The following is a 57,671-nucleotide window of genomic DNA, read 5'->3' on the forward strand; positions in this document are numbered from 1 at the left end:
TGATTTCTAAAACCTGCGAAGTGGGGTTAGTAAGCGTTCTGGGAGTTGCGGCATAACAGCCAAGTATGGTTAATTTCAATTTTATTGTTTATTCGTTTATGTGTTAAATCGTTTAATCGTTAAAATTAAATCAAATCGATTAAACAGTTAAACGAATAAACAATTAAACTAATTTTAAAATCCTAAATCTCTTTCAATTTCTTCCATTTCGATAATATCGTGTGCTTCCAAAAGAGAAGGAACAACAACCAATTTATCTGAAACAGCATTAAAATCAAGATCAGAAGCTACGATTACAAACGATTTTTTTGCTTTTTTTTGAAGTTTAACAAGCGGTAAAAAAACTTTTAAATCATTTTCTGTCAATTCAGTATCTGACAATAAATCGATTATAATATTGTGTTTTTCAAAAGTTTTAAACTGCTGTGTCACTTTCTCTACAAAGCCGTTAAAATCACCTTGCGTGTCTTTTATCGTTACGGTATGTCCTTTTTGATCTACTTTCATTTTATAATTTGTGGGGCTTATATAAAAATTGATTTTTCAGAGCGCTAAGGTACGAAGTTTTTTTATAGTTTTCAGTCGCAGTATTTAGTATTCAGCCGCGGTTTTCAGTCTCAGTATTCTGTTTTCAGATTGTCAGGCTGAGCGAAGTCGAAGCCCACGTTTGCAAAGCACGCATCGTTTTCAAAAAGCACTTCGACTTCGCTCAGTGTGACGCTTGTTTCAAAACTGAACACTGAATACTGAGACTGAAAATTAAACTATTGCTGAATCTTTGAAGCCAAAAGATAAATAACTGCCATTCTAATCGCAACACCATTCTCAACCTGATTTAAGATTACAGAATGATCAGAATCCGCCACTTCAGAAGTAATCTCTACTCCTCTGTTGATTGGTCCCGGGTGCATGATTACGATTTCTTTTCCAAGAGAATCCAAAAGCGGTTTGTCTACTCCGTATTGCTGTGCATATTCGCGTGTTGACGGGAAAAAGTTTACATCCATACGCTCGTTTTGTACACGAAGCATATTCGCAACATCGCACCATTCTAAAGCTTTGCGTAAATTTGGTTCAACCGTTACACCAAGCGATTCGATATATCTTGGAATCAAGGTTTTTGGTCCGCATACTTTTACTTCTGCGCCCTGCATCTGCAAAGCATATATATTAGATAAGGCAACTCTCGAATGTAGAATATCGCCTACAATAACTACTTTTTTTCCGGCTACATCGCCCAGTTTTTCTCTAATAGAATAACTGTCTAACAAAGCCTGTGTTGGGTGTTCGTGTGCTCCGTCTCCGGCGTTTACGATACTGGCTTTGACATTTTTAGATAAAAAATAAGCCGCTCCGGGATTGGAGTGGCGCATTACAACCATATCAACTTTCATCGAAAGGATATTATTTACAGTATCAATCAGGGTTTCTCCTTTTTTAACCGATGACTGAGCTGCAGAAAAACTGATAACATCAGCAGATAAACGTTTCTGCGCTAATTCGAAAGAGAGTTTGGTTCTGGTACTGTTTTCGAAGAAAATATTGGCAATGGTAATATCTCGTAATGAAGGAACTTTTTTAATTGGTCGGTTAATGACTTCTTTAAAATGATCTGCCGTTTCAAAAATCAGGTTAATATCATTCTCATTGATATATTTTATTCCTAATAAATGATCTACGCTTAATTCTTTCATTTTTGTTTCTTTAATATTATTTGTCAAATTCTGAATGAAAAATATCTTTCATTCAATGCTTCTTTAAAGAGCAGCTACTCTATTCGGTCATTCGGTCTATAACCTCACCGTAATCCTGAAGATCTCTTGCTTCATCATCATAAATGTGCTGCCATTTGAAACCGGGAATTTCAATTTTTCGTTTTGCAGTTTCTTCCCACTTCACCTCAAAACCATTATTCCTTAAAACTTCGGCAACTTTTTTCCCAACACTGATTGTCACTGCATCATCAGAATTGTCTACTTTTTGAAAAGCGATATACAAACTTGGATTTTCCGGATCAATCGCTCTCGCTAAATCTTGTTCGTGATAAAAACAGTACCCGTCTGATGTAACATCGTTTTCACGAAGTTCTCTTTCTACCTCAACCACTTCATACTCGCCGTCACTTGTTGTGTAACCCGCATTGTGAAGTGCTATGATATTCTGACCGCATAATTCATCAAACGCATTTATAAGCCTTTCAGTATCTGTTGGGCTTTTCCATTGTTTACTTTCTGCAAGTAACTTTTGGTATTCCTGGTCGATTTTTTCAAAAGCCCATTCTTTAGAAATTTCGTCTTCAAATTCGTTATCTTCAATTTCTTCCATGATGTTATCTTTAATATCATCAATAGAAAGAAATCCCATTCTTACCTGATTAAAAATTGACTCATAAATAAACTCTTCGTTCTCTGTCATGCTTTATTGTTTAATCGTTAATTTGTTTAATCGTTTCATTTTCATTTTCCCGATTAAACAATTAACGGGTTAACCGATCAAACTAATTTGTCACTAGGTGAACAACATCTTCACCATCGTTTTCTTTCCAGCTTACAATTACTTTTTCACCATTAATAGCATCTACCTGACGACCGCGATAATCTGGCTGAATTGGCAAATGGCGGCTGAAACGTCTGTCAATTAAAACCAATAATTCAATTTCAGATGGTCTTCCAAAAGATTGAATCGCAGTTAATGCAGAACGAATGCTGCGTCCGGTAAACAAAACGTCATCGATAAAAATGACTTTTTTGTCTTCGACTATAAAATTGATTTGAGTTTTATTGGCTTCAAGCGGTTTATCAGTACGACGGAAATCATCTCTAAAAAAAGTGATGTCCAAATATCCCAAAGAAATTTCAGGAACTTTGTATTCGTTTTCTAATATTTGTTTTAAACGTTCAGCTAAAAAAACACCTCTTGGCTGAATTCCAACCAAAATTGTATTAGAGAAATCTAGATGTTTTTCGATTAACTGACAAGCCAAACGATGGAGTATGATAGTAACTTCTTTCGAATTAAGTAATACTTTTTGACTCATAAGTAATTGTAATGTTTGGTTGCGCAAATATAAGGAATCTGATTTTATTTGTTGGGGTGTTGGGGCTGGAAATATTTTTTTGATTTGATCGGGATTTAATTTTATTAAGCAATGCGATTAAATCTATTAATTATGAAAGACATTGAAAATCATATAACTGTTGTAGATAATATAAGATTAAAAATATATTTTAGCCTAAATTAGTTTTTTAACAGCATTCAAAAATACTTTTCAATATGATAAAAATTAAAATTAGAAAAATTCACAAATCTATTAGTCCCTGTGAGTTTGAAATCCCAAATTTTTCAGTCTTAACTGGGTTGAATGGAAGTGGAAAAACTCATTTATTGGAAGCAATTTCAGATTTAAACATTAGCGAAGTATTTGTCGAAGGTAAACGTATTAGAAGTATACTCTACATACCGTTCAATGGCCTCAATCCCCAAATTACAGAGAAATGTGATCCAACGACAATTACTCAATTTATCAAAAACATTAGCAATAATTTGCAAAGTGCAACAAAACGAATGTCTGGAAAAAAAAATATTCAAATTCCAGAAATTCTCAGACATTTACCCGATCCCAATACTCGCAAACCAATCACAGAATTAGCAAGCAGAATAAAAAAAAATGTCGAAGATATAAACGAAGAAGATATTTTTGAAAATTTTGACGTTTCATTTATGGGACAAAACGATTTTTTTACAGGTCAATTTGCTTTAATTTTCAAGAATTATCATAAATTAAGAGAAGATAATAGGATTAACAGATATTATCACGAACTAGGTTACAAAACTCCGACAGTGCTTTCGGATTCAGAGTTTGAGCAAAAAAATGGTTTACCTCCGTGGGATTTTGTAAATAAAATACTAGTCGAGATTAATATCCCTTATATTGTAAACTCTCCTGAAGGAACAAAATCTGAATCAAGTTTTGATTTTAAATTAATTGATAAAAAATCAGGCATTGATATTACATCAAAAGACTTGTCAACAGGTGAAAAAGTTTTAATGTCTTTAGCACTTGCTATTTATAATGCAAAAGGTATAACTAATAAGCCTGAATTTCTATTAATTGATGAGCCTGATGCAGCTTTACATCCTTCCATGTCAAAAAAAATGGTAAATATTCTCAAACAAAACATAGTATTAGAATCAAATATACCTGCCATAATTACAAGTCATTCTCCCACAACAATAATTTCAGCTGATGGTATATCTATATACCAAATGGAAAGAGGAAATTCAGTTCCAATAAAAATTCCAACTCAAAAGGCTGTAGAAATTTTATCAACAGATATCCCTTTTTTAAAAATTTCAACTGACAGAAGGAGACAAGTTTTTGTTGAAAGCAAATATGATGTCATTTACTATGAGCTTATCACCAATATTTTGTTAAGGATTGACACGATTCAATCTGAACCAATTTACATTCCTGCAAGAACATCAAATGGATCTAACTGCCAAGATGTAATAGAGGTGGTTACTAATCTACATACAAATGGAAATGAAGAAGTATTTGGCATAATTGACTGGGATACAAATAATGAAGAAACCGAGCGAATAATATTACTTGGTAATAAAGAAAGATATGCTATTGAAAATTACTTATTAGACCCCTTGTTAATGGGATTCCTTTTTATAAGAGAAGCCAAACTACCTATTTCATATTTTGGCATTAATGAAATATCTACTTACTCTGAATTGAGAAAATTAACCGAAACTGGTGCTCAAAAAATATTAGATAAAATTTTAGATGATTTAAACTTAAATTCTGAAAACAAATTACAATACGTTTTAAACAATACATGGAATTTAAAAATATCAAAAGAATTTTGTTTGTTTCAAGGACATGATTTAGAAGCCATATACAAGGCAAGATATCCGTTTTTAAATATTTACAGACGTGAGGATGCATTAAAAAAAGATGTTATTCAAAAAATCATAAATGATTTTCCTGAATTTACACCACAAAGTATTTTTGATACCATAAAAAAAATAAAATAATAATTTTCATTAAAATCAAAATCCTAAAACATTTCCAAAAAATTCTATAACACATTTTCCTGATTCGTGAAGTAATTTTAATATACAAATTTAAAAACTCAGAATCATGCAAAATAAAATTACAAGATTGTTAATGGTATTCGTAATACTGTTTTCATTTACAAGCTGCGAATTAGTTGGAGACATTTTTAAAGCCGGAATGGGATTCGGGATATTTATCGTAATTTTTATCGTTGCGATTGTTATCTGGATTTTAGCTAAAGTCTTTGGCAGTAAATAAGATATAAAAAAATCCCCGTTATTTTCATAGCGGGGATTTTCTTTTTAAACCCATAGAAACATTCCCGATAGCTATCGGGATTGAAACTCCTGAAAGGCGTTTCACTTTTTTTCAAAAACATAGCTATGTGAGAGAAATATATTTCTCTTTTACAGTCTTATTTACAATACAAAACTATGTTCCTATGTGTTTAAAATTAAACCAAAAATTAAAAAATCCCAAACTCCAAGTTTAATCTGGAATTTGGGATTTTTAATATTATAATTTTTAAAGATTAAAGATTGTACATCTTTTTTCTTTGTTCCTGAATTTTTTCATCATCAAGATATTCGTCAAATGTCATATAACGATCGATAACTCCGTTTGGTGTTAATTCTACGATTCTGTTACCAACAGTCTGCGCGAACTCGTGGTCATGTGTTGTAAAGATTACAGAACCTTTAAAGTTTTTCAATGAGTTGTTGAAAGCTGTAATAGACTCCAAATCTAAGTGATTTGTTGGCTCATCCAGCATTAAAACGTTTGCACGCTCCATCATCATTCTAGAAAGCATACAACGTACTTTTTCTCCCCCAGATAAAACTCTGGAAGTTTTTAAAGCTTCTTCTCCAGAGAAAATCATTTTTCCTAAGAAACCTCTAATAAATACCTCATCACGTTCTTCTTCTGTTTTAGCATACTGACGTAACCAGTCTACTAAAGTTAGATCATTTTCGAAGAAATCGTGGTTTTCAGCTGGTAAATAGGCTTGGTTGGTTGTAATTCCCCAATCAAAAGTTCCAGAATCTGCTTTTTGTTCTCCGTTTAAGATTTCATAGAAAGCAGTTGTAGCACGTGAATCTTTAGAGAAAAGAACGATTTTGTCGCCTTTTGCCATATTCAAATGTACATCTTTAAAAAGAACTTCTCCGTCTACAGAAGCAGATAAATGTTCAACATTTAAAATCTGATCTCCGGCTTCACGATCCTGATCGAAAATAATTGCTGGATAACGACGGCTTGAAGGTTTAATTTCTGAAATATTTAATTTCGAAATCATCTTTTTACGAGAAGTAGCTTGTTTCGATTTCGCCACGTTTGCACTAAAACGACGAATAAATTCTTCCAGCTCTTGTTTCTTCTCTTCTGCTTTTTTGTTTTGCTGTGCACGCTGTTTTGCCGCTAATTGGCTGGACTCGTACCAGAACGTATAGTTTCCTGAGTAGTGATTGATTTTTCCGAAATCAATATCAGAAATATGTGTACAAACCGCATCTAAAAAGTGACGGTCGTGAGATACAACGATTACAGTGTTTTCGTAGTTTGCCAAGAAGTTTTCTAACCAGGCGATTGTCTCGAAATCCAAATCGTTGGTAGGCTCATCCATAATCAGCAAGTCAGGATTTCCAAAAAGTGCCTGCGCCAAAAGAACACGTACTTTCATTTTTCCTTCCATATCAGCCATTAAAGTATAATGATCTGCTTCTGAGATTCCTAAGTTAGACAACATTGCTGCAGCGTCAGAATCAGCGTTCCATCCGTTCATTTCTTCAAACTGAACTTGTAACTCCCCTATTCTGTCTGCATTAGCATCATTATAATCTAAATAAAGTTCATCCATTTCTTTTTTAACAGCATACAGAACTTTATTTCCCATTAAAACGGTTTCCAAAACAGTATGCTCATCGAACATGTTGTGGTTCTGGTTTAAAACCGACATACGTTTTCCCGGCTCTAAATGAATGTGACCAGAAGTTGGATCAATATCGCCCGAAATCACTTTTAAGAAAGTAGATTTTCCTGCACCATTTGCTCCAATAACGCCGTAAATATTTCCGTGAGTAAACGTAGTATTTACTTCGTCGAATAAAATTCTTTTACCAAACTGAACTGATAAATTATTGACTGTTAACATGAATGTCTTTTTAATTAATTTGGTGCAAAAGTAGTGAAAAAGGTTCTAAGTTGCAAAGATGCTTAGGTGCTAAGGTTTTTTATGCTGCTGCTGAAAGGTTCTCGCAAAGTCGCCAAGGCGCAGAGTTTTGTTTTATGCTGTTGATCGTTACGCAATCTTGTCATTTCGATGAATCAAAAACTTACAATTTACTTTCTTTCGCAAGCGCCACTTCAAGACTTTCAAAGTTTGGAAGCACTTTTGAAATCAAACCTTCTTTGTTTAAAATAAAATGTGTTGGAAATGAATTGAGCTGTAAGGCTTCGTTCATGTAATCTTTCATGTTTGGAATTACAGAATACAAGAGAGGTTTTCTGGCTAAGAATGTTTTTAATTGTTCTGGTGAATCTTCGGCCAAACTCATAAAAACAATATCTTTTCGGTCTTTATATGCTGAAACCAGTTTGTTTACTTGCGGAAATTCTCTAATGCATGGCGTGCAGTGAATGTACCAGCATTTTATAACGATAATTTTTCCTTTCATGGATTCATTGGTTACCAGATTTCCGTCTAAATCTTTAAAAGAGAATTTTGGAAATGCTGTTCCTTCCATTTTATAGTTTTTGTAAGCATCAAAACCAATTTGATTGATTGTTGCTTTTATACTCGTATCTGATTTTGGCTGAATTTTAAATAATTTATAAATGTAAATAGCAGCTTCTGATTTCAATCTAACCGGAATGAAATTTCCATTAGCCAATTGATCTAAAAAAGATTCTTTGGTAATTTCTTTTGAAGATGCGTCTAAAGCAGTGAAATCTCTGGAAAGCATTATTTTTTTATTGTAAGCAGACCAATCTTGGAAAGTTTTTTGAATTTGAATTGGATCAACTTCTGGATTTCCGAATTTATTTTGAGCTGTACTTATTGTAAAAATTAAAAGAAGAGTAATTAGGCTGATGAATTTCTGCATTATGAAACAATTGTATTTGATCTCAAAAATAGTGAAAGTTTTTTAACCGCAAAGACGCGAAGGTATTCGCAAAGTTCGCAAAGGGTTTCTCGCTCCCAATAGCTATTGAGACTGCAGATTTAGAAGATTTTTTTCTTCAAAAATTATTTTACTTGAAAACTGAGCAAATCAGCAAGTTCAATATCTAAAGCATTTGCAATTCTAATAAGAGTTTTTATACCTGTATTTATTTTAGCTCTTTCAATTCTGCCAATTTGATTTCGAGGAATACCACAATCATCAGCTAAATCCTGCTGAGATAAACCTCTTTTTTCACGCAACTTTCTAATGTGAGTTCCAAGATTTATAATAAAAGTTTCTTCTGAAATATCCATATTTCAAAAGTCATAACAAATATTTTTTATTGTGACACAAATTTGTGTCAAAAATTAATATATTTACACAAAAAAATAAGATAATGATTACAGAAATACCTTTAAATGAAATCGAAGCCAAATTAAATGACTTTTTTACTGATAAGATTGACTGCAAAGAGATGGCAAAAATGATACGTGAAGTAAATAATGCTCTTTCGTTATGTGTTATGCGAGGATGCGAAACTATAGAATCTGAAATAAAGAATATCGATGATAATTTTTACTGGCTTAATAAACTTGCAGAAACTCTAGATCCTTATCTGGATGTTTAAAATAATTGCGAGATCTTATTTAACCATAAAAAAACCTGACAGTAAAAAACTGTCAGGTTCATAATGCGCATCTTTAGGCAAAAACCAAATAACAAATTACCTAAAGCCGCATTTGTTCGAAATAAAAATCAGCTAAAAAATAAATAACCAAACTCAATTTTAACCGTCCCATCTTTTTATTTCTAAATTTTCAATCATTTATTAGTTTAAAAAGTTCATTACTTTAAATGATTTTTTGTTTCCTGCTTTGTCTGTTACTACAACTAAAAACAATTGTTTAGATGAGAAACTCTGATTGTGAAGCAGTACTTCTTTATTGTTTTGAACATTTCTGTGACTTACTAAGTTTTGTCCTAAAACATTGAATACATCAACCTGAGCAATGTCTTCGTTTTCGTTTGTAACAGATAATGCATTATTTTTAAAATAAGCTATCGTTGCATTGCTTTTTGCAGAAATATCATCAAGAACCAATGTTTTTGCTGCTGTTTGTGATGCAAAATAAGCTGCATAAGCTTTAGACAATTCAGATGAATTACCGCAAGAAGAAGCATCCCAGTTTACAGACCAAGTCATTAAACCTCTCAAAGAAGGATATGGTCCGCCTGGCTGCATAGTATATGTTCTTCCAGAAAAAGTGGTTCCGGTTCTTAAATAATGCATAGCATTAATTCCTTCTGTTGGTGTTAAATAACCACTTCCTGCTGCACTTGGACACGCTGGTAATGCAATAAGAACTTTTGAAGCCGGCAACCCATCAAAACGCATTCCTGTTGAAGCAATGTTATACCCTTTTATCACCATATCTGTCAGGGCTGTTACCATGTTTGATTTTTTAGCTGTACCATAATATTGGCCATCTAATCCGTTTTCTCCTCCTGTGTTATACAATTGTACCGCTAACAAGTCTAATTCATTACGTAAGTTTTGAATGATTGGCAGGAAGGAACCAAAAGTATCTGTATAAGTAGTATAACCTCCTTGTACATATTGTGTTTCCGGAGCAGCAGTTAATAAAAATCCAGGGCCATAGTAGGCTTTTAATTCTTTAAAAGCATCAACAACATTTTTTAATCTTGGATAAGCAGAAATACCCGCATAAGAAATATCTCTTAACCCTCCTGCATTAAAATTCATCGATCCGCCTTCAAAATCAATATCAACTCCGTCAAATTGATACTCGTCAATAATTGCTTTTAGACCATTAACAAAAATATTTTTTTGAGTTACATTGTCTAAAACAACATGACCATTCTGACCTCCAATAGAAACAATAACAGGAACGCCGCTGTCTCTTAAGGATTTTATATCGTTTTTCAATAATTGCTTGTTGAAAACGCCATTGGTTAAATATCTAGTGTCATTTGTAGTTAATATTGGTGTATAACCATCACGATTAACTGTTTCAACAAAAGAATAATCTACTACGTTAAACTTACTTCCTACCATTTGAGAAAAATATAAAAATGGAGCACCAGCATTTTCCCAAGAATGTGCATATCCTAAAATAATTTTAGAAGGAAGCGGGATGAATCTATTAGTGCTTACTGTCGCAATTTTGATAGTATTGTTTAATGTAGTTATTCCCGATTTATTATCGGTTGCTTTAATTACAACTGGATAATCCTGATAAGCAGATGGCGTGAAATTATACGTATAAGTATTATTTGTACCTGCTGTCATATTAAATGTGCCTCCATTTATTGTAATGGTAACACCAGAAACAGTTCCGTCACTGTCAACAGCTGTAACTGAAATTGGCACAACCTGGAAAGTATTTTGGTATACTGTAGTATTTGATGGTGAATTCCAAGTAATTACAGGTAATGCATTTGGGCAGTTTGCACCAGAACAAGTTAATGTAAAACTATACGTTTTTGAATCTGTTGTTCCATTTGACGCAGTAGCTGTAACGGTTAAGGTATGAGGAAGAGAAAACTGATTTGCTGCTGGTGTCCAAGCTGCTGTATAAGTTCCCGAAGAATTGGCCGCACTTAAGCTTTGCCCGTCTAAACTAAATACAACTGATGAGATTGTAGTAGCATCAACAGCACTTAATCCAACATTGGCAACAAAATTAATTGCTGATCCTAAATTTATCGCAATTGCCGAAGCTGTTGGCGCTGTAATGGTAACCAATGGTTTAGTCGCAACTACCGCTTGTCTATTAAAATTATAAACCGTTGGCGTTGTTGGAACCGCAAAGTTGGCTAAATTATTTGGATAATAAGTAACATCACCATTTTCCCATCCATTTAATTTCAAACTTAAAATTTGTGTATAACCTGCTACAACTGAATTATCAAAGCTGTAATTTCCTGATGCATCTGTTGTTGCTAAAACACTTTTCCAGTTATGTGTATTATCTGTCCAAGGCAAAACGATTTCTACTTTTGCACCAGCAACCGGAGTTGTTCCGTTTTTAACAGTACCGCTGATTAAGTTTGCGGCTGCAGCCAATGCTGATTTTGCTGTAGAACTTGTATTAAAGTTATAAACTGTTGGATTTGCAGGAACTGCAAAGTTTGCCAGATTATTTGGGTAATACGCTACTTCTCCATTCTCCCAAGAATTTAATTTCAAACTTGTAACTGTTGTATAACCTGCTACAACTGAATTGTCAAAACTGTATTTTCCTTGTGCATCTGTTGTTGCAATAACACTTTTCCAATTGTGCGTGTTATCTGTCCATGGTAAAACCAGTTCTACTTTTGCACCTGCAACCGGATTTGTTCCGTTTTTAACTGTTCCGCTGATTTTACTTGTGCTTACTACAACATCTTGTGCAAAATTCAATGTTTTGTTGGCATTCAAATTAGAATACACTGTAGAAGCCGGAGTAAAGGTCTGTCCTGTTAAAGCAGCTGTTACTGTATAATTACCGCCCGAAGGAAGACTAAGCGAATATGCACCGCTGGCATTTGTAACCGCTGCATAACTTCCTCCTGTAAAAGAAGCTGTTACAGTTACACCAGAAACTGGAGCTGTACTATTTAAAACCGTACCGCTTACAGTATAATTAACAACCGGAGCACCTTGAGTAAAATTCAAAGTTTTGTTTGAATCGATTGCACTATAAACTGTTGAAGCCGGAGCATAAGAGAATCCTGATTTTGCAGCTGTAACAGTAAAGTTTAACCCAGCTGTTAAACCTGCAATGCTGTAAACACCGCTTGCATTTGAAACTGCTGTTAATGTTGTAGTTCCTGAAACTGCCGTAACAGTTACGCCCGAAACCGGAGTTGATCCGTCAAGAACTGTTCCGCTAACGGTATACGTTGGCTGAGTTCCGTTAATAACAACTGCTGTCTGGTTTACTGTAACATTTACTAAAGTTACAGGCGTAAATGTATAAGTGGCTTTTAAAGCCGTTAAGCTATAATTTTGGCCTGAAGTTAAATTATTGAATGCAAAATTTCCGTTAGCAGAAACCACTGTTTGAATAACAGCATTACCTGCATTTCGTAATTCAACTGTAACATCTGTAACTAAAGCTGATCCGTTTTTTACAGAACCCGAAATACTTACTGTTCCCGGAACAACGCTTCCAAAAGAAGTATCAACCTGGTTTAATAATGAATTAGGAATTGAACCTCTGGTATCCTGAGATAATTCCCAAATCATACCTCCGGCCAGATTTCTCGATTTTATATACTGAACTTTTAAATCCATTGACTGTTTATCTTCATAAGAAATAAACTGTTTTAAAGTCGAGTTGTATAAATAAGGAACTTTAGTCGTATTATCAAAATATCTTACCCATCCTGCCGAAGCTGCAGACGGAGTTACCATCATAGTATTTGGATCCAGATAAGCGTGTGAATTGGTAACGGGATTTCCGACTAAATCACAGATTTCGATACTTCCTGATTTTTCACAAGCTCCAGAACCATCCCATGTTCCTGTTGGGTTTTGTGGATTTGTACATCCCGGAACTATATATCTCGGCGCCGCAACAAACAATCCGTTTGTTGAATTTACAGCAACGTTATCGAATTTTTTTCCGTAAAAAGGAAGTCCCATAATTAACTTATTAGCAGGGAAACCAATTACGTTTAAATATTGATTTGTTAATTCGTCTAATGATTCTGATTGTGTCGCTCCATACAACGGATCATTTGGGTTTCCGCTGGCATATAAAGGCGCATTGTAGCAGGTTTTGTCGTACCAGTTACCGCCAAAATCATATCCGAAATACGTGATATAATCACAATACGTTGAAATATCTTCAGTCATTCCGTATTGTGCTCTGTTGTTTGGGCCTAAATATTGTTTAGAAACATTTCTAACATTGTTTCCTGCCGCAATAGTCACCAGTTTATTTGGCATTGCCTGACGCATGGCTTTTAATAAAAGCACCAGATTTTTGTTGTCATCAGGACTGTATTTTTGTGGAGGAACCGGCATTCCATTTACTATTTCTGTTCCGTCTGTTCCGCCAGAAAGTGGATATTCCCAGTCAATGTCGAAACCATCAATAAACGGATAAGTCACAATGAAATTTGCCATATCTGCGGCTAATGCAGCTCTTGCTGCCGGACTGGCGGCAATTGGAGAAAGATCCTGGCCTTTTGTCCAGCCTCCTACAGATATTAAAATTTTTAAGTGCGGGTACTTTTGTTTAAGCTTCATTAAATCATAAAAGTTTCCTTTTACCGGAGCATCCCACGGAATTCCGCCTTCCATATGCTCAAAATCGGCATAGGTATCCAAACATTTTAATTTTGTATTCTCCGGATGGGCAGGATCATAAGTTGTCCCATAAAAAGAATAATTTAAATGCGTCAATTTACTTCCGTCAATCTTTGGGACGTTAAAATCCCTTGCATAGATAGACCATTGCGCATAATACCCCACTACTTTTTTCCCGTGGGCTGGCTGCGCCGACGCGAGTAAGGGAAACAATAACAAAAAGAGTAATCTGTAATAATGTTTCATAATTAATAAATATTGGTTAATAGAAAATAAATAATTGGGCCGCAGAAGTTTAAAAAAACTTCCGGGTTTCGCTCAACTGCAGGTTGGAAGGCTGCTGTCGATTGGAAATAAACTCAAATTACATTCTATAGATAAATATTACTATTTCTGATTCATTCATAATCATTAGTAAATAGCAGTGATCGATATTTATTTATAATTCTAAAATTAATCGTAAATACAAATGATAAATTTGGGACTAATCATCAATCTATACTCTCGTTTTGTCATGTTTTATTGTATTCTTTTATTTGGTTTTTAAGGGTTAATAATTATTTTCAAGGCTTATATTTTACTATTCGATTTTGTTACGTGCAGTTTGTTTCAGGAATGATAGCCATAACTATCTCTACCGGGGAATTCGGCAGAGATAATTAAAGACTAAATCAATGGTAACTACTAAACACTAACTCAACCAAAATTCTAAATTAGTTTCTTTAAACTTTCATAAACTGACAGCTCTACGTCAGCATGATCTTTTGTATTACATTGTTCTATTAAGCTTTTTAAATCGGCTGTTTTTAATGTCGATTTATTATCTAATACAAGCAGCAATTCTTGCGATGCGTCGCTTAGTTTTTTAGATAAAGGCAGAATTGGCTGTACTAAAGGCGCATTGGCACTTAATTCAACTAATCCTTTATTAACTGCAATCCATTTATTGAAAAATGCTGCCACTTTTGCTTTGTTATCTGCTGATTTATTTGCCAGATATTGGCTCACGGCTTCATCAAAAGCCAGAGAATCTTTTGCATCCGGAGTGCAGGCATCTGCAAAAAGTGTAAACGGAGAATACATTTGATATTCAATTCCTCCTTTATTTCTTGTATATCCTTTTAATGGTTCACAAACATTTGTAAATTCATTAACAGATTTAATATTCTGGTTATTCGCAATATTTCTAAGAATTACGGCTTTGTTTTTTATATGTGTTAATCCTAATTCTTCTAATCTAAATGATACGCTTTCAAGGCGTTTACGCATATTGGCAACATCTGTAATATTCTCAGCAGACCATAATCTTTCTGCAATTGCTGCTGTTCTTGGCCAAACTCTTGAATCAAATGTTTCCGGCGTAGCAAGTTCTGTCCACATTGTAGCTTCTCCACCCAAAATTCTTGCTTTTTCTTCTGCAGATAAATCGGCTCCTTTTGGCATAGGGTCATTTAAATAATGACTTGCTACCGGATACATTAAATCAATATAAAATCCGTTTGATAATACTGTTTTGTATCCTTTTTTAACTGCATCAACTAATGACTGTCCTGCAACCATTCCTTCATTTGGTCCTCTCCATGAATGTACAATTGCTTCTTTAGAAAGATCTTTGGTTAAAATTTCTTCCCAGCCCATTAATTGTTTTCCATGCTTTTTAAGCATTGGAGCCAACTGCATAGTAAAATAAGTCTGCAGTTCATGGTTGGTTTTTAAATTATGTTTTTTCTTGAACTCCTGGATTTTTGGATTGGCATCCCAGTCTTTCCCTTCATTTTCGTCACCCCCAATGTGAAAATAAGCTCCGGGAAATAACGGGCATACCTCATCAAAAAGTTCACTTAATATTTTATACGTTTTAGGATTTGAAGGATCTAATGTAGGCGAAAATATACCTGCATTTCTTTCAATTCCATAGGTAGAGATTGCTGTACCTTGAATATTTTTTTCAGAAGTTCCTCCAGTCAATGTAATCACTTTGCTTCCAATTTCAGGGTAAGCAGTAAGTATTGCAGATCCATGACCCGGAACGTCTATTTCCGGAACAATTAAAATACCGCGCTCATCGGCATATTTTACGATATTTCTAATTTCCTCTTGTGTGTAATATAACCCATCCGAAGCCAGTTCTATTAGTTTTGGATGTTTTTTAGTTTCAATTCTCCAGCCTTGATCGTCTACTAAATGCCAGTGAAAAACATTCATTTTCATTGCTGCCAATGCATCCAGATTTCTTTTCACTACATCTACCGGCTGAAAATGTCTCGAAGCATCAAGCATTAAACCTCTCCATGTAAATCTTGGGAAATCTGAGATTTGAGAAACCGGGAAGTAGAATTTTTTGCTGTCGTTTTGAAGCAGCTGCAATAACGTTTCCAGTCCATGTAAAGCTCCTAAATCGCTGGTTGCATTAATTGTAATTTTGTTTGCTTTAACATCTAAGCTGTAGCTTTCATCTTCATATAAACCTATTTTTCCATTTTTGGTACAGTTAATCTGTAATTCTGCATTTGGAAACTCATTAAGTTTGGTAATAAAACCTTGTTCGAAAAAAATACCTGTTCTACCATCTAATCGGCGTAAAAAACGAGTTACTCCTCCAAAAATCCTTGAATCAGGATTTCCAGAAATATTTACTTTAAAGTTTTTCGTTAATGTAAAATTTCCGTCGTTTACGACAACATTTTGAGGCCAGGGCATAAGGTTCAGCTGTTCTTTTTGCATTTGAGCATTTGCCGTTACACCTGCTAATAGTAGTACAAATAGATATTTCATTTTATTTTTTTTTGGTTCGATACTTCTAAAAAAGCATCTTTAGAAATTAGATAAAAAACAAAACTCAGAATGACTTCTGCTTTACCTCACCTATAGCGAGGTCAAACTGAATTTTGAAATTTGATTCGCTCTCACCCGAATCGGTTTTTAAAACAACTTTAATAATCAAAACGTTTAAAAGCTTCAATAGCTTCATATTCTGCCAATCCTAATTCATCATACAGAATTGCAGTATTTTTATTTCGGTCCTCTGCCCTAACCCAGAATTCTCTTGAATCATTTCCCTGAAACATAACTCGGTCTTTTTGAGACTGGTGGTACAAGATTGCGTGGCGTTTTAGCAATACTTCTGAAGGGCTTAACGGAACTGCCATATCAATTTCGTGGATATCCCATTCGTGCCATGCGCCTCTGTATAACCATAACCAGCAGTCGTCCATGTATTTTTCTGGTTTCAATTCTTTCATGGCGGCAAAAATCGCATTCAGACAAACTTCATGTGTTCCATGCGGATCTGCCAAATCTCCTGCTGCGAAAACCTGATGCGGTTTTATTCTGGCAATGATTTCTTTTACAATTTCGATATCTTCCTGACCCAGCGGATTTTTTTTAACCTGCCCTGTTTCGTAAAACGGAAGATCTAAAAAGTGTGTATTTTCATCTTTTAGTCCAATGTATCTTGTTGCCGCGTAAGATTCTCTTCTTCTGATTAATCCTTTTAGTTTTCGAACCTCAAGAGAATCAATCTGATTTTCTGATTTGTTATTCAAAAATTCAATCACTGATTTGAAGTTGATGTCTTTTGGAAGATCAGCACCAACAAAATCATTGCATACTTCTGCAAATTTCAGTGCCTCATCATCTGTAACGGCAATATTTCCGGAGGTTTGATATACTACGTGTACATCGTGGCCTTGTTTTATCAATTTTGAAAAAGTTCCTCCCATCGAAATCACGTCATCATCTGGATGCGGACTAAACAGGATTACTCGTTTTTTAGCAGGATTGGCTCTTTCCGGACGGTGTGAATCATCTGTGTTTGGTTTTCCTCCCGGCCAGCCTGTAATGGTATGCTGCAGGATATTAAACATGTTGATGTTCATATCATAAGCAGAACCTTCCTGTGCCAGTAAATCAGACATTCCGTTGTTGTTATAATCACGGTCTGTCAGTTTTAAAATAGATTGTTTGGTTTTCTGGCATAACCATACAATTGCTTTGCTTTTCAATTCCTGTGTCCAGATGCATTCTCCAACCAGCCAAGGTGTTTTAAAGCGTGTTAATTCTGATGCTGCAGATTGGTCTAAAACGAAAGTAGCGTTTGGATGATTCTGCAGAAATGTAGCCGGAACTTCTGAGCTGATATCTCCCTGAATGGTTCTTTTGATGATATCTGCCTTGTTTTGTCCCCAAGCCATTAATACAATTCTTTTTGATCTCATAATGGTAGAAACTCCCATCGTTATGGCTCTTTTTGGAACGTTGTCGATTCCATTAAAATCAGATGAAGCGTCTACTCTTGTAATATGATCCAGAGTAATAATTCTGGTTCCTGAATTAATGTGCGATCCAGGTTCGTTGAAACCAACGTGTCCTGTACGGCCAATTCCAAGCAATTGAAAATCAAGCCCTCCTGCTTGTTTAATATTCATTTCATAGTCGATGCAGTATTGATTGAGTTCTTCAATTGAAACTGTTCCATCAGGAATATTAACATTTTCAGGTTTAATATCGATATGATTAAAAAGATGCTGATGCATGAAATAATGATAGCTCTGATTGTTCTCTTTACTCATTGGATAATATTCGTCCAAGTTGAAAGTGATTACATTATGAAAGCTCAGTCCTTCTTCTTTGTGCATTCTCACTAATTCTTCATATACTTTTATTGGAGATGAGCCTGTTGCAAGTCCAAGCACACAAGATTTATTCTTTTCCTGCTTAGATCTAATCAATTGAGCGATTTCCTGTGCTACAATTACCGAAGCTTCAGCTGAACTTTTGAAGATTTCGTTGTGGATTTTCTCAAATCTGGTTTCTTCAAATTTACCGGCGCTCTTATAACTGATATCAGGTTTTATTTCTAAAGCACTTTTCATTTCTTTTCTTTTTTTGGTATATACAATTTTGGTTTTTGAAATGGCACAAGCAATTTTCACTGCTTGTACCATTTGCTAACCAAACTTAAAATCTGTAATCTATTTATTTTTGTTTTTTAGAAATTCGGAGCATTTACATCCCACCAAACTCTGGTTCCTCCATTATCTGGTCCGCCCAATTTAGAAACTCCAGTAGCAACACCTCCTGAATTTCCAGCTTTCTCAGACTGAACGAAATTGATTCTTCTTACACCAAACTCAGTTGTAATTGCTCCGCCGCTGTAATTTTTAAGTACTGGGAATAATTTAGGATATCCGGTTCTTCTGTAATCAGACCATGCTTCTTGTCCCTCAGGAAAGCCTGCAATCCATTTTTGAGTAATGATTTTTTGTAGTTTTACTTCATTTGTCGCCGCTGCATCCCATGCCACCGTAACATTATTTACTGGAGCTGAATTATTTTCTGGAAAATTAGGATCGACATACGCAGCTGCTGTTTTTGTATTATCAGCTATATAACCTGCTGCACCAGAAACTCCTCTCTGATCGAATGAAGCTTTAATCCCCGCTTCGTATAATTCCTGAGCCGTACCGCCCATATTCCAACCTCTTAAAGCTCCCTCAGCTCTTAAGAAATAAGCTTCTGCAGCGTTCATAAGGTAGATTTCTTTTGATCTTACCACAGCGCCAATTCCAGAAAAATCCTGATGATCCGATTTTCCGCTGATTGCTATTCCTGTTCTTACTCCTTTATAATCATTAGGAAATTGTTTTGATGTATCAAAATAAGAAGCTATTCTAGGATCCTGATATCCCTTCATTATAGACTCCATATCAGCAGACATACGTATATCTAACCACGAACTGCTGATTGTTGCAATTGGGTTTGTATAAACCGGGGAAACAATTTTAAATGAATCATCGTTAACCAGCATCACACCAAATTTTTGAGCCACAGCTTTTTCTGCTTCTGTTTTTGCCAAAGCTGGTTTAACTTTCACGATACGCATTGCTAATCTTAATCTTAAAGTATTTGCAAATCTTACCCATGATTCGTATTTTCCTTTGTAGCCTGTCATATCTGTAGACTCAAATGTAGAAGCTTCACCAGCATCAATCCTTTTAGTTAATTCTGCCACAGCAGTATCTAATTCAGCAAACATTTGAGTATAAACTTCTTCTTGAGAATCATACGCAATAGTCGCATCATTTGATCCGAATTTAGAATAAATAATTGGTCCAAAAGTATCTGTCATTCTATGCATTCCCTCAACTTTCAAAATCAATGACAGTGCATAAAATTGATCATATTTACCTTTAGATTTATTAGCTATATCATATGCATTAAACATTACATTTTTATATCCATAATCCCAGATAAATCCGTTCCAATTATCTAACAATGCATATGTTGTATTATTCACACCACTCTCAAAACCAGTTGGGGTTGCCATATAACCTGACCAAATATCTGAGTTTAAGCCTTGCTGCAACTGATAAACCCACTCTGGAGTAAGGACTTGGATATTGTTAAACATAGGAGCAAAACCTCCTTTGATATGATTAAAATCTTGTTCAAAATCAGGAAGTGTAATACCATTTGGATTAGTATTAATGTCTTCAAAATTATCTGTACATCCCACAGCAGCGAGTAACAAAGTACAAATAGTTGCTTTTGTTATATTATTTAGTTTCATGTTTTTTAAATTAGAAAGTTACATTTAAATTAAGACCAATACTTCTGGTAGAAGGTAAACCATAAATATCAACCCCTTGTAAACCTTGACCTGTACTTAATGCAATATTTGGATCGAAAGGAGCATCTTTATAAATAAAGAATAAGTTTCTAGCTATAAATGAAATACTCGCTGTTTGGATAAATGGTAAAGCCTTAGGATTAAAATTGTAACCAATAGAAATCTCTCTTAAACTTACATTTGTTGCATCATAAATGTATTCTCCTGTAATTCCAGCTCTTCCTCCAACAGTTGTGTAGTAAGACTGAGCATCCATAGTTGTTACTGCTGTACCGTTAGGCATTACTGCATTTATCTTAACACCGCCTGCATTTCTTGCATCACCTGTAGCTTTAGAAACACCAAATGCATCATTTTGTGCTTGAGTTAAACTCATTACTTCTCCTCCAAAACGTCCATCAATTAAAATATTTGCGAAGAAAGATCCGAATTTGAAAGAGTTAGAAAAACCTAACATAAAATCAGGATTTGAATTTCCTAATTCAACAAAATCTGTTTTTTGAATTTTTCCATCGCTATTCAATAAAATTCTACCCTGATCATCTTTCAACATTTTGTAACCTTCAATAACACCATAAGGTCTTCCTTCTGTTAAAGTATACTTATAACCATTAACTCCAGGATCTGTTAAATTTACTTTTCCGCCTAATTCTTCAGGAATTTCTTTTACTTTATTCTTGTTTTGTGAGAAGTTAATAGTCGAATCCCAAGTGAATTTATCCCCTCTGATAATTCCTGCATTTAATACAACCTCGAAACCTTTATTTTCTATACTTCCGGCATTAATACCATAAAAATCGGCACCTGCACTATTTCCAACTGGAGCAACAACTTGTAAATATTGGTTTTTAGTTTCTGAATTATAGTAAGAAACTTCAAAACCTAATCTATTATTAAACATTCTCCATTCTGTACCAAATTCAAACTCTGATTTAAGCTCAGGTTTTAATGTAGTTCCTGGTTTTGGTGTAACTAAAGGATTGTATTTTGATCCACTTCCATTAGGATAATAGTTTGTTGGAACAGAAATAAAAGGATAGATATCATTACCAACTTGTGCATAAGTACCACGTACTTTACCATAATTAATCCATTCAGGTAAAGTTGCCATCTCACTTATGATTGCAGTTAAACCTACAGATGGATAAAAATAATTTGATGTACCTGTATTTACTAAAGTAGATGACCAGTCATTTCTTCCTGTAAGATCTAAGAATAACATATCTTTGTAACCAAATGTAGTAGCAGCAAATACTGACTGTACTTCTCTTCTTGAATCAATTGTCTGATAATTTCCGTCATTATTATTGAAATTATGTAAAGTAAACCAGTTAGCATATTTCAATCCTCCTCCAATACCTGAATCTAGTATCGTTTTTTGATTTGTTAATGTATTAGTTACACTCGCCCCTATGTTCGCATTAAAACTAAAATCAGATCCAATTTTTGTATTGATTGTAGCAATTAAATCACCATAACGTTGTGTACTTAAAGCATTTTCGCTAATATATCTACCATTAGCATGAGACAGCGTCCCTTGTGTAGTAGCAAATATTCTTTTATCGTATAAACTTGTTACTCTATTATAACTGTATCTAGAAGCAATCGACAACCAATTAGTTGCTTTATAAGTTAAAGAAAGAGCTCCATTAAAGAAATCGTTTTTATCTTCAGATTTGTTTCTGTTAATTGCCCAATATGGATTTTGCATAATATCTCTATTAGTCATCCAATTTTGAGCCATTAAATTTCTTGAAGGATCAAATTCTTCATAATTATCTTTATAATAATTAAAGTCATTTCCTCTTGGCATTAAATAAACACCTGTAAGCGGGTTAAAATAAAATCCATTAACTGGTTTGTTTGCAATATTTTGACTTGTATAATTTGCATTTGCTGCAAATACAAGTTTATCATCAAAGAACTTAGCAGTCTGACGAATACCGAAGTTGTTTTTCTTCAAATTATTTCCTGGAATAATACCGCTTGCAGAAGTATTTGCATAAGAAAAAGCTGTAGAAGAATTTTCTGAACCAATTGAATACCCTAAAGAAGTAATTTGTGTAGTTCCTGTAGTAAAAAAGTCCTTTACATGATCTTTAGATTGTCCTTTTGCTCCCCAAGATTCGTCTGCACCTGCTGCTGCAAGATAGTCTGTTTGAAATTTAGGAAGATAAGCTGCTGTTTCAAATGTTGTTACAGACGAAAGATTAATGTTTGCTTTTCCTGCTTTTGCTTTTTTAGATGATAATAAAATTACACCATTTGCACCTTGACTACCATATAATACAGAAGCTGCAGCACCTTTAAGAACCGTCATTCCTTCATAATCGTCAGGATTTACCAAAGAAATTACATCTCCTCCGTCACGGTTACCTCCTGCTAAACTACCAAATGTGTCGTTTGGCTGACCAGAACCTGAATTCAACATAGGAATACCATCGATTACATACAAAGGCTGGCTATTAGATACAGATGAATTTCCACGAATTACAACTTTTGTAGAGCCCCCAGTTCCACCAGCACTTTTAGTTACAGCAACACCGGCAATTTTACCTGCAATAGTATTGATAACGTTAGCATCTTTTACACGAACCAGTTCGTCTCCTTTAAGTTCCTGAGCTGCATAAGTCAAAGATTTTCTTGTTTTCTTGATACCTAGAGAAGTAACTACTACTTCACTTAAAGCATTTGAAGCAGCGACCTGCATTTTCACATTAATTGTAGCAGCATCGCCTACAACTATGTTTTGTGTTTCAAGACCTACATAACTGAAAACTAATGTTTGGCCTTTTTGAACCTCGATTGAGTACAATCCGTCAAAATCGGTAGTAGCACCTTTTTGACCTCCCTGCACAGCAACAGATGCCCCTGGTAATGGCATCCCGTCAGAATCTGTAATCACACCTTTAACATTTTTTACCTGTGCAAGCGAAACCTGCGCCGTAAAAACAATCATAAAGATTAAGAAAATTTTTTTCATGTTAATTTATTTTGTTAGTTATGATGTAAAATTATTCTTAAGGGATTGTTAAAAAAAATAATTTATACAAACTACTATAAATTTTAAACGAACGACATAAAACAATCAATAATCTGCTGCTCGAAAACGTTTTCATTTCTATAAAAAGCAGAAAAAACACCATTTACGACTATTTTATTCTGAAAATTCTAAATTTTACTAAAATATTTTCAATTCTAACAATTATTTGTAAATCTTATATTTATATAAAAAACAACGCTTCTTTTTAATCTTTACGAATAAAAAGAAGCGAAAAACTTATTAATTAAAAAATCGTGTAGGAAATAAAATTAATTACCGCACATGCCTGAAGTCTTGTATTTTAGATCTGTATATTTTTTATGGATGACTTCTAATAGAGAATATTCTCCAAAAGAATCCTGAGCCAGCTCCCATATCATAATGCCGCCTGTATTTTGCGATGCATATTCGACTTTTTTTAAAATTGTCGGCCTTCCGTTATAATAAATTTTACCAATTTCATCCTGATCGGCAAATTGCGTTCCTGCTTGTATTATTTCTCCAAAAGTAGAACTGGTTACTGTAGGATAAGTAAAATTATATCCATAAAAAGGAACTCCAAGTGTCAGTTTTTCACTGGACACATTTTGTTTCTTCCAAAATTCAACTCCATCTTTGGCAAATTCAAACGAGCTGTGCTGCTCTATTTTATTTGGACTCCACGGACCAGTACTGTCGTAGGCCATAATATTTATAAAATCGAAAGCATTTAATGCTTCAGAATTTATATTTACAAATCGGGTATTATTAGGAAGTGCAGCTGTGAGCAGTTTTTTACGATCTATAAGTTCTTTTTTTAACTCGACTACAAAACCGCTGTAGCCAGGTGTGACTGCATCCCATTCGAGATCTACATCTACACCATCTAAATTATGATCTGTTACAAACTTTGAAATATTTTGAATAAAAGCCGGCCGATTTTCGGGTTTATCAATTAGTAAAGACCAATTTGCTGCTTGTTCAGCTGAAATAACTCCGCCGGCAAGCGAAATGCTTATAACAATATTGGGGTTTACAGATTTTACATATTTAGTTACGGCATCAATATCTCCGTCAAAAACTAGATTTCCATTTTTATCAGGATTAGCAAAAGCAATATTTAAATGCGTCAGCTTACAAAATTCAATTGATGTTATTTTATCAAAGCTGTCGGCAGATAAATATCCCACTACTCTTGCTTTTTTACTTTTTACTTCTTCCGGATTATTTTCTTTTTCACTGGTACAGCTGTACACAGAAAAAAGAGAACTCATGAAAAAAAGGATGCCTAATAAGGCTTTATTTTTTATCATAATTTTGAATTTAAACTTTAGTGTTCTTAATTTTAATTAGATTGAAATAATATCAGGCATAACTATATTTTAGGATTTTTTTAGTTTACATCCCACCAAACCTTACCAGTCCAATCATTTGTTCCTCCCATTCTTTGAACAGCTTCCATATAATTTTTTTCATTTTTCTGCATCTCATCGTTAGGATAATACAAACGAGTAGGCACAACACCTCCGGTTTGAGAATCTGAATTTGTTATAGGAAGTAAATGCGGATAACCTGTTCTTCTCCAGTTAGAATAAGCTTCTATACTGTTAAACAAATAAGTAATCCATAATTGTGTTCCAATTTGTTCTTTTTCTGTTCCAGCTGCTAAAGGTTTAGCATTTACATACGCATCAATACTTGCCTGACTTGCAGGAGCAGCGCCATAAACTTCTAATTGTTTAATTCCAGCCTCAACTCCTTTTTTATAAAAATCAGCTGCAGATCCTGCAACCCAGCCTCTGTAAGCGGCTTCTGCTAATAACAATTGTGATTCTGAATAACTTACATGTAAAAAAGGAGTAGTTCTTAATTTTAAATACGGCTGAATACCTGATGCAGCATTTGAACCACCTACAACTTCCCATCTAAAAACTCCCGGACGAACTCCTTCATATAATTCTTCTCCCGGACCAATAGGACCTCCATTAACACTTCCTGTTTTTGGAGTTGCAAGCATTTTCAGCCTAGGGTCACCATTATCTCTTAAATAATCAATTAAAAGAGAACTAAAATGATCTCCATGCTCGTCTGAAATAAACCCATATGATAATCCATTTCCTCTAAAATCTAATGTAGCAGGATTATCATTAAAAGGAAAATCTAAATGATGCATAAGACAATTGTCATCGTTGCTTTCGAAAACACCATTTTGAAAAGCTGCTTTTGCTTGTTTTTCAGCTTCAGCCGGGCTCACTTCTGAAATTCTCATCGCCAGACGCAAACGCATTGTATTGGCTAATTTTTTCCATTTTGAAATATCGCCATTATAAAACAAATCTCCTTTTACCGAGCCTCCGGAAGCATTTAACTGCGTAAAAGATTCATCTAAATCTTTGAAAAAAGAATTGTAAATATCCTGCTGTTTATCGTATTTAGGCGTTACAATACCTTGAGAAAAACCTAAACCAGCTTCAGAATAAGGAACATCTCCATAAATATCGGTTAGACGCTGTGCAACCATAACTTTCATAATCTTTGCTACAGCATTCATATTTGATGCAGCAGGATCATTACTTGTGTTTTTTATAATATCAACAACATTTTTTAATTCGTTTGCATACACGTTTCTCCATAATGCTGTTGCATATTCGTCTACTTTTTTAAATTTACTTCCGTATTCTGTTACTGCCCAAGAACCTGAATAATGCTGTACAAAACCACCAGAATATATTAAGTTCGTTCTATGTTGATAATATCCGTCTCCAGACATACATAATTGAGTAAATGTAAGCTGACCTGCAGGATTTGGAGCTAACGCAACCGGATCCTTTATCAGTTCGTCAAAATTTTCTGTACAGCTTACTACTGAAAAACCAGTTAATGCCGCTATTAGTATATGTTTAATTTTCATAATGTACTTTTTTAGAATGTAACCTTAATATTAAATCCATATGATCTTCTAAATGGCAATGAACCATACTCAAAACCTTGTCCGTTTCCTGAAGTGTACATTGACTCTGGATCAATATTTGGTAAATCTTTACTGAATGTCAATAGATTTCGCGCAAATGCTGAGATGTAAATTGAATTGATTTTTGCACCTTCAAAAACACTTTTTGGTATAGTGTATCCTAAACTTACTTCTCTTAATTTCACATAAGACGCATCGTAAATAAATGGTGCCGGAGTATTATCAAAAACATTAGTCCAATAAGCCTGAGGATCTACAGGTTTTTCATTTCTAACATAGTTTGGATTTTGTGCTGTTCCTGTATTAACAACTCCATTTGCTACATAACCTGCTGTTGGAACCCAATTTTGAACATTAAAGTTAGGGTCGCTCGCAGCAGCCTGCGCTCTTGCAGCATTATAAGCATCTCTTCCTTCTGTTGTTACATCAAGTAAACCTTTTGTAGCTGCAACAGAGTTTGTCATAGAATAAACATCCATACCAAACTTCATATCTAATAAAAACTGAAGGGTAATTCCTTTATAAGAAAATCTGTTTGTTAAACCGGCTGCCCAGTCTGGAACACCTTTTCCTAAAATAACTTTTGTATCTGTATATAAAGGAAGTCCGTTTGCACCTACAATCATTTCACCTGATTCTGTTCTTTGAAAATCTTTTCCAATAATAGTTCCGTACTGACCGCCAACTTGTGCCACAATTGCAGCTCCTGCCCAGCGAGCCTCAGAAATAGTATACGTATTGATATCTGGATGTAAAGACAAAATTGAGTTTTTGTTTTTAGAGAAGTTTAAATCAATTCCCCATTCAAAACTATTTGTTTTAATAGGAGTTCCAGATAAAAAGATCTCTATACCTTCGTTACGTAATTTTCCAGCATTTACAGAAAGAAACTCGTAACCTGATGTTGCAGAAGAAGCTAAATCAAGAGTTTGATCTGACGTATCTTCACGATAAACCGTAATATCTGCTCTTAATCTGTTTTTAAAGAACGCTGTTTCTAGTCCAAACTCAGTTCCTGTTTTTGACTGATATGTTAAGTTAAGATTTGGTGCCGATGAATTTTTAATATTTACAACACTCTGCCCGTCATAAGAGGAATAAGTTGTATAGTTTAATGAGTTTTTATAAGCTCCCGGAGCATTTGATACATTTGCCCAAGACGCTCTAAACTTACCATAAGAAAACGCATCGCTTTTTATATTAAATGCATCTGAGAATACAAAACCTAATGAAGCTGCCGGATAAAAAGCATCTTTATTAATAACGCTGAACCAGTCATTTCTTCCTGTAAACTCTGCATATAAATACCCTTTATAATCTAATTTTGCAGAACCGTAAACAGAATTTGTTCTTGTTTTTGTTTCTGTAGGCGCATTTATTGTATGAGTTGTAAAATTACTTATATACTCAGTTCCAGGCTCGATAATATTAATTCCAGAACTTGAATTTTCCTGTCTTCTAAAATCTCTGCGGCTTGTACCTAAAATTCCGGAAAAAGTTAAATCGTTAGCTAGTTTAATATCGCTGATAGTAGCAATAATATCCGTATTCATTTCAGAAACCGTAATATCATTTAAACCAATATATCCTGTTTCTCTTCCCGGCCAGGTGCTTCCGGCTGCCATAAAATCTTTTGCACCAAAAACATACGTATCTAAACCAGTTCTAAAAGTCAGAGCAATCCAGTCTTTTAACTTATATGTTCCGGCCACGTTACCCATAAAACGGTTTTTCTTAGAAGTATTGTGGTTTGCTTCGGTAGTCATGTATGGATTTAACTGATAAATATTATTGTTCCATTTATAAATTTCACCAGTTTCTTCATTCTTGTAATTTTTCAGCCAGGCCTGATCTATATTTGGAGCCAATCCTGTTAATGAATAACCAACGTTGTTTGGAGAATCTCCTAGACCTGGTCTGTTTTCTGTATTTTCGACCATGTAATTTACATTGGCATCCAAAGTAAATTTATCTGATTTTAATGTCGCATTCAAGCTCGCATCGTTTCTCTCTAATCCAGAACCCGGCACAACATCATCATTTTTTAAATTATTGAATCCAAAGCGGACATAAGCATTTTCACTTCCTCCAGAAAGAGCAATACCATTAGTTGTTGTAAATCCTGTTTTAAAAAAGCCTTTAATATTATTATCAACTCTGGCATAAGGTTTCATTGAGCCGTCAAATATTTTAATCTCCTGTCCAACAGTTTCAGAGAATTTAGGTCCCCATGAACTTGTAGTGTATTGATAAATCTCCGAAGGTGCTTTTGACGGATCAGGCAGAATTCCGTGAGATCCGCTTCCGTATTCCGTTTGAAAATCATCATATTTAGCATATACCTTATCAAAACTAACGCCGCTGGTTAATTCGACCTGTAGTTTTCCTTTACTTCCTTTTTTAGTCGTAATTAAGATAACACCATTTAACGCTCTGGAACCATATAAAGCTGATGCTGCTGCTCCCTTTAAAACCGTAAGACTTTCAATATTGTTAGGATTAATACTCGAAATACCGTCTCCGTTATCTCTACCGTCAAACCATTTACTTGCCGCAGCACTATCGTTAGAAAGTCCGGTATTATCAATAGGCACACCATCTACAATATATAAAGGCTGGTTATTCTCTCCAATACTAGATATACCTCTAATAATAACTCTTGTACTTCCACCTACTCCTGTTGCAGGTATCGAAACATCAACCCCAGCAACTCGGCCAGAAAGTGCTGTCGCCACATTTGTTGTAATTACTTTGCTCAATTGTTCTCCTTTAACATCCTGAACAGCATAGCCCAATTCTTTTTTCTGTCTCTTAATACCTAACGCTGTAACGACAACTTCATTTAAGTTTTGTGTATCCTGAGTCAGTACAACATTAATTGTTGGTGATGTACCAACAGTTACAGTTTTAGTTTTAATTCCTATATACGAAAATGCCAAAACATCCCCAGCAGATGCCTGTATCGTATACATACCGTCATAATCACTTTGACTTACCGTTTTTGTACCTTGAATAATAATACTTACTCCCGGCAGCGGCAATCCATTTTGATCGCTTACCAAACCTTTGATTGTCTTTACTTGTGCAAGCGAAACCTGCGCAGTAAAAGCCATCATAAGGGCTAACATAATTTGTTTCATTTTTATCATGGTTTTGATTAGTTGTGTATAAAATTATTGTTAACGTACTGTTAAAAAAAATTATTTATACAAACAGTTAAATTTTTTAAACAAACAACATAAAACATTCAACATTATGTTGCACGAAATCGTTATCCTATTTAAATAAAATATTAATTAGCTTTTTTTGTAAAAAATTATTCAAAAGAATTGCGATTTAGCTTCTAATTATGTAAAGTTGCAGATTAATTACAAAGCCTTCCAATTAATAATAAAACGTTAATAAAAAAGTTGAACGAAATCCGAAAATTAAAATTCGATATAAAACTCAAAAATCATATTTGGTTTTGGGGAAGCTACTTTACTCTCAACTTTTTACGATGGGGTGCTTACTTTAATGATTATCCTTATTCGTTTAAATCAAACTTAATTGAGTTTTCGCTGCATATACCTTTAGTATATTTCAATCTTTTTATTTTAGTTCCAAAATACGTTCTAAAACAAAAATATATTACCTACACCGCAGCGTTAATCACAAGCTTATTTGGGATATATTTATTAAAAACAGTTTTAACCTATTACATTATATCCGAAAATATCTGGCCCGAAGCAAACCGGGAATATCATCCTTTCGACATTAATCATATTTTAGCGGTTTGTATAGGAGAATTGTATGTTTTAGCAATGGCATCTTCTGTTTATCTTACTTTAACATGGCTTAGAGAAAGAGAACGAAACCGTTCATTAAGAGAAAATCAGTTTAAAATCAAACTAAAATATCTCGAAAATCAAATTCAGCCACATTTCTTTTTCAACACATTAAATAATCTATATGCCTTATCTCTAGAATCTTCAGATAAAGTGCCGGATGTTATCATCAAACTTTCAAATTTGATGGAATATGTTTTATATGATGTAAAAGGAACCAAATTTGTTCCGCTTATTAAGGAAATTGATTATATCCAGAATTATATCGAAATTGAAAAGTTACGTTTTGAAAATGTAGAAGTTACAATCAATTTAGAATCAAATATAGAAGATGTAGTCGTACCGCCGTTAATCTTTATTTCTCTGGTCGAAAATGCCTTTAAACATGGCGGAATCAACAACAATAACTTAAAAATTAAGATCAATTGTAAAGTTACCAATAACAAAATGTTAGACTTTGAAATCTTAAATAATTTTGTAATTTCACAAAATCTTAAATCTAAAGGCGGCATTGGTTTAGTTAATACAAAGAAGAGACTAAAATTAATTTACAAAAATCATTTTAGCTTAAAAGACACAACAAAACTTAATTACTATATAATTCGTTTGCAAATACCTATTCAGAATGAAGATTAAATGTGTATTGATTGATGATGAACCTTTGGCGATAAAAGTCCTGCAAAATTACTTTAATAATTTTACAGATTTTGAAGTTATAGGAACATTTAATAACTCTTTAGAAGCGCTTGATTTTATAAACAGCACTTCTGTAGATGCTGTTTTCTTAGACATCAATATGCCAATGATGACTGGTTTTGAATTAATCAGTTTAATCGAAAACAAAACAAAAGTTATTATTACAACTGCTTTTAGAGAATTTGCTGCAGAAAGTTATGATCTTGATGTATTGGATTATTTAGTAAAACCTATTCCCCTGCCTAGATTTATAAAATGCATCAATAAAATTACAACCGAATACAATTTAAAAAACAATATTAAAATCGATACGACAAAAGGCGATTCGCATATTTTTATCAAAGTCGATAAAAAAATGATGAAAATTAATATTGAAGAAATCCTTTTTATCGAAGGAATGAAAGAATACATAAAAGTTGTAACACCTGATAAAACCTACATTACCCACAAATCTTTAACCTCATTATCCGAAGAACTGCCGGCTGATCGCTTCCTGCGCATCCATAAATCTTATGTAATTGCGCTCAATAAAGTAAAATCTATAGAAGGAAACCGCATCCAAATTCAGTCGTACACGATTCCTATTGGAAGAAATTACAGTAAAGACGTCAAAAATCGAATTCTCGAATAAAACTTTAACATTTCTAACTCTATATAAATTAACACATTGTTGAATAAATAAGGTAGTTGGTTTAAATTTAACATTATTTTCAATCAATAATTTTTTTTTGACTTACGTAACAAATATATTTACGGTCTTCAAAAAACAATTTATTAAAAATTAACCTTATTACAATTATGAGTTCAGAAAATGTTCAAACCAAATGGGGACAGTTTATCTCATTGATAATCGTCTTCTTCTTTTGGGGTTTTGTTGGTTCTGCCAATGACATCCTGATTCCAGTATTCAAAAAAGTATTTACTTTATCTCAAGTACAATCACAACTAGTTGCTTGGGCATTTTATGCTGCGTATTTTGTAGGTTCAATAATCTTCTTTTTAGTTTCTTTAAAATTAGATGTTCTGCAAAAATTCGGATACAAAAAAACACTTTCGGCTGGTTTAATACTTTCTGCTGTCGGGTCATTTTTATTCGTTCCGGCTGCAACAATGGAAAGTTTCCCTTTCTTTTTAACCGCTTTGTTTACTGTTGGTTTAGGTTTTTCAATTCAGCAAATTGTAGCAAATCCTTTAGCAATTAAAATGGGAAGTCCAAACACTGGAGCTCACCGTTTAACATTAGCAGGAGGTATCAACTCATTTGGAACAACTATTGGAGCTATCTTACTAGGTATAGCTTTATTTGGAATGGGAGATAACAAAAAAACAGCTCTTTCATTAGAAGATATTAAATTACCATTCATCATTCTTGGACTTGCGTTTATCGCAGTAGCAATTTTCATGAACTTCTCTAAAATTGAAGATCCTGAAAAAGAGGTTGAAGTTGTTAAAACAGCACACGAAAAATTCAATATTCTTGATTACCCGCAATTGTATTTAGGAATGTTAGGTATTTTTATTTACGTAGGAACTGAAGTAACAATCATTAGTAATTTACCTGCTTTATTACATACGCAAGAATTTGGAAACGTATTAGAAGATGCCGTAGCTCCATTTATTGCCCTTTACTGGGGAAGTTTAATGATTGGACGCTGGAATGGTGGTGTAAACGTTTTTGATACTTCAAAATTAGTAAACACTGCATTAAAATTCATCGTTCCTGCTATTGCATTTGGAGTAATCATTGGAGCTAATATTTTTGCTGCACACGATGTATCTTCATTCTATATCTACCCAATCTGGATTTTATTATTCATTGGAGTTAGTTTTATTGGAGGAAAAAATGCCGGAAAAACTTTAATGCTTTTCGGACTTTCCGGAATCACAATGATGGTTGCCGGATTAGTTTGGCCAGATCCTTCAATTGCTAAATTCTTCTTTATCTCAGGCGGATTATTCTTGTCTATTATGTGGCCTTCTATCTTCGATTTAGCGATCGCAGGTTTAGGAAAAAACACAGGAAAAGCATCTTCTTTCTTAATCATGATGATTTTAGGAGGTGGTGTTATTCCATTAATCCAGGGAAGTATCTGTGATTTTGATCTAACAAAACCAGAAGGAATCTTTGGAATTTCATGGACACATTTCTCTTATGTAGTACCACTTATTGGTTTTGCTTATTTAGGATTCTACGGTTTCTACTGCCCTAAAATCTTGAAAAAACAAGGAATCAGCCACGTTGAAAGCGAAGGCGGCGGACACTAAAAAATTTAAACCATTTATATAAAAAAATCCAAATTCCCGTAAACAGGAATTTGGATTTTTTTATTCATAAAGAAAAACCTTTGAACCTTTGTCCCTCTAAACCTTTGCCCCTTTTACTTAGCGTTAATAACATTACCCAGATTCTTTTTGAAAATCGCTTTATTCTGTGCCGAAATCGGGTAAACCACATCTTTATCTGCATGAACAATAACTTTGTCTATATTCGCTTTTAAAAGTGCTTCTGGATCTTTTATTTTTAAAGTACACGCTCCGTCAAAAAAGCCGTCATCTTCGATAATCTTTCTGGCTTCTAAAACAGTACCATCAGTTAAGACTGCAGAAATTGTCATTTCCTTATTTAAAGTTTTCGAATAAAAACCATCCATAACCAAAAGCAGTCTATAGGAGTTCTTCATTTCAGGTCCTTTAAACTCATGTCTCGTTATATTATACCGAAGTCCTTTTGCCAGACTTTGAAACTTAACAGAACTGTCCAATTCATAAGTTGCCACATCGCCGGCTTCATTGACAGAAGTAATCACCTTCGCTTGGGCATTTATAGAAAAACCAGCAGTTAAAAAACACAAAACAATTAATATTACTTTCATATTCAATTATTTAAGATTTACATAAAAGTAAAAAAAATCGCCTTTTCTCGTTAGAAAAAAGGCGATTTTAATTTTATAACTATCTAAGGATTACTTATTTCCTTTTTCGAAATCAGCTACAAATTGAGCTAAACCAATATCAGTTAAAGGATGTTTCAACAATCCGTAAATTGCAGAAAGCGGTCCAGTCATAACATCAGCACCAATTTTAGCACAGTTTACAATATGCATTGTGTGACGTACAGAAGCAGCTAAAATTTGAGTTTCATAACCGTAGTTATCATACACTTCTCTAATTTCCTGAATCAGGTTTAAACCGTCAGTAGAAATATCATCTAAACGGCCTACAAACGGAGAAACATAAGTAGCTCCCGCTTTAGCAGCCAAAAGAGCCTGTCCAACAGAGAAAACAAGAGTTACGTTAGTTTTAATCCCTTTATCAGAAAAATATTTTGCAGCCATAACTCCTTCTTTAGTCATAGGCAGTTTTACAACGATTTGCTCATGTAATTCAGCAAGCTCCTCGCCTTCTTTAACCATACCTTCAAAGTCAAGAGCATTAACTTCAGCACTTACATCACCTTCTACAAGATTGCAAATATCAACATAATGCTTAAGGATGTTGTTTTTTCCGGTAATACCTTCTTTCGCCATTAACGACGGGTTAGTTGTTACACCATCTAAAACACCTAAAGCTTGTGCTTCTTTAATTTGAGCTAAATTAGCTGTATCAATAAAAAATTTCATAATCTATTATATTTAAATTGTGTTGATTTATTTTTTGGCGTGACCACAAGGGTCGGGCTTTCGGCTCTATCTTTTGTTCCGTTTCTCTTCACAAAAGGATAACGCCTCTATCCCTCACGCAAACTCAGCTGCAAAATTACAACTTAAAATTGCTTAGAAGAATTGTTTTTATTTAATTCTTTCAATTCATCCCTAATTTCTTCCAGAACTTTTAATGTTTCTTCTTTATAAACTTCAGAATTATTAATCTTATCACTCAAAGAACTTAAAATTCGGCGAAGCACAAACCAAATAACCAGAAAAACTATGACAGTAAAAATAGTAGGCAAAAATTCTGTAATCTTATCCATAATTCTATAACTTATAATGATTCATTAGCATTTTTTCGTAAACCTTATCCGGAAGCGCGCGTTTCAAAACAATTGAAAATTTCTGCATAAACGCACCTACTTTATAATGTACTTTTGGCTTTTCTTTTTGAATGATTTTATAAATCGCTTCGGCCATTTCATTCGGGTTGCTTCCTGCATCAACATGTTCGTTCATTTCAGCAAGCGTATCTCCATATACTTTTTCATAAGCAGAACCTTTTACAATAGGCGCATGATAACGTCCGGAAGCAATATTAGTTGCAAAATCACCGGGAGCTACATTTGTAATTTCAATTCCAAACTGCTTTACTTCCATTCTCAAAGCCTCGGTAATCAATTCTAAAGCTCCTTTTGAAGCCGAATACACACTTCGGTAAGGAAGTCCCATATAAGCGGCAATAGAAGTAATATTAATAATTAAACCTGATTTTTGTTCGCGCATTTTTGGCAGAACAGCTTTCATAACTTCAATTGGACCAAAAAAATTCGTTTCAAAGTTGTTTTTAATTTCCTCCATCGGAATTTCTTCTAATGGTCCCGTGATTCCAACTCCGGCATTGTTAATTACAATATCCAGTCTGCCCGAAGTTTCGATAATCTTACTGACAGCCGATTTAATCGAATCAGCATTTCGAACGTCTAAAGCCACAAGAGGAAAAATAGAATTCAGGACTTTTTCAGGATTTCGGCTCGTTCCATACACTATGAAACCTTTTTTATGCAAAAATTCACCAATAGATTTTCCAATCCCTGAAGATCCTCCGGTAATTAAAACAACTTTATTCATTTTTGGGTTATGAGTTATAAGTTATGAATTTTGAGTTTTTAGTTCAATGAAGAGAAATTTTTCAGCCTGACATTTAACTTCTAACTCAACGAAAGGTCCAAAAATAAAAAAATCCTCCCGAAGGAAGACTACTTTTATACAAATTCTAAAAAATAAAAAGTGGCAAGCGACCTACATCGCACCGCTCAACCGCGTACCCTTGCTATGTTCCCATCCTGGGGGAGTCTGCAGGAGCTGGTCGTGTAGGACTTGCCGGTGCAAATATACAATCTTTTTATATTTTTGCAAGAGCTTTGCTGCTATAAAAATATCATCGTATATTGGCTTATTCAAATTTTAAACTATGAAAAAATATAACTTCCTAGCTGTCATTTTATTAGGAATCACATTAATTGGATGCAAAGGCACAAAAAAAGGTGAAAATTCTTTATTCACTATTGATGATTCTGCTTTTCCTGCCCATTTTTTACCAAAAGAATCAGTTTCAATCGGAATTTTGAACCCAAATTCGAAAGAAATTGACAGCATAGTTTACTTCATTAACGACAAAAAAGCAGGAAGTAAAAAAGGAGCCGAAAAATTTAAATTTGACTTAAAAGATCAAAAACTAGGTTATCAATACTTAAAAGCAACTGCTTATTTTGGCGGAGACTCTTCTGATGCTACCAAAAGAATTGAAGTCGTTTCTGATATCGAACCTAAACTATTAAAGTATAAAGTAGTTAATACTTTCCCTCATGACACTACTGCGTTTACAGAAGGCTTAGAATTCCATGATGGCCTTTTATTTGAAAGTACTGGTCAAAAAGAAAACTCATATTTTAGATCTGTTGATTATAAAACAGGAAAAGTAATTAAGCAAGTTGACCTTCCTAAGGAATATTTTGGCGAAGGAATAACTTTTATAAATGATAAAATTTATCAGTTAAGCTGGCAGGAAAAAACCGGTTTTATCTATGATGCAAAAACTTTTAAACTAGAGAAAACTTTCAAATACGACAAAGATATTGAAGGCTGGGGAATGACACATGATGATAAATACATTTACCATTCAGACGGGACTGAGAAAATCTGGAAAATGGATCCAAATACTCAAAAATTAATTGATTATATAAATGTATATTCTGGTTCTTCAAAAATTAAATCTATTAATGAATTAGAATTAATTAACGGGAAGTTTTATGTAAACGTTTGGCAAAAAGATGCAATTGCTGTCGTAAATCCAACTTCTGGATCAGTAGAAGGAATATTAGACCTTTCAGGTTTACGTAAATTTGTTAAAGCAAAAAATGCAGAAGTTTTAAACGGAATAGCCTACAACCCACAAACCAAAACAATTTTTGTTACAGGGAAATATTGGGACAAATTGTTTGAAATAACAGTTTCGGAATAAAAATACAAAAGAATCAAAATACGAATTTCACAGATTTCACGGATTAGTTCGTGATAATTTGTGAAATTTGTGTTTTATAACACTATCTACAATGATTACATTAATAAAAAACATACAGGAACTACTCCAAATACGCGAGACTTCAATTTCTAAAGTTTCGGGAGCCGAAATGGCAGAGCTTCCTGCAATTAAAAATGCCTTTTTAGTAATAAAAGATGATCTTATTACTGATTTTGGCTCTATGGAAAACCTTCCTGAAATTAAAGCAGACAGCATTATCAATGCTTCCGGACGTGTTGTTCTTCCTGCCTGGTGCGACAGCCATACGCATATCGTGTATGCTGGAAACCGCGAACAGGAATTTGTAGACCGCATAAACGGATTTACCTATGAAGAAATTGCCAATCGTGGCGGCGGGATTTTAAATTCGGCTAAAAAATTAAATGAAACTTCTGAAGAAGAAATTTACGAACAATCAAAAATTCGTCTGGAAGAAGTCATGCATTTAGGAACCGGAGCTGTCGAAATAAAATCAGGTTACGGATTAACTGTTGAAGGCGAATTAAAAATGCTTCGTGTGATAAAAAAACTGGCAGAAAATTATCCAATTTCAATAAAAGCTACTTTTTTGGGCGCACACGCTTTTCCAACGCATTATAAAGAAAACAAAGCAGGTTATATCGATGAAATCATCACAAAAATGCTTCCTGAAATTGCACAAAACAAACTGGCAGATTATGTAGATATTTTCTGCGAAAGCGGTTACTTCTCGGTTGAAGAAACAGAAAAAATCATGCAGGCGGGAATTAATTTTGGTTTAAAACCAAAAATTCACGTTAATCAATTTAATTCTATCGGTGGTATTCAGTCTGGAGTTAAATTTAACGCACTTTCTGTAGATCATCTTGAAATAATGAACTCAGAAGACATTGAAGCTTTAAAAGGCACCGAAACGATGCCTGTCGCATTACCTTCATGTTCTTATTTCTTAAGCATTCCGTACACACCAGCACGCGAAATGATTAAAGCAGGATTACCTTTGGCACTTGCAACCGATTTCAATCCTGGTTCTACTCCATCCGGGAACATGAATTTTGTTGTAGCTGCAGCTTGTATTAAAATGAAAATGACTCCAGAAGAAGCCATAAATGCTGCAACAATAAACGGCGCTTATGCAATGGGACTTTCAGAAACTCATGGAAGTATTACAAAAGGCAAAAAAGCCAATTTAATTATAACTAAACCTATTTCATCTTACTACCAAATTCCTTATGCTTTTGGAAGCAATTTAATTGAAGATGTTTTAATTAACGGTCAAATTATATAATAAAATTATTCCTTTTTCAAAATCATTTAACCCACAGCCAAAAACTGTGGGTTATTTTTTTATACTGCAATATTTTAAATCATACTAGTACCAAAAGATTCACAAAGATTTAGTCCATAAAAAAAGGCCTGTGAAATCACAGACCTTTAATATCAAAGTGGTATTTTTTACTTCTTTGGCACAATTATCTTAAACTAAAACTAGTTTTAGAAACTAATTCGTCATTATCAAAAACATTGATAAAATAAGTTCCTTTAGCGAAATCTTTTCCTGGAAGATCTTCAGTAACATTTACAGATTTGTTTTCATACTTTACAGTAGTTTTAAAGCTGTAAGTTAAAGAGTTATCTCCAAAACTTTCTGTTTTTTTCTCGCCCAAAACGTTGTTTTTTGCATCAATAACCTGAACATAATATGTTTTATCTCCAGATTTAGCAATTTGGTTTTCAGCAATAGTAAAACTTACTTTTAAGATATCAGCACGGCTTGCTTTATCTGTTTCAATTTGTTTTCCAGAGCTTTTCAATTTATAAGCAGAAGTTTTAGTGTTCAAAATTGATAATTTAGAACCTCTTTCAACTGTTTTTGCAAGCTCCTCATTTTGTCCTACAAGTACTTCGTTGTATTTTTTAGACTCTCCTAATACAGTAATTGTACTATCTCTCTGAACTGTTAAAACACCATTTTGTTTTTTCAATTCGTCGTTTTCAGCAACTAGAGTTTTCATTTTTCCCTGCATTGCCTGTACCTGAGCTCTGTATTTAGAAACATCACCTTTAGATTTATTCAAATCATCCATCAAAGCGACAACTTTATCTCTTTCCTGAATTAATTCGTCTGACATTGATGTGTTTTCAGCAATTGCAGCATCATAAGTTGCTTTCAATTCCTGTAAATCTTTCATTACAGACTCTTTTTCTGTCATTGTAGTTGTAAGTTCTGTCTTAACTACATCAGTATCAGAAGATAATTTAAAAATATACACTAAGCTACCAATCAGTAGGACTGCTAAAACCGCTATAATCGCTTTTAGACTTGAATTGTTGTTGTTCTTTGGGTTTTCCATATTTAATAATTTTCTTTAATAACAAATTTAAGAATTAATATATGTTAATAACGTAAGTTGTTACAATTATATTATTTTTGGAAAATAAATTTTTTTCATGGAGAAATTGATTCCTTTTACTGTCAATGATTTGGCAAAAGTCACAAATCATCGTAGTGGTGAAATAAAATTCGGAGAAAAAATGATTGTTTTGCCGAAAGATGCAGACAAAATCAAATTTTTACAAGAATCTGAGGCGAAGTATGTTCTTTTGGGAATTCCGGAAGACATTGGTGTACGTGCGAATTATGGAAGACCCGGAACAGCATCAGCGTGGGAAAACGCTATTAAAAGTATTGCAAATATTCAGCATAACCGCTTTTCAAAAGGCAGTCAGATTATAGTTTTAGGACAGCTTGATGTTTCTGCAGAAATGCGCGACGTCGAAAACTTAGATTTTAATGACATTGACGACCGCTCTAAACTAAGCCAGCTGGTAGAAAAAATCGACAAAGAAGTTTCGCATATTATATTTACTATAATGAAAGCCGGTAAAACTCCTATTATTATTGGAGGCGGACATAATAATGCTTACGGAAATATTAAAGGTTCGGCTTTAGCCAAAGGAAAACCAATAAATGCCGTAAATTTTGATGCGCATTCTGATTTTAGAATTCTGGAAGGACGCCACAGCGGCAATGGATTTTCGTATGCGTATGAAGAAGGTTTTCTAAAAAAATATTTCATTTTCGGACTTCACGAAAACTACACTTCAAAAAGCGTTTTAGATCTTATTAAAAAACTGGAAGACCGCGTGCGTTATAATACTTATGACAGCGTAAATATTCGTAAAGAAAAAGATTTTACCCGCGAAATGGCTCTTGCATTAGAGTTCATAAAAACAGATGCTTTTGGAATTGAGATTGATCTCGACGCTATTCCTAATATTGCCAGCAGTGCTATGACGATCAGCGGATTTTCGGTAGAAGAATTGCGTCAGTTTATTTCGTTTTTCGGACAGCATAAAAATGCTGCGTATTTACATATTTGTGAAGGTGCTCCAGATTTAGCCGATTCTCCAAATAACAATTTAATTGGAAAATTAATTGGGTATTTAGTAACTGATTTTATTAAAGCAAATAACGAAAAAGAGAAATTAGCTTGAAGAACAGGCGGCTTAAAACCACACATTTTCCAAATAATACAAGATTCAAACAGCCGATTGACTGAATAAACCTATCTTTGCACAGAATTTAGTACTTAAAACTAAAATTCTTAATTACTAAGATATGTTATTCGAAGATTTATCACTCTCAAAAAGTATACAAAAAGCCGTATTTGAAGAAGGCTATTTAAATCCCACTCCTATTCAGGAAAAATCCATTCCAATTGTTTTAGCCGGAAGGGATTTAATTGGCTGTGCGCAGACAGGAACAGGAAAAACAGCAGCATTTGCGATTCCAATTATACATCAATTACACCGAATTGTAGGTTCATCAAAAAAAGCCAAACAAATTCGCGCGCTTATTGTAACGCCTACGCGTGAACTAGCGGTACAGATTGGACAGAGTTTTGACACCTATTCTAAATATACCAACTTAACGCAATTAACTATTTTTGGCGGTGTTTCTCAAAACCCTCAGGTTGATGCTTTAAAAAATGGTGTTGATATTTTGGTGGCAACTCCAGGCCGATTATTAGATTTACACAAACAAGGTTTTCTTGATTTAAATCATCTGCACACTTTAGTTTTAGATGAGGCAGATCAAATGCTGGATATGGGTTTTATAAACGATGTAAAAAAGATCGTAAAACTTACCCCTAAAAACAGACAAACTTTATTATTCTCTGCAACAATGCCTCTTGCAATTCGCGAATTGGCAGAAATGTTCTTGCAGGATCCTGAAAAAGTTGAAGTTTCTCCGGTTTCATCAACTGCCGAAAATGTAGAACAGCGTGTTTATTTTGTTGATAAAACAGAAAAAAGAAACCTGCTTTATCGTTTAATTAAGGAAGAAAATTTATCAAACGTATTGGTTTTTTCAAGAACCAAACATGGCGCAGATAATGTTGTAAAAGCGCTTCGCAAGAAAGATATCCCGGCAGAAGCCATTCACGGAGACAAATCGCAAAATGCGAGACAGCGTGTTCTGGATGCTTTTAAAAACAAAGAAGTAGGCGTTCTGGTTGCTACAGATATTGCAGCAAGAGGAATTGATATTGAGCAGCTGCCTTATGTTATCAATTTTGATTTACCCAACATTCCTGAAACTTATGTACATAGAATTGGTCGTACAGGACGTGCAGGAAACGGCGGTATTGCAATTTCTTTCTGCGGTAAAGACGAAGAACCTTACTGGAAGGATATTAAGAAATTAATTAAAGTAGATGTAAAAATTATTACAGATCATCCTTATCCATGGCATTCAGGAAGTCCTGAAGCAGGAGAAAAACCTAAAAATTCAAACAGAAGCGGCGGTGCTCACAAATCGAGAAAATCAAGTGCTTCAAAACAAAACAAAAAACGCTGGTATTAACAACCAGCGTTTTTCGCTTCTATTATTAAGTAATTTATAATTTTAAATAATTTTACAGGCTCAAAAGGCTTTACAATAATATCATTCATTCCAGCTGAAAGAGCTTCGTCTGTAATTTCGTCTTTATCAAAAGCTGTCAACGCGACTACAGGCGTTTTTACCCCTAACAGCCGAATGCGTTTTGTAGCTTCAAAACCGTTCATTAACGGCATATTAATATCCATTAAAATAAGATCAAATCTTTCTTTCTCTAATATTGTAAGCGCTCCAAAACCGTCATCAACGACTTTGCAGACAAAATTATTTTTTTCGATAATCTTTTTCGTAACCAGCTGGTTAATTAGATTATCTTCTACAATAAGAATTTTATAAATTTCGCTTGATGTTAAATCCACCTCTATATCTTCAATTATTTTTTTTGTTTTTTGAGGATCATGTTCAAACGGAATTACAAATGAAAATGCAGTTCCTGCACCTAAATCACTTTCCAGTGTAATTGTACTTCCAAAAAGCCCCAATAATCGTTTTACTATACTTAAACCTAATCCCGTTCCCTGATAATCTTCATCTTTTCGTCCTACCTGAACGAATTTTTCGAATATTTTATTTTGATCTACAGCCGCAATTCCAACTCCGTTATCTCTTATCAAAAAATCCAGATAGTATAATTTCCCTTCTATCTTATGTAATTTCACGACAATATCAACTTCCCCGTTTTTTGTAAACTTTAGCGCATTGCTCACTAAATTCATTAAAATCTGACCCAGTCGAAGTTTATCACCAATTAAATACTCAGGAATATAATCGTCTATTTCAACATTAATTTTGTTATTATTTTTTTGGGATAGAAAAGAAAGTGAATTTTTGATCATTGTTATTTCATCTGAAATATTAAATGTCAAGCTTTCTAAAACTACTTTGTTTTCTTCAATTTTATTAATTTGAAGAATATCGTTAACTAAGGAAAGTAAATATCGTGCCGAAAATTTTAAAGCACTTAAATGCTGGCTCTGCGATAATTCTTTGTGTTCTTCAAGAAGCATATTTGTTATTCCTACTACACCATACAGCGGTGTACGCAATTCGTGGCTTATAGTCGAAATAAATTGGGTTTTGAGTAACGAGGCTTCTTCTGCAATTTCTTTTGCCTCTAAAAGCTCTAAATTGTGTTTTTTCTTAAATCCTATATTCTTAATCAGCGTTACAATTAAAAAAAGCAGGATTAGAGACGTGAGTATAAACAGGATTACAATAATTCTTGATTTTTTAAGACTTTGAGACTGGGATGTTTTCTCATTTTCAATTTTGTCAATCTGTCTTTTATATTCATCCAGCTCTAAATTGAATCCGGCAATTGATGCTTTTTTTAATTTTTCCTGATTATAAAGTTCCTCTGTAATTTCATTAAACTTTACAAGATGCTTATACGCTTCTTTATAATTTTTTACTTTGGTTAAGAATTTTGAATATTCTAAATGTGTATAAGACAAATCCGATTTTTCATCGCTGTTTTCTCCGGCGGCAATTGCTTTTAAAAAATAAGAATTAGCGGCTGTATTTTCGTTTTTGTAACTGGAATACATTCCGTTTAACATATAAACTACGATTTCTGTTGAAGCATCTCCGTACTTTTCGACATGATCGCCAACAAATTTTAAGTAGGGGTATCCAGCGTCAAATCTTCCAATATCAAAATAGGCCCAGGCAATATTGACATTGGTAAAATAAATCTGATCGCTGTTGTTTGTTTTTAAACTATAAGCAATTGATTTTTGATAATAATCTATCCCTTTATCAAACTGCTTTTTTTCAAAACAGTAAATATTTCCTATATTGTTGTTAAGACTGTATTTTAACGAATCGTTGTCTGTTTTATTTGCGTAGTATAAACCTTTATTGTAAAAGAAAAGGGCTTTATCAATTTCTGATAATTCGTTATAATTTCCGGCAATAACTTTGTATGCCTTTGCAATTAAATTATCATTTTTTGCTGCTGTGGCATAATTTAATGCTACACGTGAAGTAATGAGGGATCTTTCGAAATTGGAGTCTTTAAAGTCGTTCCAGGCCTCCTTAATTAATCTGTTTATCCGGGCTTCTGAAACCGGTTCAGATTGTGCTACGGCAAAATTGCTGAAACAATTCAGAAATAGCAGTGTAAATAAAAAAATCCGTATGTGGGGCATCAATCGGCTAATTTTATCAAATATACACTTAAAAATAAAAAAAAGCCGTATTTCCTATAAAAATACAGCTTTTCTTTTCGGTTATCTTATATTGTTTTTCTCTTAAAAAACAATTAGTTTTCTATTACATTTTCGGCAGTATCATTGCCTTCCCACTGCCCTACAACCGAAGTTGCCAAAGCATTTCCTAAAACATTGGTTGCACTTCTAAACATATCGCAGAAATGGTCAATTGGCAAAATCAAAGCAATACCTTCAACCGGAATATCAAACATACCGCAGGTAGCCGCAACAACAACTAAACTTGCTCTTGGCACTCCCGCAATTCCTTTACTGGTAAGCATTAAAACTAACAGCATTGCCATTTGAGTTCCTAAATCTAAATGTACATTATAAAACTGTGCAATAAAAATACTCGCAAAAGTCATGTACATCATACTGCCGTCCAAATTGAAAGAATAGCCAAGCGGCAGCATAAAAGAAACGATTCTGTCTTTTACACCAAAACTTTCTAATTCTTCTGTTAATTTAGGAAAAACAGCTTCTGAACTTGTTGTACCAAAAGCAATTGCCAAAGGCCCAATGATTCGTCTTAAAAGCTCGACCATTCTTCTTCCCAAGAAAATAAAACCTACTGCAATTAACACAACCCATAAAGTTCCAATCCCTAATAAAAATGATCCGAAAAATTTGAAATACGTAATTAACAATTCTTCGGCATCACGAATGGCAAAAACCGCTGCAATGGCTCCAAAAACTCCAATTGGAGCGAAGTTCATTACGTAGTTTACCATTTTAAGAACAATGTGCGAGATTTTGTCTAAAGCTCCAATTACCGGTTTTACAGTGTTCCCTAAAGATGCAGCTGCTAATCCGAAGAAAATAGAAAATATTACAATTTGTAGAATTTCGTTGGTTGCCATTGCTTCAATAATACTTTTTGGAACAATATGCTCAACGAAGTTTTCAAATGATAAGTTTTGAGTTTTAGCGGTTACTTCAGATGCCGAAGCCATATCTACATGGCTTAATTTTAAACCTACTCCAGGCTCTAAAATATTTACATAGAATAACCCAATTAACAATGAGATAAAAGAAGCTGTAAAAAACCATCCAAGCGCTTTTCCTCCAATTCTTCCTACTGTTTTTATATCTCCCAGTTTTGCAATTCCCACAATTAAAGTGGTAAAAACCAAAGGAGAAATAATCATTTGCACTAAACGGATAAAAATAGTCGCAAGCATTTTAATTTTTGTGCTGAATGACTGCGCTGCTTCAGGTGAAATTGAGTTATGCAGAATAATTCCCAGCGTTGCGCCAAGAACCATTGCAATTAAAATCTGCCCTGTAAGTCCTGTTAAAAATGATTTTTTCTTAGTTTCTGTTACTTGCATTAATTTATTTTTTAATTATTAAAATATAAGACCCTCACTGTCTTACTTTTATTAATATGTTTTGTTGATTAAATAAAAATCTGCCAAAACAATCGCAGCCATCGCCTCAACGATTGGTACTGCACGAGGCACCACGCACGGATCATGACGTCCTTTTCCGGTCATTGGTGTAATATTACCTTTATTATCTAAAGAATCCTGAGTCTGCATAATAGTCGCAACAGGTTTAAAAGCAACTCTGAAATAAATATCCATTCCGTTGCTTATTCCGCCCTGGATTCCTCCTGAAAGATTTGTTTTTGTCGTTCCGTCCGGATTGTATAAATCGTTGTGTTCGCTTCCTTTCATTTCAGAACCAGAGAAACCGCTTCCGTATTCAAAACCTTTTACAGCATTGATAGAAAGCATTGCTTTTCCTAATTCAGCATGTAATTTATCAAAAACAGGTTCGCCTAAACCAACCGGAACATTTTGAATTACACACGAAACAACTCCGCCCACAGTATCTCCCTGTTTTCGGATATCACGAATATATTCTTCCATAATAGCTGCTGCTTTTTCATCAGGGCAGCGAACAGGATTGCTTTCGATTTTAGAAAAATCTAAATCCTGGTAAGGTGTATCTAAATGAATAGGACCTACAGAAGAAACATAAGCATTAATTTTAATTTCTGGAAGCATTTGTTTTGCAATAGCTCCTGCTACTACTCTGCTGGCTGTTTCACGTGCAGAACTTCTTCCGCCTCCGCGATAATCACGAAAACCGTATTTTTGGTCATATACATAATCAGCATGACTTGGTCTGTAATTATCTTTTATATGAGAGTAATCATCTGATTTTTGGTTGGTGTTTGGAATAATAAAACCAATTGGAGTTCCTGTAGTTTTACCTTCAAATATTCCTGATAGAAACTGAACCGCGTCTGGTTCTTTTCTTTGTGTTACGATAGCCGATTGTCCTGGTTTTCTGCGGGACATTTCAACTTCAATCGCTTCGAAATCAAGTTCTATTCCTGATGGACATCCGTCTATAATACCGCCTAGAGCTTCACCATGAGATTCTCCAAATGTAGTAACTTTATATAGGGTGCCGTAGCTGTTTCCTGCCATTGTAAATTGTTTTGAGCAAATGTAAGTTTTATGAATTAAATTAAAAAATTAAAAATTGGTAATATTAATTAAAGATTAAACAGTTTAAAAATCACAATTTATTAAAATTGACCTCAAATTAGTAACCTTTTCATAAAATAAATCCAGCAAGATTTTCTTTCATTTGTGGAACTTCAAATTAAGAAAAATTGAAAAAACGAAATGTCGAATTGGTCATTATTTCTGATGTCCATTTAGGAACTTACGGAAGTCACGCCAAAGAGCTAAACAACTACTTATCAACTATTAAACCCAAAACCTTAGTCCTAAACGGAGATATTATTGATGCCTGGCAGTTTAGAAAATCTTATTTTCCAAAAGCCCATTTAAGAGTTATTCAACGCATCATTGGGATGGCTTCAAAAGGTACAAAAGTGTATTATATTACCGGAAATCACGATGAGATTCTTCGTAAATTCAGTGATATGAATATGGGTAATTTTTCTTTGGTCGATAAATTAGTTTTAGAATTAGACGACAAAAAGGCGTGGATTTTTCATGGAGATGTTTTTGATGCTTCTGTACAACATTCTAAATGGATCGCAAAACTGGGAGGGTTAGGTTATGACTACTTAATCCTTATGAACCGATTTGCAAACTGGTGTCTTGCAAAATTAGGACGCGAGCCGTATTCATTTTCTAAAAAAATAAAAGCCAGTGTAAAAAAAGCAGTTAAATTTATCTCAGATTTTGAAACTACTGCAACTGATTTGGCTATCGAAAAAAATTACGATTATGTTATCTGCGGTCATATTCACGAACCAAAAATACTTACCAAAGAAAACAAACACGGTTCTACTTTATATTTGAATTCTGGTGACTGGGTCGAAAATTTAACAGCTCTCGAATACCACAAAAAGCGCTGGAAATTATATTCGTACACACACAGTAATTTTACTGAAGAAGAAAATCTTTTTGAAATGGAAGATATTTTAACATCGCAGTTAATTTCAAATATTATTCTTAAAAAATAATACCAACCTGCATTATAAAGCACTGTAGGCGTTGTTTTTAACTTTTCGCCCTATCGAAATGCTGAAAAATGTGAATTATATAACAATTTCTAAAAATATTATACGTTCTTCATATACAAGGAAATCTAAATTTGAAAAAAATTAATTAACCATTTTATGAAGAAGATAATAGTATCTGCCATTATGCTTTTTGGATTTGCATTTACGGCACAATCACAAGAAATTTCAAAACACGCTCTAGGATTGCGTTTAGGAGACAACAACGGATTTGGAGGTGAAGTATCATACCAATTAGGACTAAACCAAAAAAACAGACTTGAATTTGATTTAGGCTGGAGAAACAGCAGCGATGTTGATGCCATTAAAGGTGTTGCTCTTTACCAATGGGTTTGGAACATCGACGGCGGATTTAACTGGTACGCTGGTGTTGGGGGTGGTATAGCCGCTTGGGATCATGATTATTACAACAATAACTTTAGATACAGCGACAGCGGAACTTATGTTTTTGCAGCTGGAGATATCGGTATAGAATATAGATTTAAGGAAGTGCCTATTACACTGTCATTAGATGCGAGACCTGAAATTGGTTCTGGATACTATGACGATGACAATTTTGGATTTGACGTTGGATTAGGAGTTAAATTCAGATTTTAATTAAAAATAAAAAATAATTGTAAGAAGAAACCTGTCGCTTTTAAACGGCAGGTTTTTTTTTATGTTTTAAAATAAAATGTATCAGGCTGAGAGAAGTCGAAGCCCAATTATGCAACGATTACGTAACGATGGCTTCGACTTCGCTCAGCCTGACATTTAATATCCAACTCGTAACTAATCACTAATAACTATTTACTAGTCACTCTTCACTAATAACTTACTTAATAATAATTTCTTTTTTAGAATGCACTTTTACAACTGTGTAAGGGTAAGAGATCATCTGCATTACCATTGCATCCGGAGACGGCGCATTTTCTTTAACTGTAATGATAATATTTTTATCTGTTTCTTCAACTTTTTCAACACCGATAGAATAACCGCTGGTATTTTTTTCTCCCATGTTCAAAATAACATAGTTGGAATTATTAATATCAGCATCTTTCATTTTATGTGCCAAAAGCGGATCGTTTTGAAGCATTTTAATTTCATTAGGTTCTGTCAGGATTTCAAAAAATCTGATATTTCCGCCGCCGCTTGACTGTTCTGTTAAAACTTCATAAAGTGCCGTTGATGAAGCAGCAGTTTTTGATGCACCGCAGGAAACCAAAACAAAAATTACTAAAACCGAAATTACTTTTTTCATTACGTTCAAATTTTTAAATTATTGTTTTTATTCTTTATAATCGTCAATTGCTCTTTGATACAAAGCTTCATATTTTGGAAGAATGTTTTTAATATCAAAATTCTTCGCTACTTCTAAAGCATTTGCTTTAAACTTATTCAGCGTTTTGTCATCTTTTAATATCTTAATAGCATTGGCCGCCATTTCGTCAACATTTCCAACATCACTCAAATATCCGGAAACACCATCAAAATTAACCTCAGGCAATCCTCCTGAATTACTCGAAATAACCGGAACACCACAAGCCATAGCTTCTAAAGCCGCTAACCCGAAACTTTCTGTTTCTGATGGAAGTAAAAACAAATCGGTCATGCATAAAATCTTATCAATTTCATTACTGTTACCAAAGAAAATTACTTTATCGTAAATTCCTAGTTCCATGCACAAAACCTCTGCTTTTTCCTTTTCAGGACCATCGCCCACCATCATTAATTTAGCCGGCATTTCTTTCTGGATATTATAGAAAATCTTAATAATATCCGGAATGCGTTTTACTTTTCTAAAGTTACTGATATGTGTTACGATTCTTTCATTCTCCTTTGCCATTACATATCTGTGGCAAGGCTCAGTTGGGTCTTTTCTAACTTTATCCAATTCAATAAAATTCGGGATTACCTTAATTTTATTTTTGATCTTGAATAATTTCAAAGTATCATCTTTCAAACTCTGTGAAACCGAAGTCACATAATCTGATTTATTGATACTGAAAGTTACCGCAGGTTTATAAAAAGGATGATTTCCTACCAGCGTAATATCAGTTCCGTGAAGTGTTGTAATCATTGGAAGATTAATTCCCTCATTCTTCAGCATTTGTTTTGCCATATATCCTGCATAAGCATGAGGAATTGCATAATGTACATGAAGAACTTCTATTTTATATAATTTCACCATGTCGACCAATTTGCTTGACAAAGCTAATTCATACGGCTGATAATGAAATAAAGGATATTCTGGAACGTTTACTTCGTGATAATGAACATTAGGATTTAAAAGTGCCAATCTTACCGGCTGGCTGTAAGTTATAAAGTGTATTTCGTGTCCGCGTCTGGCTAATTCGAGACCTAACTCAGTGGCTACTACACCACTACCGCCAAATGTTGGATAACAAACTATTGCTATTTTCATGTATTAAATTTAATTCTACGAAAATACTCAAAAATAGCGTTGAATGGGTTGTTTAAATTGTTAGATTTTCGACAAAATTAGATTAATTCCAGTTAATAAATTTTAAGAAGCGGGTTTAAACAACACGTATTCAAAACAAAAAAGGCACAGAACCTAAGTTTTGTACCTTTTAAAAATAGTATAAATTTCTCTTAGAAAAATCTGCTGTGCCAGCTGTCAGCAGCAGGAACTTCCCAAGAGTCATTGAATTCTTCAATATTGTTAACCAAATTATTGAAAACAATAGTATTCTCAGAAACTGATTTATCTTTTACCATTTTCTTGAAATCAATTAATGGTTTGTGTGCGATATGTTCTCCCAGTTTAAAAGTTACATTCATTTTATCAAGCAGATCAACGTCGTACTTTTTCTCTAATCCCTGAATAAATTCTACTGAACTATCGATAGAACAACCTGTCGCAGCCTGCACTTCTTGATTAACAGCTAATATTATAAAACGATTGTATTTAAGCAAAAAAGAAGCTTCAAGACTGGTTCCGTGTGCGGCCCATTCTTCTACAAAAGCTTTTAAATCGGTTTCGATTTCAGAAAACTCTTCCTCAGAAAATTTTCTGTTCGATTGGTAAATCCAGACTCTTGATTCACCAGGTAAATTTTCAAAAGGTATATACATTTGAATTTTAGATTTTAGATTTTAGATTGTTGATTTTAGATTTTAGATTTCTTTTGAATTGTTTTGGGTTTCACGTTTCAAGTTTAAAAACTTAGCATCTTAAAACCTTAGCAATTCAAAATCTTTTATAAATCCTGTGCATTTGCAATTAATTCGGCAACGTCCATTACTTTTATCTCGCCTTCTTTATGCGCATGTTTAATACCATCTGTTAACATGGTGTTGCAAAATGGACAACCGGCTGCAATTATATCCGGTTTTACTTCTAAAGCATCTTCTGTACGCAGAACATTTACTTCTTTGTTTCCTGGTTCTGCATCTTTAAACATCTGCGCCCCGCCTGCACCACAGCATAATCCGTTTGCTTTAGAACGTTTCATTTCAACTAATTCAACGTCTAGTTTCTCAATTAAATCTCTAGGTGCTTCGTAAACTTTATTAGCTCTTCCTAAATAACAAGGATCGTGAAAAGTAATTTTCTTTCCTTTAAACTGTCCGCCTTCAACTGTAAGTCTTCCGTCATTTATTAATGATTTTAGGAATTCTGTATGATGAATAACTTCATAGTTTCCTCCTAATTCAGGATATTCATTTTTTAAGGTATTAAAACAATGCGGACAAGCGGTAACGATTTTTTTTGCTTCATAAGCATTTAAAACCTCAATATTCATCATGGCCTGCATTTGAAACAAAAATTCATTTCCGGCTCTTTTTGCAGGGTCTCCAGTACAGCTTTCTTCTGTACCCAAAACCGCAAAAGAAACATTGGTACGGTTTAAAATACGCACAAATGCTTTCGTAATTTTTTTTGCTCTATCATCAAAACTTCCTGCACAGCCTACCCAAAACAACACTTCTGGTTGTTTTCCTTCGGCCAGCATTTCTGCCATTGTTGGTACTACTAAACTTTCTGACATTTCTTTTTGTTTAATCGTTGATTTGTTCAATTGTTTAATCGGCAGTTTCTCGAATCCTAAGTACGATTAAACGAATTAACGATTAACCGATTAAACTATATCTTTTCTAGTTCTCGTTTTTCCAATTTAATCGGTCCTGCTGGCTGTACTGCCAAGGTGCTCCGTTATTTTCAATATTAGTCATCATAGCATTTAATGACATTGGCGCAGCACTCTGCTCCATCACTAAATAACGACGCATATCCATAATAATAGACAATGGACTAATATTTACCGGACATTCTTCTACACAGGCATTGCATGAAGTACAAGCCCATAGTTCTTCCGGAGTAATGTAATCATTTAATAATGTTTTATTATCTGGAACAAAAACACCTTTATTGGCATCAATATTTTTTCCAACTTCCTGAAGACGGTCTCTTGTATCCATCATAATTTTACGCGGAGACAATTTTTTACCTGTTTGGTTTGCCGGACAAGATGACGTACAACGTCCGCATTCTGTACAAGTATATGCATTTAAAAGCTGCACCCAGTTTAAATCCTGAACGTCGCTTGCTCCAAATTTACTCGGCGCTGCATTTTCATCAACAGGAGCTGCAGCAAACGGATCAGCATTTGGATCCATCATTAATTTAACTTCTTTTGTAACTGAAGCTAAATTATCAAACTGTCCTTCTGGTTTTAAATTCGCAAAATAAGTATTTGGGAATGCTAACAGGATATGAAGGTGTTTTGAGAAGTATAAATAGTTCATAAAAATCAAAATACCAACTATATGAAGCCACCAAAATGTTTCAAATAATATTACAACCAATTCGTTTGACATTCCGTTAAAAATTGGAGCAATAAACTGGCTTATCGGGAAACTTCCTGCTTTATGAAAAACTCCTCCCGGAACGTTTTGCAAATGAAGATCTGAAGCGTTCATTAATAAAAACAAAATCATTAAAACGGTTTCAAAATACAAAATATAATTTGCATCGCTTTTTGGAAATCCTGTTAAATCAGAATGTATAAAACGTTTTAATCTGATGAAGTTTCTTCTAAGCCAAAAAACCGTAACGGCAAAAATTACAAGTATTGCCAATATTTCAAATGAAGCAATTAAAACATCATAGACTACGCCTAAATAAGGTGCAAAAATTCTATGAGTTCCAAATAACCCATCGATTATAATTTCGAGTAATTCGATATTAATAATTATGAAACCTACATATACAAAAATATGCAGTATTCCGGCAACAGGGCGTCTCACCATTCTTGACTGCCCAAGAGCAATCAATGCCATGTTTTTCCAACGAGCTTTAGGATTATCTTTTCGATCTACATCAACTCCCAGATTAATGTTTCGGATGATCTTTTTCACGCTCGCTGCAAAAAAGCCGAAACCTGCTATAAGAAGTATGGCAAATAAAATATTATCTAAATAACTCATTTACAATTATTTTTTATCAGTTGAGTTTGTATTTTCTGTTGGTGCTACGTAAGGTTTATTTTTCTTTCCGAAAAGAGAAACGTTTACGTAACGAGTTGGATAAAGTCTCACGTCTTGCAGCAGCAATTCAAGTTCTTTTGAAGTTTTTGCTAAATTATTGTACAAGGCATCATCGTTTAATAATTTTCCAGCTGTACCTTTTCCAGAATTCAAGTTAGCCATTAAACTGTCAACTTTCGCCAATGTCTGGTTTAAATTACGAACCGTTTTTCCTAAATCAGCTTTGTTTAACGAGTCAGAAATTTTATTAAAGTTGTTTGATACTTTATTAAAGTTAGAAACCATTCCGTTAATCTGTCCTTTATTTGTATCAAGAATATTGTTTAAACTGCCTGAAGCTTTATGAAACTGTGCCATTGTCTGACTTAATTCAGCAATTGTTTTCTTTAGATTTTCTTGTGTATTTTTATCCAAAGTATTATTCAATCCTGTAACCAGAACATCAATATTTACAAGCATTTTATCCAGTTTTTGCTGAATTGGCTCAATTTTTCCTCCTAAAGATTCTGTTAATCCAAGTTCAACAGTAGAGGCTAATTTTTCCCCATCTTCTGCTAAATTTTTATCAGTAAAATTTGGAACAATTTTAATTTGTTTTCCAGCGATTAAACTTGGAGAATAAATTGTTGCTATACTTGTTTTTGAAATTGGAAAATCTGTTTTTAATTGAAGTTCTACTAATAATTTCCCTGTTACTTCATCGATTGTGATTTTATTCACTTTACCAATAGCAAGTCCGTTAAGTGTTACTGGTGCTGAAAGAGATAAATCTTCAACATTATCGTATTCAGCATATAAGATTGTATAATTAGTAAAAAGATCTTTGCCCTTTAAAAAGCTGTATCCCCAAATAAATAATAGTATTGATGCGATGACTAAAATAGCCGTTTTAATTTCTCTTGTTACTTTCAAAATTCTTAGTGTTTGTTACAAAATTAATATAAATATTCGAACTTGTGACGATTATTTGATCGCGTCCTGAATACTAATCTTTTCTCCGTCTTTGGTTGCAACTAAAAAGGAAGCGCCATACCCTTTACTTTTAGCCTCTTCCAGATATTTCTTTGCAGTTTCATAATCTGAAGTTTCCTGATAGAAGTACTTATATATATTGTTTTCAAATAACATAGTTACATTTTTTAGTCCTTTAAAGTTTTTTGGCTCTAATGGTGTTTTTTTAATACTTGCAATTAGCTGTACTTTAAAAAAAGTTCCTTTTGGTGCATTTTTAGTTACTGCTGCCGGAGCAGTTGTTTTTGGTTTTGCGGGAGTAGTATCTCTTATGGGCCGACTATCGTCTGACTCACCCCCTGAACCAAAATACTCTCTTTTATAACTCAGAATTGCTTCTGCAATAGCTTTTGCTATATCATCCTGACCTTCTTCAGAATTTAGAATATTACCTTCCGTTGGGTTAGAGACAAATCCCGTTTCTACTAAAACTCTTGGCATGTATGCTTTGTGAAGTACCATGAAAGGTGCTTGTTTTACACCTCCCTGACGAAGTTTTTTACCTAATTTTTCAAAATTATCTTCGATTTTAGTTGCCAGGGAAATACTATTATCCAAATATTCTTCCTGCATCAACGTCATTCCAATCATAGATTCTGGCGAATTTGGGTCGAAACCTTCGTATTTTCGTTTATAATCTTTCTCTAAAGTAATAACAGAGTTCTCTTTTTTCGCTGCTTCAAGATTCGAGGCAACTTTACTCAAACCCATTACATAAGTTTCGGTTCCGTCTGCAGCTGTATTTTTGTTAGCGTTACAGTGAATAGAAACGAAAATATTTGAATTTGCTCTGTTGGCAATATTAGCTCTTTCGACCAAATCCACGAAAACATCTGTTTTACGAGTATAAATTACATTAACATTTGGATTAAGCTCTAAAATTTTCCCCACTTTTAAAACAATTGCTAAGGCAATATTTTTTTCAATCCGGCCGCTGTAAACAGCGCCAAAGTCATGATCTCCGTGTCCGGCATCAAGTGTTACTTTAAAAACATTTGATTGACTATAAGAGCAAAATGACAATATCGTTAGAAAAAAAGTAAAGATTACCTTAATTTTGTTTAAACCATTCATAAATCTAAAAGTTAATTTTAATAAAATGCAGCTGTTATAATTTTTACAATTGATTATTTTTGCCAAAAAATTATATGTAAGTTTGACATGTCAAAAAACAAGCCATAATTTTACAAAAATAGTATTTAAACCTTTGCATACAAACTTATTTAATATCGTTTTAATATCATTTTTCCTAACAATAGGATGTGGTAAATCATATTCGCAAGAGATAAAACCTAAAAAAAAATCTTTACCTGCTGTAAAACAAACAAATAAGCCTGCCGCTGCTCCTGCAGCAGCAACGCCCGCAGTTTCTACAGCAACTGTTGATACTATAAAGATAGATAGTATTAAGCCTAAAAAACAGTTTCTTGACGCTCCTACTAAATATAAAGCAAAAGATTATGCAAAGTACGACAAGAAAAACAAACTGCTTACTTTATATAATGAAGCCGAACTGTACTATAAAGATGTAGAGTTAAAATCTGGTATCATTATCTTAAATCTTGAAAAAGATGAAGTGTATGCCGGAAGAATAAAAGATTCTGCAGGGGTTTTGGTTCAGTATCCAAACTTTAAACAGGGCACAAATGAAGTACAGCCGGATTCTATCCGCTTTAATTTTAAAACTAAAAAAGCTTTAATTTATAATTCCAGAACAAAACAAGGTGAATTAAACATCAAGGCTTCTGTTACTAAAAAAGAAAATGATTCTGTATATTTCTTAAAAGGAGCACGTATTACAACTGCTCAGGATATTGATAATCCGGAATACTATTTTCAAACCAGCAGAATTAAATTTGTACCCGGTAAAAAAATCGTTGCCGGTTTAACACAAATGGTAATTGCTGATGTTCCTACTCCACTTGCTTTACCTTACGGTTTTTTCCCTTTAAGTAAAGAAAAAAGCGTTTCAGGTATTATTATCCCAAGTTATAACGATTCAAATACAAGAGGATTTTCTCTTCAAAATGGAGGATATTACTTTGCATTGAGCGATAATTATGATTTAACTGTTTTGGGAGATTATTATACCAATGGCAGTTATGCCATGAGGTTTGAGTCTGCTTATGCAAAGAGGTACAAATATCGAGGAAATATTAATGTTCGTTTTGAAAACCTGATTAACAGCGAGAGAGGTTATCCGGATTATTCAAAGCAAAACATTTACAACATTCAGTGGTCGCACTCTAAAGATACTAAATCAAACCCTAATTCGACTTTTTCAGCTTCTGTAAATATGGGTAGTAGTAAATACTTTAAGCGATCTATAAATCAGGCTAATATTGGATCGAACTTAAATAACACTTTGAGTTCGTCTATTTCATACAATAAAACCTTTAATACTATTCCGGGATCGCGAATCTCTCTTTCTGCCACACACCAGCAAAATACGCAGACAGAAGAGATTTTAATGACGCTTCCTAACTTTCAGGGTAGCATTGACCGTATTTATCCTTTTGTGGGCGAAAACGGCGTTAAAAAAGGTTTCTTTAAAAACATCAACCTGCAGTATAACGTAACGGGTAAGAACAACTTTAAAACAACCGATTCATTATTTTTCAAACCGCAGATGTTTAGAGATGCTCAAATTGGTATGCAGCACAGTATTCCTATCAGCACCAACTTTAAAATTTTCAAATATTTTAGTGCCGGAGCATCTACAAATTATCAGGAAACATGGGTTACCAAAACGATTGATAAAAATTACGATGCCAGCAAAGGTGAAGTAGCCAATACAACTGTAAATGGTTTTGATGCATTTAGAACTTACAATTTCAGCACCAATTTAGGAACTACCATTTATGGTACTTTTAATTTTGGAACTGACAAAAAAATACAAGCTATCCGCCACGTCATGAGACCGAGTATTACTTACTCTTATACTCCAAGTTTTGAAAGGTATTACGATCATTATACTGTAGATGCTGCGGGAAGAATTTCAACAGATGAATATACCAGGTTCGAAAACGGTATTTATGGCGCTCCTGGTAAAGAAAACTCTAACATAGTAGGTTTCTCATTAAGCAACACTTTTGAAGCCAAAGTAAGAGACAGCGACAGTACGAAAACTGAACCTAAAAAAGTTATGCTGCTAAACAATTTAAACTTCAGCACGAGCTATAATTTTAATGCCAACGGAAAAGAAACTTTAGCCTGGCAGCCAATTATTGTAAGCGGTGGAACTCAGTTTTTTGAAAATAAAATGAATGTCAATTTTGGCGCTGTTTTAAATCCTTATGCTATTGACAATGCCGGAAATGTGATAAACATGTACAACATTGAAAATGGCGGAAGTTTATTTAGAATGACGAGTGCCAACATTACAATGAATTACTCGTTTTCGAACAAAGGAACCGGAAAGGAAAAAAACACCCAGAGTCAGCGAAATGGTGGTCGTAATGACGACTTATTTGGAACCAATACTGATTTAAATGACAGCCGAAACAGCCAGTTTGCAAACGATCCGGATCGTGAAGAAGATGTTATAACTGAATTTTTCAGTTCAAAACTGCCGTGGGACATGACAATGGCATATTCTCTTACCTACTCTAATGCAAACCGCGAGAATAAA

At 33.9% G+C, this 57,671-nt stretch carries 44 protein-coding genes and 1 other RNA gene (2 of these 45 cut by a window edge); 13 read left to right on the forward strand and 32 right to left on the reverse strand.

What is annotated here, in order from left to right; genetic code table 11:
- The 5 genes from PQ462_RS16315 to pyrR form a co-directional block, all read right to left on the reverse strand.
- On the reverse strand, nt 1–79 hold the start of the coding sequence (locus PQ462_RS16315) for a ribonuclease Z (RefSeq protein ID WP_274250799.1). The gene continues 827 nt to the left of window position 1, outside the view; 79 of the gene's 906 nt are visible here — the first part of the coding sequence; it begins with the start codon at nt 77–79; the stop codon falls past the left edge of the window.
- A 95-nt stretch (nt 80–174) separates the two neighbouring features.
- Complete coding sequence (locus tag PQ462_RS16320) at nt 175–507, reverse strand: ribonuclease Z (RefSeq protein ID WP_149206691.1); 333 nt, start codon at nt 505–507, stop codon at nt 175–177.
- A 257-nt stretch (nt 508–764) separates the two neighbouring features.
- The gene (locus tag PQ462_RS16325) at nt 765–1,694 is read right to left on the reverse strand and encodes an aspartate carbamoyltransferase catalytic subunit (RefSeq protein WP_111365953.1); all 930 of its coding nucleotides are present in this window, start codon (nt 1,692–1,694) and stop codon (nt 765–767) included.
- A 79-nt stretch (nt 1,695–1,773) separates the two neighbouring features.
- Complete coding sequence (locus PQ462_RS16330) at nt 1,774–2,415, reverse strand: DUF6891 domain-containing protein (protein ID WP_274250800.1); 642 nt, start codon at nt 2,413–2,415, stop codon at nt 1,774–1,776.
- 82 nt (nt 2,416–2,497) lie between these two features.
- A complete protein-coding gene (pyrR, locus tag PQ462_RS16335) occupies nt 2,498–3,037 on the reverse strand; it encodes a bifunctional pyr operon transcriptional regulator/uracil phosphoribosyltransferase PyrR (protein ID WP_012026512.1) in 540 nt (179 codons plus the stop codon).
- 236 nt (nt 3,038–3,273) lie between these two features.
- On the opposite strand from pyrR, the gene PQ462_RS16340 reads away from it, so the two are divergent.
- Both PQ462_RS16340 and PQ462_RS16345 read left to right on the forward strand, forming a co-directional pair.
- On the forward strand, nt 3,274–5,043 hold the full coding sequence (locus tag PQ462_RS16340) for an AAA family ATPase (RefSeq protein ID WP_274250801.1): 1,770 nt from the start codon (nt 3,274–3,276) through the stop codon (nt 5,041–5,043).
- Nucleotides 5,044–5,149: 106 nt separating this feature from the next.
- Nucleotides 5,150–5,323: a hypothetical protein gene (locus PQ462_RS16345; protein WP_165768445.1), complete on the forward strand. Its 174-nt coding sequence runs from the start codon at nt 5,150–5,152 to the stop codon at nt 5,321–5,323.
- A 274-nt stretch (nt 5,324–5,597) separates the two neighbouring features.
- Here PQ462_RS16345 and PQ462_RS16350 read toward each other — a convergent pair whose 3' ends face one another.
- From PQ462_RS16350 to PQ462_RS16360, 3 genes are all read right to left on the reverse strand, one after another.
- Nucleotides 5,598–7,217, reverse strand: a complete 1,620-nt coding sequence (locus PQ462_RS16350; RefSeq protein ID WP_121360622.1) for an ABC-F family ATP-binding cassette domain-containing protein — start codon at nt 7,215–7,217, stop codon at nt 5,598–5,600.
- Between the two features lie 181 nt (nt 7,218–7,398).
- Complete coding sequence (locus tag PQ462_RS16355) at nt 7,399–8,169, reverse strand: TlpA family protein disulfide reductase (protein ID WP_274250802.1); 771 nt, start codon at nt 8,167–8,169, stop codon at nt 7,399–7,401.
- Between the two features lie 143 nt (nt 8,170–8,312).
- The gene (locus PQ462_RS16360; protein ID WP_012026517.1) at nt 8,313–8,543 is read right to left on the reverse strand and encodes a helix-turn-helix domain-containing protein; all 231 of its coding nucleotides are present in this window, start codon (nt 8,541–8,543) and stop codon (nt 8,313–8,315) included.
- Between the two features lie 83 nt (nt 8,544–8,626).
- On the opposite strand from PQ462_RS16360, the gene PQ462_RS16365 reads away from it, so the two are divergent.
- A complete protein-coding gene (locus PQ462_RS16365; protein WP_274250803.1) occupies nt 8,627–8,857 on the forward strand; it encodes a hypothetical protein in 231 nt (76 codons plus the stop codon).
- 201 nt (nt 8,858–9,058) lie between these two features.
- Here PQ462_RS16365 and chiA read toward each other — a convergent pair whose 3' ends face one another.
- The 8 genes from chiA to PQ462_RS16405 all read right to left on the reverse strand — a co-directional run bounded on the left by chiA (nt 9,059) and on the right by PQ462_RS16405 (nt 29,313).
- Complete coding sequence (gene chiA / locus PQ462_RS16370; RefSeq protein ID WP_274250804.1) at nt 9,059–13,795, reverse strand: T9SS-translocated chitinase ChiA; 4,737 nt, start codon at nt 13,793–13,795, stop codon at nt 9,059–9,061.
- A 462-nt stretch (nt 13,796–14,257) separates the two neighbouring features.
- On the reverse strand, nt 14,258–16,324 hold the full coding sequence (locus tag PQ462_RS16375) for a beta-N-acetylhexosaminidase (protein ID WP_274250805.1): 2,067 nt from the start codon (nt 16,322–16,324) through the stop codon (nt 14,258–14,260).
- A gap of 158 nt (nt 16,325–16,482) precedes the next feature.
- A complete protein-coding gene (gene nagB / locus PQ462_RS16380; protein WP_044048577.1) occupies nt 16,483–18,423 on the reverse strand; it encodes a glucosamine-6-phosphate deaminase in 1,941 nt (646 codons plus the stop codon).
- Nucleotides 18,424–18,539: 116 nt separating this feature from the next.
- Entirely contained in the window at nt 18,540–20,120 is a 1,581-nt protein-coding gene (locus PQ462_RS16385) for a RagB/SusD family nutrient uptake outer membrane protein (protein ID WP_274250806.1), read from the reverse strand.
- Between the two features lie 10 nt (nt 20,121–20,130).
- Complete coding sequence (locus PQ462_RS16390) at nt 20,131–23,163, reverse strand: SusC/RagA family TonB-linked outer membrane protein (protein ID WP_274250807.1); 3,033 nt, start codon at nt 23,161–23,163, stop codon at nt 20,131–20,133.
- Nucleotides 23,164–23,492: 329 nt separating this feature from the next.
- The gene (locus PQ462_RS16395; RefSeq protein ID WP_274250808.1) at nt 23,493–24,515 is read right to left on the reverse strand and encodes a glycosyl hydrolase family 18 protein; all 1,023 of its coding nucleotides are present in this window, start codon (nt 24,513–24,515) and stop codon (nt 23,493–23,495) included.
- 80 nt (nt 24,516–24,595) lie between these two features.
- Nucleotides 24,596–26,113: a SusD/RagB family nutrient-binding outer membrane lipoprotein gene (locus tag PQ462_RS16400; RefSeq protein ID WP_012026526.1), complete on the reverse strand. Its 1,518-nt coding sequence runs from the start codon at nt 26,111–26,113 to the stop codon at nt 24,596–24,598.
- 11 nt (nt 26,114–26,124) lie between these two features.
- Nucleotides 26,125–29,313, reverse strand: coding sequence for a SusC/RagA family TonB-linked outer membrane protein (locus PQ462_RS16405; protein WP_274250809.1), 3,189 nt, complete (start codon nt 29,311–29,313; stop codon nt 26,125–26,127).
- Between the two features lie 270 nt (nt 29,314–29,583).
- On the opposite strand from PQ462_RS16405, the gene PQ462_RS16410 reads away from it, so the two are divergent.
- The 3 genes from PQ462_RS16410 (at nt 29,584) to PQ462_RS16420 (ending at nt 32,961) form a co-directional block, all read left to right on the forward strand.
- Nucleotides 29,584–30,636, forward strand: coding sequence for a sensor histidine kinase (locus tag PQ462_RS16410; protein ID WP_073408363.1), 1,053 nt, complete (start codon nt 29,584–29,586; stop codon nt 30,634–30,636).
- Nucleotides 30,626–31,327, forward strand: coding sequence for a LytR/AlgR family response regulator transcription factor (locus PQ462_RS16415; RefSeq protein ID WP_012026529.1), 702 nt, complete (start codon nt 30,626–30,628; stop codon nt 31,325–31,327). Before PQ462_RS16410 ends, PQ462_RS16415 begins: the two co-directional genes overlap by 11 nt.
- Nucleotides 31,328–31,494: 167 nt before the next feature.
- A complete protein-coding gene (locus PQ462_RS16420; protein ID WP_274250810.1) occupies nt 31,495–32,961 on the forward strand; it encodes an MFS transporter in 1,467 nt (488 codons plus the stop codon).
- A gap of 113 nt (nt 32,962–33,074) precedes the next feature.
- On the opposite strand, the gene PQ462_RS16425 is transcribed toward PQ462_RS16420, so the two are convergent.
- The 5 genes from PQ462_RS16425 to ffs form a co-directional block, all read right to left on the reverse strand.
- A complete protein-coding gene (locus PQ462_RS16425; RefSeq protein WP_274250811.1) occupies nt 33,075–33,569 on the reverse strand; it encodes a hypothetical protein in 495 nt (164 codons plus the stop codon).
- Between the two features lie 90 nt (nt 33,570–33,659).
- Nucleotides 33,660–34,316, reverse strand: coding sequence for a fructose-6-phosphate aldolase (gene fsa / locus PQ462_RS16430; RefSeq protein ID WP_274250812.1), 657 nt, complete (start codon nt 34,314–34,316; stop codon nt 33,660–33,662).
- A gap of 143 nt (nt 34,317–34,459) precedes the next feature.
- Nucleotides 34,460–34,666 (reverse strand): hypothetical protein, encoded by a 207-nt coding sequence (locus tag PQ462_RS16435; protein ID WP_044048064.1) that lies wholly within the window; start codon nt 34,664–34,666, stop codon nt 34,460–34,462.
- Nucleotides 34,667–34,670: 4 nt separating this feature from the next.
- On the reverse strand, nt 34,671–35,474 hold the full coding sequence (locus PQ462_RS16440) for an SDR family oxidoreductase (RefSeq protein WP_274250813.1): 804 nt from the start codon (nt 35,472–35,474) through the stop codon (nt 34,671–34,673).
- A 157-nt stretch (nt 35,475–35,631) separates the two neighbouring features.
- Nucleotides 35,632–35,729, reverse strand: an RNA gene (gene ffs, locus PQ462_RS16445) — signal recognition particle sRNA small type.
- An 88-nt stretch (nt 35,730–35,817) separates the two neighbouring features.
- Here ffs and PQ462_RS16450 point away from each other — a divergent pair.
- Nucleotides 35,818–36,867: a glutaminyl-peptide cyclotransferase gene (locus PQ462_RS16450; RefSeq protein ID WP_274250814.1), complete on the forward strand. Its 1,050-nt coding sequence runs from the start codon at nt 35,818–35,820 to the stop codon at nt 36,865–36,867.
- Between the two features lie 91 nt (nt 36,868–36,958).
- A complete protein-coding gene (hutI, locus tag PQ462_RS16455; RefSeq protein ID WP_274250815.1) occupies nt 36,959–38,194 on the forward strand; it encodes an imidazolonepropionase in 1,236 nt (411 codons plus the stop codon).
- Nucleotides 38,195–38,378: 184 nt separating this feature from the next.
- Here the strand turns inward: hutI and PQ462_RS16460 are convergent, their stop codons facing one another.
- Nucleotides 38,379–39,260 (reverse strand): hypothetical protein, encoded by an 882-nt coding sequence (locus PQ462_RS16460; protein ID WP_012026536.1) that lies wholly within the window; start codon nt 39,258–39,260, stop codon nt 38,379–38,381.
- A 97-nt stretch (nt 39,261–39,357) separates the two neighbouring features.
- On the opposite strand from PQ462_RS16460, the gene PQ462_RS16465 reads away from it, so the two are divergent.
- Nucleotides 39,358–40,404 (forward strand): formimidoylglutamase, encoded by a 1,047-nt coding sequence (locus PQ462_RS16465; protein WP_012026537.1) that lies wholly within the window; start codon nt 39,358–39,360, stop codon nt 40,402–40,404.
- Nucleotides 40,405–40,528: 124 nt separating this feature from the next.
- The gene (locus PQ462_RS16470) at nt 40,529–41,776 is read left to right on the forward strand and encodes a DEAD/DEAH box helicase (RefSeq protein ID WP_274250816.1); all 1,248 of its coding nucleotides are present in this window, start codon (nt 40,529–40,531) and stop codon (nt 41,774–41,776) included.
- On the opposite strand, the gene PQ462_RS16475 is transcribed toward PQ462_RS16470, so the two are convergent.
- From PQ462_RS16475 to aroC, 3 genes are all read right to left on the reverse strand, one after another.
- Nucleotides 41,773–43,962 (reverse strand): response regulator, encoded by a 2,190-nt coding sequence (locus PQ462_RS16475; RefSeq protein ID WP_274250817.1) that lies wholly within the window; start codon nt 43,960–43,962, stop codon nt 41,773–41,775. The genes PQ462_RS16470 and PQ462_RS16475 overlap by 4 nt on opposite strands.
- A gap of 113 nt (nt 43,963–44,075) precedes the next feature.
- Nucleotides 44,076–45,356: a dicarboxylate/amino acid:cation symporter gene (locus PQ462_RS16480; RefSeq protein ID WP_012026540.1), complete on the reverse strand. Its 1,281-nt coding sequence runs from the start codon at nt 45,354–45,356 to the stop codon at nt 44,076–44,078.
- A gap of 51 nt (nt 45,357–45,407) precedes the next feature.
- The gene (aroC, locus tag PQ462_RS16485) at nt 45,408–46,466 is read right to left on the reverse strand and encodes a chorismate synthase (RefSeq protein ID WP_274250818.1); all 1,059 of its coding nucleotides are present in this window, start codon (nt 46,464–46,466) and stop codon (nt 45,408–45,410) included.
- Between the two features lie 188 nt (nt 46,467–46,654).
- Between aroC and PQ462_RS16490 the strand changes: the two genes are divergently transcribed.
- Nucleotides 46,655–47,479 carry a UDP-2,3-diacylglucosamine diphosphatase gene (locus PQ462_RS16490; RefSeq protein ID WP_073408370.1) on the forward strand — a complete coding sequence of 275 codons (825 nt, stop codon included), beginning with the start codon at nt 46,655–46,657 and terminating at the stop codon, nt 47,477–47,479.
- A gap of 156 nt (nt 47,480–47,635) precedes the next feature.
- Nucleotides 47,636–48,133, forward strand: coding sequence for a hypothetical protein (locus PQ462_RS16495; RefSeq protein WP_274250819.1), 498 nt, complete (start codon nt 47,636–47,638; stop codon nt 48,131–48,133).
- A 217-nt stretch (nt 48,134–48,350) separates the two neighbouring features.
- Here PQ462_RS16495 and PQ462_RS16500 read toward each other — a convergent pair whose 3' ends face one another.
- The 7 genes from PQ462_RS16500 to PQ462_RS16530 all read right to left on the reverse strand — a co-directional run bounded on the left by PQ462_RS16500 (nt 48,351) and on the right by PQ462_RS16530 (nt 55,114).
- Entirely contained in the window at nt 48,351–48,776 is a 426-nt protein-coding gene (locus tag PQ462_RS16500; RefSeq protein WP_012026544.1) for a protease complex subunit PrcB family protein, read from the reverse strand.
- Between the two features lie 27 nt (nt 48,777–48,803).
- Nucleotides 48,804–49,940: an N-acetyl-alpha-D-glucosaminyl L-malate synthase BshA gene (bshA, locus tag PQ462_RS16505; RefSeq protein WP_274250821.1), complete on the reverse strand. Its 1,137-nt coding sequence runs from the start codon at nt 49,938–49,940 to the stop codon at nt 48,804–48,806.
- A 191-nt stretch (nt 49,941–50,131) separates the two neighbouring features.
- Nucleotides 50,132–50,614: a hypothetical protein gene (locus PQ462_RS16510; protein ID WP_012026546.1), complete on the reverse strand. Its 483-nt coding sequence runs from the start codon at nt 50,612–50,614 to the stop codon at nt 50,132–50,134.
- Between the two features lie 125 nt (nt 50,615–50,739).
- The gene (locus PQ462_RS16515; protein ID WP_012026547.1) at nt 50,740–51,531 is read right to left on the reverse strand and encodes a (Fe-S)-binding protein; all 792 of its coding nucleotides are present in this window, start codon (nt 51,529–51,531) and stop codon (nt 50,740–50,742) included.
- 106 nt (nt 51,532–51,637) lie between these two features.
- Nucleotides 51,638–52,969, reverse strand: a complete 1,332-nt coding sequence (locus PQ462_RS16520; RefSeq protein WP_274250823.1) for a (Fe-S)-binding protein — start codon at nt 52,967–52,969, stop codon at nt 51,638–51,640.
- 6 nt (nt 52,970–52,975) lie between these two features.
- Nucleotides 52,976–53,941 (reverse strand): MlaD family protein, encoded by a 966-nt coding sequence (locus PQ462_RS16525; protein WP_274250824.1) that lies wholly within the window; start codon nt 53,939–53,941, stop codon nt 52,976–52,978.
- A 51-nt stretch (nt 53,942–53,992) separates the two neighbouring features.
- Entirely contained in the window at nt 53,993–55,114 is a 1,122-nt protein-coding gene (locus PQ462_RS16530) for an N-acetylmuramoyl-L-alanine amidase family protein (RefSeq protein ID WP_012026550.1), read from the reverse strand.
- 82 nt (nt 55,115–55,196) lie between these two features.
- Between PQ462_RS16530 and PQ462_RS16535 the strand changes: the two genes are divergently transcribed.
- Nucleotides 55,197–57,671, forward strand: the 5' portion of a protein-coding gene (locus PQ462_RS16535; RefSeq protein ID WP_443135204.1) for a putative LPS assembly protein LptD. It continues 261 nt past the right edge of the window; the window shows 2,475 of its 2,736 coding nt (coding positions 1–2,475); the start codon lies at nt 55,197–55,199; its stop codon lies beyond the right edge, outside the window.

Origin of the sequence: Flavobacterium sp. KACC 22758, assembly GCF_028736135.1 — a bacterium.
GTDB classification, from domain to species: Bacteria; Bacteroidota; Bacteroidia; order Flavobacteriales; family Flavobacteriaceae; genus Flavobacterium; species Flavobacterium johnsoniae.

What these genes read in the sequence shown, in the direction of transcription:
- PQ462_RS16375 (WP_274250805.1), bottom strand. Translation starts at nt 16,324, where the DNA reads ATGAAATATCTATTTGTACTACTATTAGCAGGTGTAACGGCAAATGCT.
- PQ462_RS16510 (WP_012026546.1), bottom strand. Translation starts at nt 50,614, where the DNA reads ATGTATATACCTTTTGAAAATTTACCTGGTGAATCAAGAGTCTGGATT.
- PQ462_RS16405 (WP_274250809.1), bottom strand. Translation starts at nt 29,313, where the DNA reads ATGAAACAAATTATGTTAGCCCTTATGATGGCTTTTACTGCGCAGGTT.
- PQ462_RS16500 (WP_012026544.1), bottom strand. Translation starts at nt 48,776, where the DNA reads ATGAAAAAAGTAATTTCGGTTTTAGTAATTTTTGTTTTGGTTTCCTGC.
- bshA (WP_274250821.1), bottom strand. Translation starts at nt 49,940, where the DNA reads ATGAAAATAGCAATAGTTTGTTATCCAACATTTGGCGGTAGTGGTGTA.
- nagB (WP_044048577.1), bottom strand. Translation starts at nt 18,423, where the DNA reads ATGAAAAGTGCTTTAGAAATAAAACCTGATATCAGTTATAAGAGCGCC.
- PQ462_RS16450 (WP_274250814.1), top strand. Translation starts at nt 35,818, where the DNA reads ATGAAAAAATATAACTTCCTAGCTGTCATTTTATTAGGAATCACATTA.
- PQ462_RS16440 (WP_274250813.1), bottom strand. Translation starts at nt 35,474, where the DNA reads ATGAATAAAGTTGTTTTAATTACCGGAGGATCTTCAGGGATTGGAAAA.
- PQ462_RS16390 (WP_274250807.1), bottom strand. Translation starts at nt 23,163, where the DNA reads ATGAAAAAAATTTTCTTAATCTTTATGATTGTTTTTACGGCGCAGGTT.
- PQ462_RS16340 (WP_274250801.1), top strand. Translation starts at nt 3,274, where the DNA reads ATGATAAAAATTAAAATTAGAAAAATTCACAAATCTATTAGTCCCTGT.
- PQ462_RS16345 (WP_165768445.1), top strand. Translation starts at nt 5,150, where the DNA reads ATGCAAAATAAAATTACAAGATTGTTAATGGTATTCGTAATACTGTTT.
- PQ462_RS16425 (WP_274250811.1), bottom strand. Translation starts at nt 33,569, where the DNA reads ATGAAAGTAATATTAATTGTTTTGTGTTTTTTAACTGCTGGTTTTTCT.
- PQ462_RS16475 (WP_274250817.1), bottom strand. Translation starts at nt 43,962, where the DNA reads ATGCCCCACATACGGATTTTTTTATTTACACTGCTATTTCTGAATTGT.
- PQ462_RS16395 (WP_274250808.1), bottom strand. Translation starts at nt 24,515, where the DNA reads ATGATAAAAAATAAAGCCTTATTAGGCATCCTTTTTTTCATGAGTTCT.
- PQ462_RS16350 (WP_121360622.1), bottom strand. Translation starts at nt 7,217, where the DNA reads ATGTTAACAGTCAATAATTTATCAGTTCAGTTTGGTAAAAGAATTTTA.
- PQ462_RS16460 (WP_012026536.1), bottom strand. Translation starts at nt 39,260, where the DNA reads ATGGAAAACCCAAAGAACAACAACAATTCAAGTCTAAAAGCGATTATA.
- PQ462_RS16355 (WP_274250802.1), bottom strand. Translation starts at nt 8,169, where the DNA reads ATGCAGAAATTCATCAGCCTAATTACTCTTCTTTTAATTTTTACAATA.
- PQ462_RS16385 (WP_274250806.1), bottom strand. Translation starts at nt 20,120, where the DNA reads ATGAAACTAAATAATATAACAAAAGCAACTATTTGTACTTTGTTACTC.
- PQ462_RS16320 (WP_149206691.1), bottom strand. Translation starts at nt 507, where the DNA reads ATGAAAGTAGATCAAAAAGGACATACCGTAACGATAAAAGACACGCAA.
- PQ462_RS16480 (WP_012026540.1), bottom strand. Translation starts at nt 45,356, where the DNA reads ATGCAAGTAACAGAAACTAAGAAAAAATCATTTTTAACAGGACTTACA.
- PQ462_RS16420 (WP_274250810.1), top strand. Translation starts at nt 31,495, where the DNA reads ATGAGTTCAGAAAATGTTCAAACCAAATGGGGACAGTTTATCTCATTG.
- PQ462_RS16325 (WP_111365953.1), bottom strand. Translation starts at nt 1,694, where the DNA reads ATGAAAGAATTAAGCGTAGATCATTTATTAGGAATAAAATATATCAAT.
- PQ462_RS16530 (WP_012026550.1), bottom strand. Translation starts at nt 55,114, where the DNA reads ATGAATGGTTTAAACAAAATTAAGGTAATCTTTACTTTTTTTCTAACG.
- PQ462_RS16465 (WP_012026537.1), top strand. Translation starts at nt 39,358, where the DNA reads ATGGAGAAATTGATTCCTTTTACTGTCAATGATTTGGCAAAAGTCACA.
- PQ462_RS16495 (WP_274250819.1), top strand. Translation starts at nt 47,636, where the DNA reads ATGAAGAAGATAATAGTATCTGCCATTATGCTTTTTGGATTTGCATTT.
- PQ462_RS16520 (WP_274250823.1), bottom strand. Translation starts at nt 52,969, where the DNA reads ATGAGTTATTTAGATAATATTTTATTTGCCATACTTCTTATAGCAGGT.
- chiA (WP_274250804.1), bottom strand. Translation starts at nt 13,795, where the DNA reads ATGAAACATTATTACAGATTACTCTTTTTGTTATTGTTTCCCTTACTC.
- PQ462_RS16470 (WP_274250816.1), top strand. Translation starts at nt 40,529, where the DNA reads ATGTTATTCGAAGATTTATCACTCTCAAAAAGTATACAAAAAGCCGTA.
- hutI (WP_274250815.1), top strand. Translation starts at nt 36,959, where the DNA reads ATGATTACATTAATAAAAAACATACAGGAACTACTCCAAATACGCGAG.
- PQ462_RS16435 (WP_044048064.1), bottom strand. Translation starts at nt 34,666, where the DNA reads ATGGATAAGATTACAGAATTTTTGCCTACTATTTTTACTGTCATAGTT.
- PQ462_RS16415 (WP_012026529.1), top strand. Translation starts at nt 30,626, where the DNA reads ATGAAGATTAAATGTGTATTGATTGATGATGAACCTTTGGCGATAAAA.
- PQ462_RS16330 (WP_274250800.1), bottom strand. Translation starts at nt 2,415, where the DNA reads ATGACAGAGAACGAAGAGTTTATTTATGAGTCAATTTTTAATCAGGTA.
- fsa (WP_274250812.1), bottom strand. Translation starts at nt 34,316, where the DNA reads ATGAAATTTTTTATTGATACAGCTAATTTAGCTCAAATTAAAGAAGCA.
- PQ462_RS16400 (WP_012026526.1), bottom strand. Translation starts at nt 26,113, where the DNA reads ATGAAAATTAAACATATACTAATAGCGGCATTAACTGGTTTTTCAGTA.
- PQ462_RS16365 (WP_274250803.1), top strand. Translation starts at nt 8,627, where the DNA reads ATGATTACAGAAATACCTTTAAATGAAATCGAAGCCAAATTAAATGAC.
- PQ462_RS16515 (WP_012026547.1), bottom strand. Translation starts at nt 51,531, where the DNA reads ATGTCAGAAAGTTTAGTAGTACCAACAATGGCAGAAATGCTGGCCGAA.
- aroC (WP_274250818.1), bottom strand. Translation starts at nt 46,466, where the DNA reads ATGGCAGGAAACAGCTACGGCACCCTATATAAAGTTACTACATTTGGA.
- PQ462_RS16360 (WP_012026517.1), bottom strand. Translation starts at nt 8,543, where the DNA reads ATGGATATTTCAGAAGAAACTTTTATTATAAATCTTGGAACTCACATT.
- pyrR (WP_012026512.1), bottom strand. Translation starts at nt 3,037, where the DNA reads ATGAGTCAAAAAGTATTACTTAATTCGAAAGAAGTTACTATCATACTC.